Annotated in this window: 48 protein-coding genes (1 of these 48 running past the window's edge); 27 read left to right on the forward strand and 21 right to left on the reverse strand. The window is 71.6% G+C overall.

What is annotated here, in order from left to right; translation table 11 throughout:
• The first annotated feature begins 496 nt into the window (after positions 1-496).
• The 4 genes from AMK19_RS35640 (at position 497) to efeU (ending at position 13794) form a co-directional block, all read left to right on the forward strand.
• Positions 497-10051 carry a DUF7507 domain-containing protein gene (locus tag AMK19_RS35640; RefSeq protein WP_073818600.1) on the forward strand — a complete coding sequence of 3185 codons (9555 nt, stop codon included), beginning with the start codon at positions 497-499 and terminating at the stop codon, positions 10049-10051.
• 324 nt (positions 10052-10375) lie between these two features.
• On the forward strand, positions 10376-11527 hold the full coding sequence (gene efeO / locus AMK19_RS31710; protein ID WP_073818602.1) for an iron uptake system protein EfeO: 1152 nt from the start codon (positions 10376-10378) through the stop codon (positions 11525-11527).
• A gap of 90 nt (positions 11528-11617) precedes the next feature.
• On the forward strand, positions 11618-12901 hold the full coding sequence (gene efeB, locus AMK19_RS31715; protein WP_073818604.1) for an iron uptake transporter deferrochelatase/peroxidase subunit: 1284 nt from the start codon (positions 11618-11620) through the stop codon (positions 12899-12901).
• 44 nt (positions 12902-12945) lie between these two features.
• On the forward strand, positions 12946-13794 hold the full coding sequence (gene efeU / locus AMK19_RS31720) for an iron uptake transporter permease EfeU (RefSeq protein ID WP_073818605.1): 849 nt from the start codon (positions 12946-12948) through the stop codon (positions 13792-13794).
• Positions 13795-14276: 482 nt separating this feature from the next.
• Here the strand turns inward: efeU and AMK19_RS31730 are convergent, their stop codons facing one another.
• The 6 genes from AMK19_RS31730 to AMK19_RS31755 all read right to left on the reverse strand — a co-directional run bounded on the left by AMK19_RS31730 (position 14277) and on the right by AMK19_RS31755 (position 22697).
• Positions 14277-14702 carry a PH domain-containing protein gene (locus tag AMK19_RS31730; protein WP_073818607.1) on the reverse strand — a complete coding sequence of 142 codons (426 nt, stop codon included), beginning with the start codon at positions 14700-14702 and terminating at the stop codon, positions 14277-14279.
• A gap of 306 nt (positions 14703-15008) precedes the next feature.
• Entirely contained in the window at positions 15009-15374 is a 366-nt protein-coding gene (locus tag AMK19_RS31735) for a hypothetical protein (RefSeq protein WP_073818608.1), read from the reverse strand.
• Positions 15375-15467: 93 nt separating this feature from the next.
• The gene (locus tag AMK19_RS31740; protein ID WP_073818612.1) at positions 15468-15704 is read right to left on the reverse strand and encodes a hypothetical protein; all 237 of its coding nucleotides are present in this window, start codon (positions 15702-15704) and stop codon (positions 15468-15470) included.
• Between the two features lie 66 nt (positions 15705-15770).
• Positions 15771-16196 carry a PH domain-containing protein gene (locus AMK19_RS31745; RefSeq protein WP_073818614.1) on the reverse strand — a complete coding sequence of 142 codons (426 nt, stop codon included), beginning with the start codon at positions 16194-16196 and terminating at the stop codon, positions 15771-15773.
• A gap of 70 nt (positions 16197-16266) precedes the next feature.
• Positions 16267-21087, reverse strand: coding sequence for an RHS repeat-associated core domain-containing protein (locus AMK19_RS38345; RefSeq protein ID WP_073818617.1), 4821 nt, complete (start codon positions 21085-21087; stop codon positions 16267-16269).
• A gap of 1025 nt (positions 21088-22112) precedes the next feature.
• A complete protein-coding gene (locus AMK19_RS31755; RefSeq protein ID WP_073818619.1) occupies positions 22113-22697 on the reverse strand; it encodes a TetR/AcrR family transcriptional regulator in 585 nt (194 codons plus the stop codon).
• Positions 22698-22800: 103 nt separating this feature from the next.
• Here AMK19_RS31755 and AMK19_RS31760 point away from each other — a divergent pair, with 103 nt between their 5' ends.
• Complete coding sequence (locus AMK19_RS31760) at positions 22801-23571, forward strand: SDR family oxidoreductase (protein WP_073818620.1); 771 nt, start codon at positions 22801-22803, stop codon at positions 23569-23571.
• Positions 23572-23809: 238 nt separating this feature from the next.
• On the opposite strand, the gene AMK19_RS31765 is transcribed toward AMK19_RS31760, so the two are convergent.
• The gene (locus tag AMK19_RS31765) at positions 23810-24394 is read right to left on the reverse strand and encodes a TetR/AcrR family transcriptional regulator (RefSeq protein WP_073818623.1); all 585 of its coding nucleotides are present in this window, start codon (positions 24392-24394) and stop codon (positions 23810-23812) included.
• A gap of 104 nt (positions 24395-24498) precedes the next feature.
• Here AMK19_RS31765 and AMK19_RS31770 point away from each other — a divergent pair, with 104 nt between their 5' ends.
• A complete protein-coding gene (locus tag AMK19_RS31770; protein WP_158071970.1) occupies positions 24499-26745 on the forward strand; it encodes an MMPL family transporter in 2247 nt (748 codons plus the stop codon).
• A 78-nt stretch (positions 26746-26823) separates the two neighbouring features.
• Here the strand turns inward: AMK19_RS31770 and AMK19_RS31775 are convergent, their stop codons facing one another.
• The gene (locus AMK19_RS31775) at positions 26824-27294 is read right to left on the reverse strand and encodes a hypothetical protein (RefSeq protein WP_073818628.1); all 471 of its coding nucleotides are present in this window, start codon (positions 27292-27294) and stop codon (positions 26824-26826) included.
• A gap of 272 nt (positions 27295-27566) precedes the next feature.
• Positions 27567-28127, reverse strand: a complete 561-nt coding sequence (locus AMK19_RS31780; protein WP_073818630.1) for a dihydrofolate reductase family protein — start codon at positions 28125-28127, stop codon at positions 27567-27569.
• 171 nt (positions 28128-28298) lie between these two features.
• On the opposite strand from AMK19_RS31780, the gene AMK19_RS31785 reads away from it, so the two are divergent.
• Positions 28299-28586: a hypothetical protein gene (locus AMK19_RS31785; protein ID WP_073818632.1), complete on the forward strand. Its 288-nt coding sequence runs from the start codon at positions 28299-28301 to the stop codon at positions 28584-28586.
• Between the two features lie 7 nt (positions 28587-28593).
• Here the strand turns inward: AMK19_RS31785 and AMK19_RS31790 are convergent, their stop codons facing one another.
• Positions 28594-29574 carry a sigma-70 family RNA polymerase sigma factor gene (locus AMK19_RS31790; protein ID WP_073818763.1) on the reverse strand — a complete coding sequence of 327 codons (981 nt, stop codon included), beginning with the start codon at positions 29572-29574 and terminating at the stop codon, positions 28594-28596.
• A gap of 179 nt (positions 29575-29753) precedes the next feature.
• On the opposite strand from AMK19_RS31790, the gene AMK19_RS31795 reads away from it, so the two are divergent.
• The 4 genes from AMK19_RS31795 to AMK19_RS31805 all read left to right on the forward strand — a co-directional run bounded on the left by AMK19_RS31795 (position 29754) and on the right by AMK19_RS31805 (position 33656).
• Complete coding sequence (locus AMK19_RS31795) at positions 29754-30992, forward strand: cytochrome P450 family protein (RefSeq protein ID WP_073818633.1); 1239 nt, start codon at positions 29754-29756, stop codon at positions 30990-30992.
• Positions 30993-31076: 84 nt separating this feature from the next.
• Positions 31077-31241, forward strand: coding sequence for a hypothetical protein (locus tag AMK19_RS36270; protein ID WP_158071971.1), 165 nt, complete (start codon positions 31077-31079; stop codon positions 31239-31241).
• A 280-nt stretch (positions 31242-31521) separates the two neighbouring features.
• The gene (locus AMK19_RS31800) at positions 31522-33174 is read left to right on the forward strand and encodes an MFS transporter (RefSeq protein ID WP_443135060.1); all 1653 of its coding nucleotides are present in this window, start codon (positions 31522-31524) and stop codon (positions 33172-33174) included.
• Positions 33171-33656, forward strand: coding sequence for a MarR family winged helix-turn-helix transcriptional regulator (locus AMK19_RS31805; RefSeq protein ID WP_083647535.1), 486 nt, complete (start codon positions 33171-33173; stop codon positions 33654-33656). The genes AMK19_RS31800 and AMK19_RS31805 overlap by 4 nt, the downstream gene beginning before the upstream one ends.
• A gap of 296 nt (positions 33657-33952) precedes the next feature.
• Here the strand turns inward: AMK19_RS31805 and AMK19_RS31810 are convergent, their stop codons facing one another.
• Positions 33953-34726 (reverse strand): TetR/AcrR family transcriptional regulator, encoded by a 774-nt coding sequence (locus AMK19_RS31810; protein WP_073818637.1) that lies wholly within the window; start codon positions 34724-34726, stop codon positions 33953-33955.
• An 89-nt stretch (positions 34727-34815) separates the two neighbouring features.
• Between AMK19_RS31810 and AMK19_RS31815 the strand changes: the two genes are divergently transcribed.
• The gene (locus AMK19_RS31815) at positions 34816-36033 is read left to right on the forward strand and encodes an FAD-dependent oxidoreductase (protein WP_083647536.1); all 1218 of its coding nucleotides are present in this window, start codon (positions 34816-34818) and stop codon (positions 36031-36033) included.
• 32 nt (positions 36034-36065) lie between these two features.
• Here AMK19_RS31815 and AMK19_RS31820 read toward each other — a convergent pair whose 3' ends face one another.
• Complete coding sequence (locus AMK19_RS31820; protein WP_073818638.1) at positions 36066-36560, reverse strand: ricin-type beta-trefoil lectin domain protein; 495 nt, start codon at positions 36558-36560, stop codon at positions 36066-36068.
• 154 nt (positions 36561-36714) lie between these two features.
• Here AMK19_RS31820 and AMK19_RS31825 point away from each other — a divergent pair, with 154 nt between their 5' ends.
• A complete protein-coding gene (locus AMK19_RS31825; protein WP_073818639.1) occupies positions 36715-36909 on the forward strand; it encodes a DUF1737 domain-containing protein in 195 nt (64 codons plus the stop codon).
• Positions 36910-36963: 54 nt separating this feature from the next.
• Here AMK19_RS31825 and AMK19_RS31830 read toward each other — a convergent pair whose 3' ends face one another.
• The 4 genes from AMK19_RS31830 to AMK19_RS31845 form a co-directional block, all read right to left on the reverse strand.
• A complete protein-coding gene (locus AMK19_RS31830) occupies positions 36964-37659 on the reverse strand; it encodes an HAD family hydrolase (protein WP_073818640.1) in 696 nt (231 codons plus the stop codon).
• Positions 37660-37669: 10 nt separating this feature from the next.
• Entirely contained in the window at positions 37670-38986 is a 1317-nt protein-coding gene (locus tag AMK19_RS31835; protein WP_073818641.1) for a serine hydrolase domain-containing protein, read from the reverse strand.
• A gap of 160 nt (positions 38987-39146) precedes the next feature.
• Entirely contained in the window at positions 39147-40367 is a 1221-nt protein-coding gene (locus AMK19_RS31840; RefSeq protein WP_241844687.1) for a helix-turn-helix domain-containing protein, read from the reverse strand.
• A gap of 338 nt (positions 40368-40705) precedes the next feature.
• Complete coding sequence (locus AMK19_RS31845) at positions 40706-41878, reverse strand: MFS transporter (RefSeq protein WP_073818645.1); 1173 nt, start codon at positions 41876-41878, stop codon at positions 40706-40708.
• A 58-nt stretch (positions 41879-41936) separates the two neighbouring features.
• On the opposite strand from AMK19_RS31845, the gene AMK19_RS31850 reads away from it, so the two are divergent.
• From AMK19_RS31850 to AMK19_RS31890, 8 genes are all read left to right on the forward strand, one after another.
• Positions 41937-42944 carry a winged helix-turn-helix domain-containing protein gene (locus AMK19_RS31850; protein ID WP_073818647.1) on the forward strand — a complete coding sequence of 336 codons (1008 nt, stop codon included), beginning with the start codon at positions 41937-41939 and terminating at the stop codon, positions 42942-42944.
• Positions 42945-43291: 347 nt separating this feature from the next.
• Positions 43292-44698: a family 2B encapsulin nanocompartment shell protein gene (locus AMK19_RS31855; RefSeq protein WP_073818649.1), complete on the forward strand. Its 1407-nt coding sequence runs from the start codon at positions 43292-43294 to the stop codon at positions 44696-44698.
• Between the two features lie 402 nt (positions 44699-45100).
• Positions 45101-45808 (forward strand): hypothetical protein, encoded by a 708-nt coding sequence (locus tag AMK19_RS38350; protein WP_143200511.1) that lies wholly within the window; start codon positions 45101-45103, stop codon positions 45806-45808.
• A 64-nt stretch (positions 45809-45872) separates the two neighbouring features.
• On the forward strand, positions 45873-46637 hold the full coding sequence (locus AMK19_RS31870; protein ID WP_073818653.1) for a bestrophin-like domain: 765 nt from the start codon (positions 45873-45875) through the stop codon (positions 46635-46637).
• 179 nt (positions 46638-46816) lie between these two features.
• A complete protein-coding gene (locus tag AMK19_RS31875) occupies positions 46817-47452 on the forward strand; it encodes a hypothetical protein (RefSeq protein ID WP_241844688.1) in 636 nt (211 codons plus the stop codon).
• Between the two features lie 123 nt (positions 47453-47575).
• Positions 47576-49027, forward strand: coding sequence for an amidase (locus AMK19_RS31880; RefSeq protein WP_073818655.1), 1452 nt, complete (start codon positions 47576-47578; stop codon positions 49025-49027).
• Between the two features lie 105 nt (positions 49028-49132).
• On the forward strand, positions 49133-49585 hold the full coding sequence (locus AMK19_RS31885) for a MarR family transcriptional regulator (protein ID WP_073818657.1): 453 nt from the start codon (positions 49133-49135) through the stop codon (positions 49583-49585).
• 88 nt (positions 49586-49673) lie between these two features.
• Positions 49674-51080 carry an MFS transporter gene (locus AMK19_RS31890; RefSeq protein ID WP_073818659.1) on the forward strand — a complete coding sequence of 469 codons (1407 nt, stop codon included), beginning with the start codon at positions 49674-49676 and terminating at the stop codon, positions 51078-51080.
• Positions 51081-51308: 228 nt separating this feature from the next.
• Here the strand turns inward: AMK19_RS31890 and AMK19_RS31895 are convergent, their stop codons facing one another.
• Positions 51309-51728, reverse strand: coding sequence for a nuclear transport factor 2 family protein (locus AMK19_RS31895; protein WP_073818661.1), 420 nt, complete (start codon positions 51726-51728; stop codon positions 51309-51311).
• A 106-nt stretch (positions 51729-51834) separates the two neighbouring features.
• On the reverse strand, positions 51835-52179 hold the full coding sequence (locus AMK19_RS31900) for a hypothetical protein (protein WP_073818663.1): 345 nt from the start codon (positions 52177-52179) through the stop codon (positions 51835-51837).
• A 215-nt stretch (positions 52180-52394) separates the two neighbouring features.
• Here AMK19_RS31900 and AMK19_RS36275 point away from each other — a divergent pair, with 215 nt between their 5' ends.
• From AMK19_RS36275 to AMK19_RS31915, 4 genes are all read left to right on the forward strand, one after another.
• On the forward strand, positions 52395-52547 hold the full coding sequence (locus tag AMK19_RS36275; RefSeq protein ID WP_158071972.1) for a hypothetical protein: 153 nt from the start codon (positions 52395-52397) through the stop codon (positions 52545-52547).
• A gap of 192 nt (positions 52548-52739) precedes the next feature.
• Positions 52740-52985: a hypothetical protein gene (locus AMK19_RS35660; protein WP_143200512.1), complete on the forward strand. Its 246-nt coding sequence runs from the start codon at positions 52740-52742 to the stop codon at positions 52983-52985.
• Between the two features lie 88 nt (positions 52986-53073).
• Positions 53074-53610, forward strand: a complete 537-nt coding sequence (locus AMK19_RS31910; RefSeq protein WP_241844692.1) for a GNAT family N-acetyltransferase — start codon at positions 53074-53076, stop codon at positions 53608-53610.
• 54 nt (positions 53611-53664) lie between these two features.
• On the forward strand, positions 53665-54213 hold the full coding sequence (locus AMK19_RS31915; protein ID WP_073818667.1) for a GNAT family N-acetyltransferase: 549 nt from the start codon (positions 53665-53667) through the stop codon (positions 54211-54213).
• A gap of 6 nt (positions 54214-54219) precedes the next feature.
• Here the strand turns inward: AMK19_RS31915 and AMK19_RS31920 are convergent, their stop codons facing one another.
• The 3 genes from AMK19_RS31920 to AMK19_RS31930 all read right to left on the reverse strand — a co-directional run bounded on the left by AMK19_RS31920 (position 54220) and on the right by AMK19_RS31930 (position 56325).
• The gene (locus AMK19_RS31920) at positions 54220-55443 is read right to left on the reverse strand and encodes an MFS transporter (protein ID WP_073818669.1); all 1224 of its coding nucleotides are present in this window, start codon (positions 55441-55443) and stop codon (positions 54220-54222) included.
• Between the two features lie 138 nt (positions 55444-55581).
• Positions 55582-55779, reverse strand: coding sequence for a hypothetical protein (locus tag AMK19_RS31925; protein WP_073818671.1), 198 nt, complete (start codon positions 55777-55779; stop codon positions 55582-55584).
• A gap of 30 nt (positions 55780-55809) precedes the next feature.
• Positions 55810-56325: a GNAT family N-acetyltransferase gene (locus tag AMK19_RS31930; protein WP_073818673.1), complete on the reverse strand. Its 516-nt coding sequence runs from the start codon at positions 56323-56325 to the stop codon at positions 55810-55812.
• A 307-nt stretch (positions 56326-56632) separates the two neighbouring features.
• On the opposite strand from AMK19_RS31930, the gene AMK19_RS31935 reads away from it, so the two are divergent.
• A complete protein-coding gene (locus tag AMK19_RS31935; RefSeq protein WP_073818675.1) occupies positions 56633-57121 on the forward strand; it encodes a GNAT family N-acetyltransferase in 489 nt (162 codons plus the stop codon).
• Between the two features lie 248 nt (positions 57122-57369).
• Positions 57370-57671 carry the beginning of a PP2C family protein-serine/threonine phosphatase gene (locus tag AMK19_RS31940; protein ID WP_073818677.1) on the forward strand. It continues 997 nt past the right edge of the window, so 302 of the gene's 1299 nt are visible here — the first part of the coding sequence; the start codon lies at positions 57370-57372; its stop codon lies beyond the right edge, outside the window.

The raw sequence follows: 57671 nt of genomic DNA on the forward strand, positions 1-57671 counted from the left end.
ATGGCCCGCAACCTGCCGTAGCCGGCGGGCGGGCGGACACGCCGTCAGGAAGTCCGTAGCCGGGGAGAGCACCACCAGGGGCGCGGGGAACTGCGCGAGCGAGAAGCGCACGTCCGCAAGGTCGCAATCAAGTGCAGGTCATTGTCCTGCGTAGCGATCTTGCGGTCGGGCGACTTCCGCTTCGCGCAGTTCCCCGCGCCCCTGTTTTCGCGCCCGCCCGCTCGCCGGCCCGGGTGGGCCTTTCGGAGCCGCCGGAGTGAACGCGTCCAGCTTGTGGGTCATTGGGGGTAGTTGACGGATTTTCATATTAGATACTCGATTATATGGTCGCGGTGAGTAGCCACTTGCGTGCGCTACGTGTGCAGACTCGCCGTCAGGCCGATCGAGAGGACCCGCCATGAGACGCCGTCGACCCCCCTGCGAACGCGCACGCCGGCGCCATGGGCCGGCGGCGATCCGCAGCCGTCTCGGCCGGGCGTTAGTGCCGCTGGTTGTCGTGCTCGGCACGGTTTCGGCCTCCTTTGCCGGGCCCGCCACCGCGCACCCGCAGGCGGCCCGTCAGCTGCCGGTGACGCTGGCCAAGACCGGTACCGACCTCGCCACCGGCAGCACCACCCAGACCGCGCACGGGGACACCGTTCGCTGGGTGGTCTCCGCGACCAATCCGGACGGCGCCCCGGTCGATGCCACGATCACCGACGTGATCCAGGGCGGACCCGGCAGCACCCCGCAGAGCCAGACCTACGTGCCCGGCTCGCTCCAGGCACCGCCCGGCTTCACCAAGCAGTGGTCCACCGACGGCGGCGCGAGCTTCACCGGCACCGACCAGGGCGTCGCCACCAACGTCGTCCAGGCCCGCAACCCGGAGCTCGCGTCGCCCTCGACCGGCCTGGTGGTCCAGATCCCGCCGCCGTTCACCCCGGTCAGCACGGCGACCGGCGGCGACGGCTTCACGCCCATCCTGTACACCGCCACGATCAACGGCGTGTCCACTCCCGAGATCTGGAACATCTACCACCACGGCTTCGCCAACGACGCCAGCGTGGTCTGCACCGACCTGCTCACCAACGGGCCCTGTCCCGCCCCGGACGGATCGCCCGCCACCTGGCCCCAGGCACTGAACTCCTCGGTGCCCGGAGCGACCACCGGCGACCTCGGCAGCACCCGCACCCCGACCTACGTGCAGATCGGCTCCAAGCTGTACTACGCCGCGATCAGCCGGGTCGAGCTCGCCGTGATCGGCGTCGGCTGCATCGACCTCCAGGCCCAGGCCGGCTGCGGCTTCACCGAGCTCCAGAACGGCACCGGGCTGGTCGTGGGCGGCGTGGTCCAGGCGCCGAACCAGCACCTCTACGCGGTCTCCGGCACCGGCGAGATCCTCTGCTACGACGCCGCCGCCAACGCCCCCTGCGGCACCTTCGACATCGGCCTGCCGCCCAACGAGGGCCAGGTCGCGTTCAGCGGCGACTACGCCGGCATCATGCGGACCATCGAAGGAAAGATCTACGTCACCGACAACACCCTGGCCCCGGCGCCCACGGTGATGTCCTGCTTCGACCCGTCCACGAACACCGCGTGCACCGGCTGGGCCACGCCCAAGACCGTGGTCACCCCGACCACCGCCGACGAACCCGCCCGGGCCGACAACGTCTTCGAGATGCACGACCCGGCCGGCGCCGTCACCGGAGTCTGCACGATCGTCGGTGGCTTCTACCAGGAGGTCACCCCGCCGGTCGGCACCGTCGTCTGCTTCGACCTGGCCGGCAACCCCATCGCCGCACCCCCCGGCCTCACCACCCTGGTCAGCACCAACGTCGCACCCGGCGAGGCCAACTTCCAGGTGCCGCTGACCATCACCGCCCCCAACGGCCACCTGGAGACCGAGTTCCCGCTCTGGATCTACCGCGGCCTCACACCGACCCTCAACAGCACCTCGTACTGCTACGACTGGACGATCCAGGGCCCCTGCGCCCAGTACGGCACGGGCGGCATCGTCAACGGCCCGCCCAACGTCAACGGCGGCAACACCAGCCCGTACGGCTACGCCTACGACGGCCAGTGCAAGTACAGCCTCGGGGACACCGGGTACCTGTTCTCGCTCGACCCCGTCACCGGCGCCTCGCCCTGTCAGAAGACCAGGGCGCAGGCCTCCCTCAACCCCGCCGCGTTCTACTGCGACGGGGCCACCGGGCATGTCAGGTCCTACGGGGAGGTCAGCCTGCTCGGCGTCGATCCGACCACCGTGGACTTCACCCAGTCCTCGGTGACGGTGCTGGCGGCCGACGGCAGCACCGTCGGCACGTTCCCGTTCGACCCCGCGACCGAGACGGCGGACATCTCCTCCGTCCCGATCGCCGACTCGCCGATCCAGGTCGTCGCCAACATCACCCTGGTCGGGGGCGGCTCGTTCCCGCCCGGCAGCGACCCGCGGATGCAGGTCACCTTCGTCGGTGACGCCCCGCAGATCTGCTTCGAGACGACGGTGGCCGCCGACTGCTCCGTCACCGCCGTCTCCGACCAGGCCACCGCCGTCACCAACGGTCAGGCACCCGTCGCCTCCAACACCGTCACCCTCCAGGTGCTCGCCGGCCCCGAGTGCGCCCCGGCCCTGCACATCGTGAAGGAGGTCTGCGCCTCCGCCAACGCGGCCGACTGCGGATCGGGAGGCCCGGGCCCATGGGTCCCCACCACCACCCTCTCCCCGGGGTCGACCGCCCACTGGCGCATCACCGTCACCAACACCGGCCCGGTCGCCATCAACGGCATCACCCTCAACGACCCCGTCACCCCCATCTGCGCAGCGATCGCAGGCTCGTTCAGCCTGGCTCCCGGTGACGCCCACCAGGTCTTCTGCGACCTTCCCGGTGTCACGCAGACCACCACCAACGTCGTCACGGCCAGCTTCACCGGCCCGGACGGCAGCACGGTCACCACGCCGCCCGCCGAGGCCACCGTTGTCGTGGCCGGTGTCGGGGCGCTGACCATCCAGAAGACGCCGGATTCCCCCGGTCCGTTCCGGCTGGGCGACGCGGTGTCCTACACCTACACCGTCACCAACACCGGCACCGCGACCGTGCACAACGTGACCGTGATCGACGACCACGTGGCGTCGGTGACGTGCGACACCACGACGCTGGACCCGGGGCAGAGCACCCTGTGCCACGGCACCTACGTCGTGACGGCGGACGACGTGACGGCGGGTCAGGTGACCAACACCGCTCACGCGACCGGCCTGGACCCGGACGGCCAGCCGGTGGTGAGCCCGCCGACCAAGGTGATCGTCCCGGTGGTCGGCGAGGCGGTGCTGTCGCTCGAGAAGACGGCGGACAGCCCCGGTCCGTTCCGCCTCGGGGACACCATCAGCTACACGTACACCGTGACGAACTCGGGCACGGCGGCGGTCAGCAACGTCAAGGTGAGCGACGACCATGTCGCCGTGGTGACGTGTGCGGCGACGACGCTCAACCCGGGCGAGAGCACGACCTGCCACGGTTCGTACGTCGTCACGGAGGCCGACGTGACGGCCGGCCATGTGACGAACACCGCTCACGTGGAGGGCACGGATCCGCAGGGTCAGACGGTGACGAGTCCGCCGGTCCAGGTGACCGTTCCGGTGGTGGGCGAGGCGCTGCTGACCATCGAGAAGACGGCGGACAGCGCCGGTCCGTTCCACCTCGGTGAGACGGTCTCGTACACGTACACCGTCACCAACAAGGGCACGGCGACCGTGCACGACCTGGCGGTGGTCGACGACCATGTGGCGCCGGTGACGTGCGACACGACGGTGCTGGACCCGGGCAAGAGCACCCTCTGCCACGGTACCTACGTCATCACGGCGGCCGATGTGACGGCCGGGAAGGTGACCAACACGGCCCACGCGACGGGTACGGATCCGCAGGGCGAAGGCGTCACGAGTCCTCCGGTCGAGGCCACTGTCCCGGTGATCGGCATCGCCGAACTGGCCATTCAGAAGACGCCGGACAACCCCGGCCCGTTCCACGTCGGCGAGACGGTCTCGTACACCTACACGGTGACCAACACCGGTACCGCGGCCGTGCACGACCTGATCGTGAAAGACGACCACGTGGCGTCGGTGACGTGCGACACGACGACGCTGGACCCGGGGCAGACCACCCTGTGCCACGGCGTCTACGTCGTGACGCCGGAAGACGTGACGGTGGGTCATGTGACGAATACCGCCCACGCGACGGGTACGGATCCGGAAGGCCAGACGGTGGTGAGCCCGCCGGTCGAGGCGACCGTCCCGGTGGTCGGCGAGGCCATCCTGTCGCTGGAGAAGACCCCGGACAGCGCGGGTCCGTTCCGCGCGGGGGAGGCCGTGTCCTACACGTACACCGTCACCAACAAGGGCACCGCGGCCGTGCACGACCTGGCCGTGGTCGACGACCACGTGGCGCCGGTGACGTGCGACACGGCGGTGCTGAACCCCGGCGAGAGCACGCTGTGCCACGGCGTGTACGTCGTGACGGCGGCGGATGCGACGGCGGGTCACGTAACCAACATCGCTCACGCGGAGGGCACCGACCCGCAGGGTCAGGGCGTGAAGAGCCCGCCGGCCGAGGCGACCGTCCCGGTCGTCGGCGAGGCGGTGTTGTCGCTGGAGAAGGTGGCGGACAACCCCGGTCCGTTCCATCTTGGCGAGACGGTCTCGTACACGTACACGGTGACCAACACCGGCACGGCGGCGGTGAACAACCTCAAGGTGAGTGACGACCATGTCGCTGTGGTGACGTGTGCGGCGACGACGCTGAATCCGGGTGAGAGCACGATCTGCCACGGTTCGTACGTCGTGACGGAGGCCGACGTGTCGGTGGGCCATGTGACGAACACCGCTCATGTGGAGGGCACGGATCCGCAGGGTCAGACGGTGGTGAGTCCGCCGGCCGAGGTGACCGTTCCGGTGGTGGGTGAGGCGCTGCTGACCATCGAGAAGACGGCGGACGGTGCGGGCCCGTTCCGCCTCGGTGAGACGGTCTCGTACACGTACACCGTCACCAACAAGGGCACGGCGACCGTGCACGACCTGGCGGTGGTCGACGACCACGTGGCACCGGTGACGTGCGACACGACGGTGCTGGACCCGGGCAAGAGCACTCTCTGCCACGGTACCTACGTCATCACGGCGGCCGATGTGTCGGCGGGTCATGTGACGAACACTGCTCACGCGGAGGGTACGGATCCGCAGGGTCAGGGTGTGATGAGTCCGCCGGCCGAAGCCACTGTTCCGGTGGTGGGCGAGGCGCTGCTGACCATTGAGAAGACGGCGGACAGTGCGGGCCCGTTCCACCTCGGTGAGACGGTCTCGTACACCTACACGGTGACCAACACCGGCACCGCTGCGGTGAACAACCTGACTGTTTCGGACAACCACGTTGCCGTGGTGACGTGTGCGGTGACGACGCTGAACCCGGGTGAGAGCACGACCTGCCACGGTTCGTACGTCGTCACGGCGGCAGATGTGACGGCTGGCCACGTGACGAACACCGCTCACGCGGAGGGCACGGACCCGCAGGGTCAGACGGTGACGAGCCCGCCGGCCGAGGCGACCGTCCCGGTCGTCGGCGAGGCGCTGCTCGCGCTGGAGAAGGCGGCCGACAGCGCGGGCCCGTTCCACGTGGGCGACACCGTTCCCTACACCTACACGGTGACGAACACGGGCACGGCCACGGTGAACAACCTGACGGTGACGGACGACCACATCACGTCCGTGACCTGCGACACCACCACGCTGAACCCCGGGCAGAGCACGTTCTGCCACGGCACGTACGTCATCACGGCCGCCGATGTGACAGCCGGGAAGGTGACCAACACGGCCCACGCGAACGGTACGGACCCGCAGGGGCAGTCGGTGGAGAGTCCCCCCGGCCAGGCCACCATCGAGATCGCGGGCGACGCCAAGCTGACCATCGAGAAGGTGCCGGACAGCCCCGGCCCGTTCCGCCTCGGTGAGACGGTCTCGTACACGTACACGGTGACCAACGCCGGCACGGCTGCGGTGACCAACCTGGTGGTGGTCGACGACCACGTTGCCTCGGTGACGTGTGACACGACCACCTTGAACCCCGGCCAGAGCACGCTGTGCCACGGTAGCTACGTCGTGACGGCGGCCGATGTGACGGCCGGTCACGTGACCAACACCGCTCACGCGGAGGGCACCGACCCGCAGGGCCAGCTGATCCAGAGCCCGCCGGCCGAGGCCACCGTCCCGGTGGTCGGGGTCGCGGAGCTGACCATTCAGAAGACGGCGGACAGCGCCGGCCCGTTCCATGTGGGCGACACCGTGAGTTACACGTACACGGTGACGAACACGGGGACGGCGGAGGTCAGCAACCTCACGGTGAGCGACGACCATGTCGCCTCGGTGACGTGTGCTGCGACGACGCTGAACCCGGGTGCGAGCACGACCTGCCATGGTTCGTACGTCGTGACGGCGGCGGATGTGACGGCGGGTCATGTGACGAACACCGCTCACGCGGAGGGTACGGATCCGCAGGGTCAGACGGTGGTGAGCCCGCCGGTCGAGGCGACCGTTCCGGTGGTGGGCGAGGCGCTGCTGTCGCTGGAGAAGACGGCGGACAGCGCGGGTCCGTTCCATGTGGGTGACACCGTGAGTTACACGTACACGGTGACCAACACCGGTACGGCTGTTGTGACCAACCTGGTGGTGGTCGATGACCACGTTGCTTCGGTGACGTGTGCTGCGACGACGTTGAACCCGGGGGCGAGCACGCTGTGCCATGGTTCGTACGTCGTCACGGCGGCCGATGTGACGGCCGGTCATGTCACCAATAGCGCCCATGCGGAGGGCACGGATCCGCAGGGCCAGGGCGTGACGAGTCCTCCCGGCGAGGCCACCGTCCCCGTCGCGGGCATCGCGGAGCTGACCATTCAGAAGACGGCGGACAGCGCCGGTCCGTTCCATGTGGGCGACACCGTGAGTTACACGTACACGGTGACCAACACCGGCACGGCCGTGGTGAACGCCCTTAGTGTTGCGGACGATCACGTTGTCTCGGTGACGTGTGCTGCGACGACGCTGAATCCGGGTGCGAGCACGACCTGCCATGGTTCGTACGTCGTGACGGCGGCGGATGTGACGGCTGGGCACGTGACGAACACCGCTCATGCGGAGGGCACTGACCCGCAGGGCCAGACGGTGACAAGCCCGCCGGCCGAAGCGACCGTTCCGGTGGTGGGCGAGGCGCTGCTGACCATTGAGAAGGTGGCGGACGGCACCGGTCCGTTCCATGTGGGTGACACCGTGAGTTACACGTACACGGTGACCAACACCGGTACGGCTGTTGTATCCAACCTGGTGGTGGCCGACGACCACGTTGCCTCGGTGACGTGCGACTCGACCACGTTGAACCCCGGCGCGAGCACGCTGTGCCACGGCACGTATGTGGTGACGGCTGCCGATGTGACCGCCGGCCATGTGACGAACACCGCTCACGCGGAGGGCACCGACCCGCAGGGTCAGGGTGTGACAAGTCCTCCTGGTGAGGCGACTGTTCCCGTCGCTGGCATTGCGGAGCTGAGTATTCAGAAGACGGCGGACAGCGCCGGCCCGTTCCATGTGGGTGACACCGTGAGCTACACGTACACGGTGACCAACACCGGCACGGCCGTGGTGAACGCCCTCAGTGTCGCGGACGATCACGTTGTCTCGGTGACGTGCGACTCGACCACGTTGAACCCCGGTGCGAGCACGCTGTGCCACGGTTCGTACGTCGTGACGGCTGCGGATGTGACGGCCGGGCACGTGACGAACACCGCTCACGCGGAGGGCACGGACCCGCAGGGTCAGACGGTGGTGAGCCCGCCAGCCGAGGCGACCGTCCCGGTCGTCGGCGAGGCGTTGCTGTCGCTGGAGAAGGCGGCGGACAGTGCCGGTCCGTTCCATGTGGGTGACACCGTGAGTTACACGTACACGGTGACCAACACCGGTACGGCTGTTGTATCCAACCTGGTGGTGGTCGATGACCACGTTGCCTCGGTGACGTGTGCCGCGACTTCGCTGAACCCGGGTGCGAGCACGCTGTGCCACGGCACGTATGTGGTGACGGCTGCCGATGTGACCGCCGGCCATGTGACGAACACCGCTCACGCGGAGGGCACCGACCCGCAGGGTCAGGGTGTGACGAGCCCGCCTGGTGAGGCGACTGTCTCCGTCGCGGGCATCGCGGAGCTGAGCATTCAGAAGACGGCGGACAGCGCCGGCCCGTTCCATGTGGGTGACACCGTGAACTACACGTACACGGTGACCAACACCGGTACGGCAGCGGTGAACGCCCTCAGTGTCGCGGACGACCACGTTGTGTCCGTGACGTGCGCTGCGACTTCGCTGAACCCGGGTGCGAGCACGACCTGTCACGGTTCGTACGTCGTCACGGCCGCCGATGTGACGGCTGGTCACGTGACCAACACCGCTCACGCGGAGGGCACGGACCCGCAGGGTCAGACGGTGACGAGTCCGCCGGCCGAGGCGACCGTTCCGGTGGCCGGTGAGGCTCTGCTGACCATCGAGAAGGTGGCGGACAGCGCTGGTCCGTTCCACGTGGGTGACACCGTCACCTACACCTACACCGTTACGAACACGGGGACGGCGACGGTCAGCAACCTCACGGTGAGCGATGACCATGTCGCCTCGGTGACGTGCGACTCGACGACGTTGAATCCGGGCCGGAGCACGCTGTGCCACGGCAGTTACGTGATCACGGCGGCGGATGTGCAGGCGGGTCAGGTGACCAACACCGCTCACGCGGAGGGCACGGACCCGCAGGGCCAGACGGTGACGAGTCCTCCTGGTGAGGCCACCGTTCCTGTCTCGGGCGTCGCGGCGCTGAGCCTCCAGAAGGCGGCGGACAGCGCTGGTCCGTTCCACGTGGGTGACACCGTCACCTACACCTACACCGTCACGAACACCGGTACCGCCGCGGTTGCCAATGTGGCGGTGACGGACGACCGGGTCGCGTCGGTGACGTGCGACGCGGCGACGTTGAATCCGGGTGCGAGCACGCTGTGCCACGGCAGTTACGTCGTCACGGCGGCGGACGTGCAGGCGGGTCACGTGACCAACACCGCTCACGCGAGCGGCACCGATCCGCAGGGCGGGTCGGTGGTGAGTCCGCCGGTCGAGGCGGACGTTCCGGTGGTGGGCGAGGCCCAGTTGTCGCTGGTGAAGAGGGCGGACAGTGCCGGCCCGTTCCGTGCGGGTGACACCGTCACCTACACCTACACCGTTACGAACACCGGTACCGCCGCGGTCGCCAATGTGGCGGTGACGGACGACCGGGTCGCGTCGGTGACGTGCGACGCGGCGACGTTGAACCCGGGTCGGAGCACGCTCTGCCACGGCAGTTACGTGGTCACCGCAGCCGATGTGGCTGCCGGTCACGTGACCAACACCGCTCAGGCCGGCGGCACCGACCCCGAGGGTCGGCCGGTGGTGAGTCCTTCCGGCGAGGTGACGGTGGAGACGGTGCCGAGTGCGTCGTCGCTGTCGGTCGTGAAGCAGGCCGATGTGCAGGGCTCTGCGCGTGCGGGTGACACGGTGACGTACATCTACACCGTGACGAACACCGGCTCGACGGTGCTGACGGACGTGTCCGTCAGCGACGACCGGGTCGCGCAGGTGTCGTGCGAGGCGACGACGCTGGAGCCGGGTGCGAGCACGACGTGTCGTGGCAGTTACGTGGTGACGGAGGAGGACGCGAGGGCCGGTCACGTGACGAACAGGGCGGTGGCTTCGGCTCGTGACCCGCAGGGGGAGCTGGTGGAGAGCCTGCCGGTCGAGCTGTGCGTCACGGTGTCGCAGTGCCCGGAGAAGGAGGAGTGCGTGAAGGTGCCTCGTCCGGGTGGTCCGTCCGAGCCGCCGCACGGCAAGGGCGGGTCGGGGCATCTGCCGGACACCGGTTCGCCGGCGGTTCTCGCGGTGGCGGGTCTGGCCGGTGGCGGGCTGCTGACACTGGGCGGTGTGCTGCTGTACCGGGCGCGGCGCAGGGGGGAGGCGGACCGGTTCGTGGGGTAGTGCCCGCAGGCTCGCCGTTCGTTCGGTGAGGCGGACCGCCCCCGGGGTCTACGGGCCCCGGGGGCGGTCCTTGTCGTGGTGCGGGCGGAGTTGACCCGGGGTCGGGGCGTGGCGCCGGTCACACCGGGAGTGGTCGGGTGGGGTGAACTGCCGTGGCGGGGAGGGCAGTTGGCCGAAAGTCGCTGGTCGGCGGGGTGTGGGTGTCGAGGCCGGTATCGACCCCGGATGACGGGGGATCTAAGGTATGCCTTAGCTTACTGAGCGGCGCCGGGGATCAGCCCCCGGTGGCCGTGGAGTCCGCCTACCCTCGTCCCTGGAGTGAGCATGCCCGCCCGCCGTACGACTGCCGCGACCTTCCTCGTTCTCGCTGTGGCGGGTGCCGCGTTGGTGGGGTGTTCGAAGAAGGACGACGGGAAGGTGTCGGCGGACGGCAGCGGGCCGGTGCAGGTGACGGCCACCGACAGCAAGTGCGAGCTGTCGAAGACCTCGTTCCCGGCCGGGCACGTCGAGCTGGCGGTGGCGAACAAGGGCAACAAGACGACCGAGGTGTACGTGTACGCCGAGGGCGACAAGATCGTCACCGAGCGGGAGAACATCGGCCCGGGCACCAAGGTGAGCATCAACGCCGAGATCAAGGCCGGCACCTACGAGGTGGCGTGCAAGCCGGGCATGACCGGTGACGGCATCCGGCAGAAGATCACGGTGACGGCGGCCGCGGGTGCGCCGGCGAAGACGGACGACCGGCTGACGCAGGCGGTCACGGACTACCGCAAGTACGCGCAGGAGCAGGCGGACGCGACCATCCCCGTGGTGGAGCAGTTCGCGGCGGCGATCACCGCGGGCGACGTGGAGAAGGCGAAGTCGCTGTTCGCAGCGTCCCGGCTGGGCTGGGAGCGGACCGAGCCGGTGGCGGAGAGCTTCGGTGACATCGACCCGAAGACCGACGCCCGCGAGGACGCGCTGGAGGACGGTCAGAAGTGGACCGGCTGGCACCGCCTGGAGAAGGCGCTGTGGGCGGACGGCAAGATCGGCGACGAGGAGAAGACCCTCGCCGCCCAGCTGGTCACCGACCTGAAGGACTGGCAGAAGCGCGTCCCCGAGGCGGAGATCACCCCGACCGGGATGGCCAACGGCGCCAAGGAGCTGCTGGACGAGGTCTCCAAGAACAAGATCACCGGTGAGGAGGACCGCTACAGCCACACCGACCTGTCGGACTTCGCCGCCAACGTGGAGGGCGCCCGCCAGGCCTACGAGCTGCTGAAGCCGGTCGCCTCCGAGAACGACCCGACCCTGTCGAAGGCCCTGGACGCCGAGTTCGAGAAGATCACCGGCCTGCTGGGCAAGTACCGCCAGGCCGACGGCAGCTACACCTCGTACGACAAGGTGACCGAGGACGAGCGCAAGACCTTCTCCGACGCGGTGAACGCGCTGAGCGAGCCGCTGTCGAAGCTGGCCGCGGCCGTCGTGGTGAAGTAAGGGCAGCGTAAGCTAAGCCACTGTCAGCAGGTCCGGTCCGCGCGGATCCGTGCAGGTCCGCGCAAGGTCACGTCCGAGAGGGAACGCAACATGGACGCCGAGAACGAGCAGCAGACGGCTCCCGCCGAGGCGCAGCAGCGAGTCGGGCTCAGCCGACGGGCCGTCATCGGGTGGGCCGGCGCCGGTGTGGCGATCGGCGCGGCCGGCGTGGGCACGGTGGCCGCGGCGACCATGGACAGCGACAGCCCGGCGGCCGCGCCGCAGAACCAGGACGTGCCGTTCTGGGGCGAGCACCAGTCGGGCATCTCGACGCCCGTTCAGGACCGGCTGCACTTCGCGGCGTTCGACGTGATCACCGACGACCGGGACAAGCTGGTCGCGATGCTCAAGGAGTGGACCAAGGCGGCCGCCTCGATCACCGGCGGCCGCGAGGTCGGCGGCGGGGCGGTCGGCGTGGTCCCGCAGTCGCCGCCGGACGACACCGGCGAGGCGCTCGGCCTGCCGGCGTCGCGGCTGACGCTGACCATCGGGTTCGGTCCGACGCTGTTCGAGAAGGACGGCCAGGACCGGTTCGGCCTGAAGGCGAAGCGGCCCGAGGCGCTGGTGGACCTGCCGAAGTTCAAGGGCGACCGGCTGGAGGCGAACCGCAGCGGCGGCGACATCTGCGTGCAGGCGTGCGCGGACGACCCGCAGGTCGCGGTGCACGCGATCCGCAACCTGGCCCGGATAGGCATGGGCGTGGTGAACGTCCGCTGGTCGCAGCTGGGCTTCGGCAAGACCTCCTCGACCACGCCCGACAGCCAGACCCCGCGCAACCTGATGGGCTTCAAGGACGGCACTCACAACGTCGCCGGGACGGACGCGGACGCGCTCGGCAAGCACGTGTGGGTGGCGCCCGGCGACGGCCAGGACTGGATGACCGGCGGCTCGTACCTGGTGGCCCGGCGGATCCGGATGACCATCGAGACCTGGGACCGCGCCTCGCTGCAGGACCAGGAGGACACCTTCGGTCGCACCAAGATCGAAGGCGCTCCCTACGGCAAGCAGAAGGAACGCGACGCGCCCGACCTGTCCGCGATGCCCGTCACCTCGCACGTGCGCCTCGCCCACCCGGACAGCAACGACGGGCTGATGATCCTGCGTCGCGGCTACTCGTTCACCGACGGCACCGACGGCCTCGGCCGCCTGGACGCCGGCCTGTTCTTCCTGGCGTACCAGCGCGACACCCGCAAGGCGTTCGTGCCGCTGCAGACCAAGCTCGCGGCCAACGACAAGCTGAACGAGTACATCACGCACGTCGGATCCGCCCACTTCGCCTGCCCGCCCGGGGTCCGCAAGTCCGGCGAGTGGTGGGGCCAGACCCTGTTCGGCTGACCCCCGCCCCCATCACCCTCACGCCCCCACCGAGGAGAACCGCCGTGTTCGCCAACTACCTGATCGGCCTTCGAGAAGGCCTCGAAGCCAGCCTGGTGGTCTGCATCCTGATCGCCTACCTGGTCAAGACCGGCCGCAAGGACCGGCTCGGCCCGGTGTGGATCGGCGTCGGCAGTGCCGTCGCGGTGTCCATGGCCTTCGGCGCCGTGCTGCAATTCGGCTCCAACCAGCTGTCCTTCGAGGCGCAGGAGGCACTCGGCGGCAGCCTGTCGATCCTCGCGGTCGGCCTGGTCACCTGGATGGTGTTCTGGATGAAGCGCACCGCCAGGCACCTGAAGAGCGAACTGCACGGCAAGCTGGACGCCGCGCTGGCGATGGGCACCGTCGCGCTGATCGTCACCTCCTTCCTGGCCGTCGGCCGGGAGGGCCTGGAGACCGCGCTGTTCATCTGGACGGCCGTGCAGGCCACCGGCGACGGCTGGAACCCGCTGGTCGGCGCGATCCTCGGCCTGGTCACCTCGGCCGTGCTGGGCTGGCTGTTCTACCGCGGCGCGCTCAAGATCAACCTGGCGAAGTTCTTCACCTGGACCGGCGGCATGCTGGTCATGGTCGCCGCCGGCGTGCTCGCCTACGGTGTGCACGACCTCCAGGAGGCCGGCTGGATCCCCGGCCTGCACGAGCTGGCGTTCGACATCTCGTCCACCATTCCGGTCGACAGCTGGTACGGCACCCTGCTGAAGGGCGTGTTCAACTTCCAGCCGAACCCGACGGTGGTCCAGGTCGTGATCTGGCTGATGTACCTGGCGCCGACGCTGTACTTCTTCTTCCGCAAGCCGAAGGCCACCGGCTCCGCGCCGAAGCCCGCCGCCTCGGTGGAGGCGAAGACCGCCTGACGGTCCGCGTCACGAACGAACCGCCCGGGAGCCGCAGTTGCTGCGGCCCCGGGCGGTTCGGCATTTCGGGGGCCCCTATGGGTTTGCCATCATCCCGAAGAGGGCGTACATGACGGCAGCGAATACCGCGCCCGTGACGTATTGCCACCTTGCCGACATGAGACTGTCGGCGTCCTTGCATATTTTCGTGAATACGTTCGACACTTTTACCACCAGGTTTTCGCGCCTTGGAAGAATCCGTAGATCCCTCCGATTGCCACACCGGTCACACTCCCTCCGACCGCCGCCTGCGACGGCTCCGGCAGGGCAGCCAACTGGCCGCCGTCAGTACCGGATTGCGGTACTTCGCGGCTACTCCATGGGGCGGAGGGGGCCGGGAGGACCGGCCACCGCAACCCGCCTCCAGTCGGGGAAGGCCGCACCGTCCGACGCGGACATCAGGGCCTGGTGCCGGGCCTGCGGGGCCGGAGAGCGGGCCAGGGTCAGCCCTCGTGGCGTCCCCGGCGGGCGGCGAGCTCCGCGGTCAGGTCGGTGGCGACCCGCTGGGCGTAGCCACGGCCCTTGACGCGGGAGACGTTGGTGGGCTGGACAGCAGTGCAGTGGACGGTGCTGCCGTCGGTCAGTTCGATGACCAGGCTGATTCTGTTGTCGAAGCCTTGGATCCTGTCCCAGGAGATCACCTTGGTGGAGGCGAGGTTGCGTACCGTGATCTCGATGGCGGTCACGTTCACGGCGGTGCGGGCCATCAGGATGCCGAAGACGAGGACGGCCAGGCCTATGCCGATCCGCCATGCGACCTGTCCGCCGTCGGGGGCGTCGCCCGCAGACAGGAGCGTGATGACGGCCAGGAGGATGAGCCCCGGTCCGATGAAGTGGTGCGAAGGGTTCTTGTACTTCTTGGTGGCCATTGGTGAGTGTTCCTTGAGGTGGTGCCGACCTGCCACGTCAGTCCCGCCCGAGTCACCTGCCACCTGGCCACCGGGGTGAATACCCCGACGAAGAGCTCAATGACGAGCAGTGCGGGGGAAAGCCCTGCGGCCCAGAAGAGGAAAGCCGAGAGGATCGGAGTGATGACGGCTGCCATGTTCGCGTCCCGGTACGAGGGTGCCAGCGCTCGGCGCACTTCCCGGTGGTTCGGGTGGGCACCGTCCTGCATGCCAATTCACCGATCGCTGTTGATTTTCACGTGCGGGGCCGGCTCGCCTTCCCGGTGTTCACGACTGGTCGAGGACGCCGAGGACGGTCAGGAGCGCGATCTCCACCACGGCGGCGGAGACGAACGCGATCTGGTAGACCCGCGGGCGGAACCTCGTGGTGATGCCCGGCTTGATCCAGCTCGCGTGCTCGCTGTCGAAGATGCGGGCGGGATGGCCGCCGGTCACGGCGGCCCAGGTGGCGAGCGCCAGGGAGAAGATCAGGAGGGTTTCCTCGGTGCTCTTCCCGATGATCTCGGAGCGGAAGAATCCGGCCGCCCAGAATGCGGCCAGCGCCACGGCGACGACGGCCCACTGCTTGACTTTGATGTCGCGGAACAGCAGTACGCAGAATGCCGCCGCTATCGCGCCAGAGACAATTTCCATGGTCAATCCGGTTCCTCTACGGCCTTCCTGATCGATGGTTGTTCACTCTACGACGGCCGGGAGGCCCGACTGCTGCCGGGCCTCCCGGAACGGTCAGAAGGGTGAGAGTTGGCTGTAGGCGAAGTTGGTGCCCCAGGAGGCCGCCATGCCGAAGCGGCCCCAGCGCCGCATGGAATGGTTGATGTGCTGTCCGGCCCGGGGGCCGAACTTGGCCACCACGGGGCTCCGGCCCGCCTCCGCCAGGTTCTGGGAGTGGCCGAAGAGGCCCGCGCCGAGCTTGCTGCTCCGGCCGAATCCGCCGGTGGCGACGCCGACCGCGGTGGAGACCACGGCACTGCGGGCCTTGGATTCCTGGAGTCGGCAGGGCAGTTGGGGGTGGCCGGAGAGCGCCCCGGGTCAGCTCTCGTGGTGGGCCTTGCGGTTGGCGAGTCCGGCGTTCAGTTCGGCGGTGACGCGATACGCGTAGCCCCGCCCGGTCATGTGGGAGGCGTTGGCAGGCTGGACTGCGCTGCAGCGGACAGCTTTTCCGTTCGTCAATCTGATGACCAGGAAAATATCGAGGTCGAAACTGTCGATCTGCTCCCAGGGGATCACCTTGGTGGAGAACGCGTTGCGGACGGTCAGTCCGGTGCGGGTGGAGGTGAGTCCGGTCCGGATCATCAGGACGCTGAAGATGACGAGGATCAGCCCGCCCGTGGCCAGCGCGATTGCCTGGCCGGTGTCGTCGGAGCCGGTGGCGGACAGGGCCATGACGATGCCGAATAGGGCGAACACCGGAAAGGCGTAGGGGTAGGTGGGGTTCTTGTATTTCTTGGCGTCCATGGTGCGGATCCTTTGGGTGATGCTGGCAGAAGGAGGCTGCCGGCCCGGGCCGGCAGACCGTATCACTTTGTTACGGGCATCGTGGCCATCGGATCGTGCAGGCGATACCCGGTATCGCGTACAGGGTGTTGAGGCCGCGCTCGCTCCACTTGCTGAGATTCATGACGCGCCCGGCGAATCCGATTTTCGCGCCCCAGCCGATGGTGAGGGCGTTGACGACCAATCCTCGTTTGGTAAAGCCGTTTTGATGGACACCGACGAGGTATGCGCCGACGGAGGCGGCTGCGCACCAGCCCATCGAAAGGACGATGCAGGCACCGATACCGACGCCCGAGGCGATCTGGGCGCGGTTGTTGTAGGTCCAGCTCATGACCGAGCGGACGGTGTTGTGGCCGCGGCACGTGCCGTTCTTGTTCTTGCCGGCCAGGCACCAGCGGCCGTCGAGGTCGTACTTGTTGAGCGGGTCGCCGTGGACGTAGTCGTAGGCGTTGGCGTTGCCGCCGTAGAGGGGGTCGAGGGACAGGAAGCGTCCGGTGGTCGGGTTGTAGAGGCGCACGCCCATGAGGGTGAGGCCGGAGGGGGTGTCGGAGGCGCGTTGCTTTGTGCCGAGCCAGCCGTAGCGGGTGGTGGGCTGGCCGGTGCGGGGGTTGCCGTATTCGTCGTGGTCGAGGACGGTGGGGGTGCCTCCGGCGAGGGGGAGTTGGAGCGACACATCACCGTGCAGGTTGGCGAACTGCAGGGCGACCAGGTTGCCGTTGACGGTCGTCGCGCTGAGGTCGCCGTTCGGGCCGGGGACGTTGCGGGTGAAGTTGCCGAGGTTGTCGCCGGTCCAGCGGGGGTTGTCGGTGTCGGAGCCGTAGTGGTTGGTGGAGGTCCGGTTGGTGGTCCAGGTGCCGGCGTTGTTGGTCTCGGTGGTCCAGCTGCGGAAGCGCTGGGCGGAGTCGAGGGTCCAGGTGGTGCGGTTGGTGCCGGTGGTCTGCTGCTGGACCAGGTCGCTGGTGTAGTAGGCGACGGTGGATCCGGGCAGTGCGGTGGTGCGGCCGAACGCGTCGTAGGTGTGACCGGGGTTCACCAGGCGGTCGGCGGTGTCGTAGGTGCTGGTCTGGGTGGTGGCTCCGTTGGTGGTGCAGTCGGTGCCGCGGGCGGCGACGGCAGTGGCGAGCGAGGTGCGGTTGGTGTTGTTGTCGAAGCCGTAGCTGCGGGTGGTGCAGACGGCGTCGGGGGAGGTGTCCTGGACGGTCGTCAGGCGGCCGGCCTTGTCGTACGTGTAGGTCTGGGCCGCGGTGACGCCGGGGGTTCCGGTGTGGGTGGCCCACTGGCCCTGGACGGTCTCGGTGATGGCGTCGGAGACCAGTACGGCGCCGTCGCTGTTCCGGGTGTGGACGCGGGAGACCGCGGTGCCGGTCGGGTCGTAGGTGTCGGTGGTGGTGTAGCCGCCGGGCAGGCCCTGGGTGACGGCGGTGCCGTCGGCGTTGTAGCGGGCGGTGAAGGTGCCGGCGATCGAGTCGGTGACCGAGGTGGCCAGGCCGCGCGGGTCGACGGCGGTGTCGTAGGTGTAGGTGGTGGTGGACGGGAAGCTGTCGGTGACCTTGGTGGGCCGGTTCAGGGTGTCGTACTCGGTGGTGGTGGCCGCGCCGTCGGCGTCGGTGTAGGAGGTCGGGCGGCCGAGCACGTCGTACGCCTTGGTGATCGTCCCGCCGCCGGTGGAGGTCTGCTTGGTGACCTTGCCGGTGACGCTGTCGTAGGTGGTGGTGGTCGCCGGGACGGCGGTGCCGAGGCCACCGCCGACGGTGGTGGTCACGGGGCGGCCGGCCGCGTCGGGGGTGATGGTGGTGGTGCGGGTGACGCCGTTCGCGGTCTCGTCGGTCTGGGCGGTCTGGCCGAACAGGCCGTACTGGACGGTCTTGACCGGGAGTTGGGCCGGGTTGGCGCCGCCGCCGGTGATGTCGCCCGCGGGGCCGGTCTGGCAGAGCAGGTCGGCCCACTCGGGGCGGCCGGCGCAGGTGCCGGTGCCGGTGGCGGACCAGTAGGTGGTGCGGGTGGTGCCCGCGTCCGAACCGTTCGACCTGGGCAGGGACTGGGAAGTGACCCGGCCCTGGTTGTCGTAGCCGGTCCTGGTGGTGAGGCCCAGCCCGCCGGCGTCCTGGATCTGCTGGGTGGCGACGCCGAGTGCCCAGTCGAAGACGCTCTTGTCGGTGCGGGTCTCGGCGAACACCTCGGGCCAGGCGCGCAGGGCGCCGCCGGTGACGGTGGTGGTGACCTGGTCCTTGACCTTGGCGGTGCCGTCGGTCGGGCGGCCCTCGTCATAGGTCTTCACGGTGCGGGTGCGGGCGACGGCCTGGGTGCCGGCCTTGGCGACCGTCGCGCCGCCGGACGCCACGTCTGCGGAGAGGGTGACGCGGTGCAGGGGTCCGGAGTTCTCCGTCTCGCGCTGCCCGTCGGCGCTGAACACGCTGGTGCTGGAAAGCAGTTGGGCACGCTCGCCGCTGGGGAGGGTGTTGATGCCGAGGTCGGCCAGCTGGGCCTTGGCGGCATTGGTGGCACCGAGGGCGAGTTCGCGGTTGGCGGCGGTCAGCGTGCGGACGCTGTTGCCCCACTTGTCGTACTCGGTGGTGGTGATCCGGTGCCCGGGCACGGCGGTGTTGACCTGGCGGCCGGAGGCGTTCAGGTAGTTGACGGTGGCGCGGGTGTAGTCGCCCGCCTTCAGGTCGGCGCCGCTGTTGGACGCGGGGACCTGGTCGGCGGGGAACACGGCGGTGGCGTCGGCGGGCAGGTCGGTCTGTCCCCAGGTCGCGCCGGCGGTCACCGACAGGTCCTCGGGGGCCTTGCTGCCGCTGGTCGGAACGCCGTACACGATAGTGGTGTTGGCGGTGCCGTTGACCGTGTTGGTGCCCGGGGCGAGGGTGTTGGTCCACACCTTGGTGAGCATGCCGTCACCGGCGGCCGGGTTGGCCGCGATGTTGCCGTAGGCCATGTGGTAGCCGCCGTTCATGCCGGGCGGCAGGATGGCGTACAGCGCGCCGTCGGAGACCGTGCCCTCGATGTACGAGTACTGGGTCTTGGTGTTCGTGCCCAGGCGCGGGTCCCAGGTCTGGCGCAGTCGGCCGAGCAGGTCGTAGCGGTAGGTGGCGACGTCGGTGGCGGTGGCGTTCGCCGCGCCGGGGGCGGTGGCCCACAGCTTGATGGCGCTGACCTGGCCGGTGAAGTCGCCGAAGTCGGTGCTGTTGGTGCTGCCGGTCGCGGTGGTGGTGGTGGCGTAGACGAACTGCAGGACGCGGCAGCCCTTGGTGGCCGGGTCGGCCGCGCAGGCGGCGGCGGTGGCGGCGGAGGTCGGTGCGATCAGGTACTTCGGTCGGGCCAGGGTCTTGCCGCCCATCACGGTCTTCTCGGAGATGACGGTGGTGGTGGAGTTGGCGAGGCCGTCGAGCAGACTGGACGTCACGGTCCAGGTGGCGGCGGCCGGGTCGACCTTGGCGAAGGTGGTGACGGTGCCGTCGGTGTCGGACAGGGTGAAGTCGCCGTTGGCGAAGGAGCCGCGCAGGGTCAGCGCCTCGCTGCCGGGCTCCGGGACCCAGCCGTTGCCGGCCGTGTTGGCGGTGAAGCCGATGGTGTCGCCCTCGGCGAGGACGACGTCCAGCGAGGTGTTCGACGTCTTGCGGATCTCGGTGTAGCCGGACCGGGAGACCTCGGAGGCCACGCCGGAGGTCCAGTTCGGGCCGAAGATCGGGGCCTGGCCGTCCTTGCTCGCCGCGGCCTTCGGGTCGCGCGAGGTGGTGGTGCGGCCGACCGTCAGCCCGAAGAACGAGGCGTCGGTGGCGGAGACCGTGAAGTCGCCGGTCAGCAGGTTGAGCGTGCCCGGGCCGACCTGCTGGGTCGCGGCGCCGGTCGCCCTGCGGTCGATGACGGCCTTGACGCCTTCGGAGGAGACGGCGGCGTTGTTCGGGCCGGTGAAGTCGGCGCGGATCTGCACGGTGCCGTCGGGGTTGACGGTGGAGGCGGCGTTCCAGGTCAGCGACGGGCTCTTGCCGCTGTTCAGGGCGACGGGCCAGCTCACGGCGTTGCCGGCGTTGGTGACGTCGGCGGCCGGGACGGTGGTCCACGGGTCGGCGTCGGAGCGGCGCCAGGAGAAGCTGACGGCGTTGTACTTGGCGGCGTCGGCCTCGGCGATCAGCGGGAGGCGGGCGGCGGTGCGGGTGCCGTCGTTGGGCGAGATCACGCCGCCGGCGCCGACCTGGAAGGTGTACGACACCGCCTCGGACTTGTTCTCGGCCTTGTCCACGGCGCGGACCTGGAGGGTCTGGGTGCCGGCCTTGTCCGGGGTGACCGTCAGGTTGACGGGGGCCGTGGAGCCGCCGGTGGGCGCCTTCGTCCAGTTGGTGCCGTCGAGCGTCCACTCCAGGGCGCTCTGGTCACCGGACGGCGGGGTCACCGTGAACACGCCGGACTGGCCCGCGCCCTTGACCCACTGCCCCGACGGGTAGTCGGTGGAGGAGACGGCGCCGGGCGCGGACGGCGCGGAGGTGTCGACGGTGAAGTACGCCCAGGGTGACCAGGAGACGTTGTAGTGCGTGCCGTCGAACGGCGAGGTGCGGAACTTGTAGGTCTTGCCGTTGGTCAGCAGACCGGCCGGGACGGTCACCGAGGCGGGCTGGCCCGAGGCGACGAACGGTGAGACCAGCGGGTTGCCGACCTGCGCGTTGGTGTCGTTGTCGAAGATCTGGAACGTGCCGTCGACCTTGTCGTTGTTCGGGTCGACGAAGGTGTCGCGCAGCGTAGGCGTGGTCGAGTTGACCCACCAGATGCCGCCCGCGTCCTTGTAGAACGGTGAGCCGGCCTGCTGGTCGGTGCCGGTGCGCGGACGGTAGTTGTAGGTGACCGTCAGCTTCGGCACGTTGGAGCCGGCCTCGGAGGAGTTGACCTCCTTCCAGTACGGCGAGGCTCACCCCCCGGACGCCCGGCGGCTGCGGCCGTCTGCGGCGTTCCGACCTGCTCCTGTGCACATTCACTCCTTGTTACCGCCCAGTCAAATTGGCGGGGCGTGTGCGAATCGTAAGGAGAGGGCAAACCGGTCGATGTGGTGATTAGTCGCCAAAAGCCGAGGCCTACTTCTGTTCAGCGAAATATAAAAGTGATGGAGGCGTTATCCATCAGGACACGGCCATTCCACTTGTGTGTGAGGTGTAAAGGCGTGCAAATCCGACACCGGCTGAGGCCTCAGCCCGCGGCGGCGTCGAGTTCAGCCTTCACCTGGTCGATCGGCGATGGCAGTGCAAATCCTGACCTAGCGTCAGGGTGGGCGCGATCCAGCGGTCAGCCCCCATATATGCCCCCCCTTTTGATTAAATGTCAGTTTCCCCGACCGGTAACGGGATTCACCCACATCATCGCGCGGCACCTGAGCGGCCGGACGACGTCATAAGGCCGCGCGTCGCCGCGTCGCCCTGCATGAGTGGCGGAAGCCCGCGGCTCGCCCGCAGACTGGCGTCCGCGATGGCATCGCTGCGCCAGAAGGACGTGGCCAGCCCCTGCGGTGAGCAGGAACGCGAAGGCGACAGGTCCGGCCCCGGCGGGGCGGAGGAGCAGCCCCGTGGTGACCGGCAGGGCGCAGGCGGTGAGGAGTGCGGGCCGAACGCAGCGGGGCCGGGCACCGGCGAAGCCGACCAGGGGCAGGCGGGCGGCGCCGACGACTGCCGCGACGGTGGCCGGGGTCACCGCAAACCTCTCAGTGTTCGCTCCGGCGGGAGCCGCTGATGCAACAAGTGTGCCGACGGCCCGTCCGGTTGGCCGGGGACCGGGATGCCGGACGGGCTGCGGGGCCACGAAGAAGGTAGCGGGTGTGGAAGGACGCCCGGTTCTGGCTCTGCGAGCTGCTGTGGGCGGCGGGCCGACGCCGGGCGGGGCCGGGTTGGCGTCGGGTCAGGCGTCGGGCCAGGTCAGGAGGGCGAAGTCGACCGTGCGGTGCAGTTCTTCGGCCGGGGTGCCGTCGGTGGCGCGGACGGCCAGGCCGTGGGTGAGGGTGGTCAGGTAGTCGGCGAGTACGGCCGGGTCGGTGCCGGGCGTGAACTCGCCTGCCTCGGCGGCGAGTCGGAGGCGGGCTCGGAGGGCGGCGCGGGCCTCGGCGCGGCGGGCGGCGGCGTCGGCGCGGACTGCGGCGGAGCCCTCTCCGGTGGCCAGCGCGCCGTTCACCAGCAGGCAGCCCGGGCCCTCCTCGCGGGTCACCACCGCGACGGTGCCGCGCAGCAGGTGCTCGGCGACGGCCCGGCCGGTGGGCTCGTCCAGCGCCTCCCGGACGTGTCGGGCCGGCCCGCGGTGGTAGTGGTCCAGGCACTGGCGGAACAGTGCCTCCTTGTTGCCGTACGCGGCGTACAGGCTGGGCCGGTTGATGCCCATGGCAGCCGTCAGGTCGGACAGTGCGGTGCCCTCGTAGCCGTGCCGCCAGAACACCCGCATGGCGAGTTCGAGACGGTCCTCGATGTCGAACGTGCGCGGACGGCCGGTCATGTCGCCTCGCCTTCGGTGGATTCGGTCCGGGTTCTGTACCGATCGATATGGTAGCGTCCCCGACGTGTGTACCGAGCGGTACAGATATCGGAGGGGAACCATCATGACGCTCACCACTGCCACCTTCGCGCCCGACGTGCTGGCCGGCCGCACCGCGCTGGTCACCGGCGGCTCGCGCGGCATCGGCGCGGCCACCGCGCTGGCCCTGGCCGGGGCCGGCGCGGACGTGGCGATCAGCTTCAGCGGCTCGGCGCCGCGCGCGGAGGCTGTGGTCCGGGAGATCGAGGCGCTCGGGCGGCGGGCCGTCGCGTACAAGGCCGACCAGGCCGACCCGGCGCAGGTCGCCGAGCTGGTCGCCGCCGTCGCGGCGGACTTCGGGCGGCTGGACATCCTGGTCAACAACGCGGGCGTGATCGCCACCGGGCCGATCGGCGAACCGGCCGACACGGAGGCGCTGGCCCGGCAGTACGCCGTCAATGTGGGCGGGGTGACGGCGGGCATCCGGGCCGCAGCGACGCTGCTGGCCGACGGCGGACGGATCGTCACCATCGGTTCCAACCTGGCCGTCCGCCCGACCCGGCCCGGCACCGCCGACTACGCGGCCGGCAAGGCGGCCGTCGCCGCGTTCAGCCGGGCCGCCGCGCTGGAGCTCGCGCCGCGCGCGATCACCGTCAACGTGGTGCAGTCCGGGTCGGTGAACACCGAGATGAACCCGGAGGACGGGCCGAACGCCGACGCCCAGCGCGCGCTGAACGCGCTCGGCCGCTACGGCCGTCCCGAGGAACTCGCCGCCACCGTGGTGTTCCTGGCGACGCCTGCCGCGGCGTTCATCACGGGCAGCGTGCTGGCCGTGGACGGCGGCTTCTTCGCCTGAGCGGGGAGCCGGCGGTCGCGGTCGGCGGTCGGCGGTGCGAGAGTGTGTCGCCGACCCGTCCGGCTGACCACCGGACCTGGTGCGGGCACGGCGATCGGTCGGGAGCGCCGACCTGGCAGGGGGCGATGGCGGCGACCTGCTTGCCCGGACACGAGTCAGGACGGCCGGGCCGATCTCACCGGGCGTGCTCCGGGCCGCGGGCCGGGGAGTGGGTCAGGGACGCCGGCCGGGGAGTGGGTCAGGGGCGTTGGCCGGGGGGCAGGGTGGTGATGCCGGCGGCCAGGAAGGCCATGGCGGCTTCCAGGTGGGTCTCGGTGGGGCGCAGGTAGAGCTCGCTGACCACGGCGGCGGCCGCGGCGGCGACCATCCGGGGCGCGAAGTCGTCCGGGGCGTCGCCGCGTTCGGCCGCGAAGATCCGGGCGCCCTCCTGGATTGCTTCCGCCAGGCGGCTGTTGGCGACGGCGCGCAGCTGCGGGTTGCGGTCGAGCATCGCCTCCCAGAGCGTGTCGAGCTCGCCGGGGCAGGCGTTCTCCGCCAGGTCGGCGCGGAGCCAGCGCTCCAGCGCCTCCAGCGTGCTGGTGCCCGGCGCCCGGTCGTTCAGGGCCTGGGAGAGGCGGTCGGTGAACTCGGCGAGGTGGGAGGTCGCCAGGTCGAGCTTGGTCGGGAAGTAGAGGGTGACGGTCCGGGCGGACACCTCGGCCCGGTCGGCGATGTCGGCGATGGTGGTCGCCTCGAAGCCGCGCTCCGCGAACAGCTGGTACGCCGCTCGCAGGATCGCTTCCCGGCGGCGGGCCTTGCCGCGTTCCCTCGCACCCTCGGTCATGCGGCGCATCCTAGCAGTTCTTACCAGTGACAGTAATTTTGCAGTCGACTGCAAAGTTGCCTTAGAGTGCAAAAATCTACTGGTTTCGAGCACGAGGGGGCGCGATGGCGTCGGTCCTGTACGGATGGGGACGATGGGCGGTGCGCCGCCGGGGCCGGGTGATCGGGCTGTGGCTGCTGCTGCTGGCGACGATCGGCGCGCTCGGCATCACCCTGGCCGGGCCCACCAGCAACGAGTTCACCGTCCCCGGCATCGAGTCCCAGCAGGCCCAGGACCTGCTGGAGCGTCAACTGCCGGAGTCCGCCGCCGGCACCGCGCGCCTGGTGGTCGCGGCGCCCGCCGGGCAGAGCCTGGACACTGCGGAAGCCCGGGCGGCCGTGCAGGAGAGCCTGCACCGGGCCGCCGCGATACCCGGCGTGGCGCACGTCGCCGACCCGTTCGAGAACCGGACCGTCTCGCCGGACCTGCGGATCGCCTTCACCGACGTGCAGTTCGACCGGCCCGCGCAGGACGTCCCGCAGAGTGCCAAGGACGCGCTGGACGGCGTGGCCGCGCCGCTGCGCGAGGCGGGCCTGCAGGCCGAGTTCGGCGGCACCGTGATGGCGCCGGACATCGAGGTCGGCGGCCCCGCCGAGGCGATCGGCGTGGTCGTCGCGTTCGTCGTGCTGGCCGTCGCGCTGGGCTCGCTGGTCGCCGCCGGACTACCGCTGCTGACCGCGCTGGTCGGCGTCGGCATCGGCGTGCTGGGCGCCCAACTGCTCGCCAACGTCGTCGAGATGACCGGCACCGCGACCGTGCTGGCGCTGATGATCGGGCTCGCCGTCGGCATCGACTACGCGCTGTTCATCATCGCGCGGCACCGCGAGCAACTCGCCGAACCCGGCAGCGAGGTCGAGGAGTCGGCGGCCCGCGCCACCGCCACCGCGGGCAGCGCCGTGGTGTTCGCCGGTGCCACCGTGATCATCGCGCTGGCCGCGCTCGCCGTCACCGGCATCCCCTTCCTGACCGTGATGGGCCTGGCCGCCGCCGCCACGGTGCTGCTCGCCGTCCTGGTCGCCGTCACCCTGGTGCCCGCGCTGCTCGGGGTGCTCGGCGAACGCCTGCGGCCCCGGCCGAGGGTCGCGAAGGTCGCGAAGGTCGCGAAGGCAGGGAAGGCCGGGAAGGCCGGGAGGGCTGCGACCGGCGGGAAGCCGTCGTGGTCGGCGGCCTGGGCGCGGGTCGTCACGCGCAAGCCGCTGCTGGTGCTGCTGGCCGGAGTGGTCGGGCTGCTCGCGCTCGCGATGCCCGCCCGCGACCTGCGGCTCGGCCTGCCCGGCAACGCCTCGCAGCCCGCCGCCAGCACCCTGCACAAGAGCTACGACCTGCTCAGCGAGGGCTTCGGCCCCGGCTTCAACGCCACCCTGGTCGCGGTGGTCGACGCCACCGGCATCCCGGCCGAGCGCCGCGAGCCCGCGCTCGCCGAGCTGCACGCCACGCTCTCCGCCGACCCGGGCGTCGCCGCCGTCGGCCGCCCGGTGGCGAACGCGGACGGCAGCACCGTCGCCGTGCCCGTCGTCCCCCGTACCGGGCCGGACGACAAGGCCACCAGCGACCTGGTCGACCGGCTGCGCACCCACAAGGGGGACGTCACTGCCGAGGGCGGCACGCTGTACATCGCCGGGGCGACCGCCGCCGCGATCGACGTGTCCGGCAAACTCGCCGACGCGCTGCCGGTGTTCGTGGCCCTGATCGTGGTGCTGGCGCTCGCTCTGCTGACCGTCGCGTTCCGCTCGGTGCTGGTGCCGCTCAAGGCGGTGCTCGGGTTCCTGCTGTCGGTGGCCGCCGCGCTCGGCATCACCGTGTGGGTGTTCCAGGACGGCCACCTGAACGGCCTGCTCGACATCCCGTCCGCCGGGCCGGTCACCAGCTTCCTGCCGGTGCTGCTGATCGGCGTGCTGTTCGGCCTCGCGATGGACTACGAGGTGTTCCTGGTCAGCCGGATGCGCGAGCACCACCAGCACACCGGCGACGCCGCCGGGGCCGTCACGCACGGCGTCGCGCGCAGCGGACGGGTCGTCACCGCCGCCGCGCTGATCATGGTCGCGGTGTTCGGCGGCTTCGTGTTCAACCACGACCCGATCATCAAGTCGATCGGATTCGCGCTCGCCGTCGGCGTGTTCATCGACGCCTTCGTGGTGCGGATGACCCTGGTGCCCGCCGCGATGGCGCTGCTCGGCCGGCGCGCCTGGTGGCTGCCGCGCCGGCTCGACCGGATCGTCCCGGACGTCGACCTGGAGGGCGCGAGCCTGCCCGCGGCCGGGACCCGGCCGACGGTCGAGGCCGGCCCGGTCGAACGGGTCGAACGGGTCTGACGGAGCGCCGGATCTCCGGAGCAGAACGCGGGCCGGGCCCGGGAGTGGCGACTCCCGGGCCCGGTTCACGCGTTCGGTTCAGCAGGGGACCGTGGCGTTGACGGTGACCGGGGTCGGGCCCCAGCCGAACTTGGTGACGGCGAAGGTGCCGCTGACGGTCGAACCGCACGCGACGGTGGCGGTCGGGCCGTTGACGGTGACGGTGCTCGCGAGGAAGTTCACGTACTGCGAGGACGAGCCGAGCGAGGGGCCGCCGACGACCTGGCCGGACAGCGTGGTGACGAGCGTCTGGGGCTGCGGCGGGAAGTCCGGGGAGGGCGGGCCGGCCAGGCCGACACGGCCGAGGAACTGGACGCTGTCACCGGTGATCGAGGCGCAGACCTGGGTCGACAGCCCGGACTGCAGCGACCACGGGCTGCAGGTCTCCGTGGTCGAGGAGGTGGTGGTGGCAGTGGCAGTGGCGGCCTGGGCGGGAGCGACTGTCAGGGCGCCGACGGTGGCCATGCCCGCGGCGAGCAGGGTCAGGCTCTTCACCGAACGGTGGTTCATCGGGTGTTCTCCTCCATGTGGTGGTGCCCAGCTGAGGCACGTGATAGCGAGGTGCGACATGTGATATTGCACATGCGCCATGGCTTAACCTGCCACATGTTCGAAGGGCTGCGGCGTGATTCGAGGAGGAAATGATGCGCTCGGCCGGAATTTGACCATGGATGGCGAAATTGCATGGCAATTGCCGACAGTTGACGAAGTATTGACCGGGATCGCGAGGCCGGCCAGTCCGGCCTCGCGAGCCCGGGGGAGCGGGAGCCGCCCGCGCTCCGCTACACCGCGGCCGGGCCGTACACCAGGTGGACGGTGCCGCCGACGAAGGGCTTGCAGGAGAGCAGCGCGAGCTCGATCGGGTCGGCGTTCTCGTCGAACAGGCGCATGCCGCGGCCGCGGGCCACCGGGTGGACGAACAGGTTGAGCTCGTCCAGCAGGCCCGCCGCCAGCAGCTGACGCACCACCGAGACCGAGCCGGACATCCCGATCGGGCCGCCCTCCTCCTCCTTCAGCGCCTTGACGCCCTCGACCAGGTCGCCCTTCAGCTGCTCGGAGTTGCGCCAGGTGAAGGAGAGGTCCTGGTGCGAGACCACGATCTTGCGGGTGTCGCCGATCGCCTTCGCCATCCCGGCCTCCTCGCCGCCCGCCAGTTCGACCGCCGGCCAGGAGCCCGCGAACACGTCGTAGGTGGTGCGGCCCATCAGCACCGTGTCCGACGCGCCCAGCAGCGTGCCGACCGCCTCGCCCAACTCCTGGTCGAAGTACGGGAAATGCCACTGCTCCGGGGACTCGACGACGCCGTCGGCGGAGATGAACAGACCGGCGGTGATCTTCCTCATGGGTGGTGCTCCTAGCTCGGTTCTCCAGTGAGCGTCGCTCGCTCACAACCGGTCAGACGGAGCCCCCGCGCCGAACTCATCGGTCCCGGCGAAGAAATCTGAAAAACTTTTTTTCGGGACCGATCGGGCTCCGGCCGATGAGTCCGCAGCTGCCGGACGGTCATCACCGGCATGCACACCGATGACACCGTCGAGTTCGACGTCCCGCCGCAGCACGCCGCCCGCCCGTCCCTGGAGGCGCACTTCACCGCACTGCTGGCCGCCCACCACCCGCCCGCCACGATCGTCCTGCTGGTCGGAAACGTGCTGCGGCCCGCCCCCGGCGACCTCCACCGCCTCGGCAGGATGGCGGTGCTCGCGCGGCGGACGGGCCACCGGGTGGTACTGCGCGGGGCCGGCCCCCGGCTGAGACTGCTGCTCGACCTCACCGGGCTGACCGACGCCCTCCCCGAGGGCTGACGCAATGTCAGAGCCGGGGATCCTCCGTCAGTCGGGCCGGCAGACCCCACAGCGGGAACAGCCGCTCCACGTCCATGTGGTTGGTCATCGTGGCGATCCGGCCGTCCACCACCTCCAGCACCGTGATGCCCCACGGCGTCCAGCCGTTGCCGTCCTCCGCCGCGCGGTACTGCGCGAAGGCCGGCGAACCGCTCGCCTCCACCGGCAGCAGCCGCGAGTTGACGCACCCCCGGCCCGGGCCCAGCCACCACGTCTCCAGCTCCGCGAGGCCCCGCAGCCACATCCGGAACGGCGGCATGTTCAGCACCGCGTCCTCGTGCAGCAGCCGCTTCAGGCCCTCGATGTCGAACGCCTCGAAGGCCTGCACGTAGCGTGCCAGCAGCGTGCGCTGCGCCTCGTCCAGCGGCCTGAAGGCGTCACCCGAGGGCACGGCGCCGTCCGCCAGCGTCGCCCGGGCCCGCTGCAGCGCGCTGTTCACCGACGCCACCGACGTCTCCAGCAACTCCGCCGTCTCCGCCGCCGACCAGGCCAGCACCTCGCGCAGGATCAGCACCGCCCGCTGCCGGGCCGGCAGCTTCTGCAACGCGGAGACGAACGCCAGCCGGATCGACTCCCGCCCCACCGCCACCTCCGCCGGATCGCCCGACAGCACCCGCTCGTCCGGCACCGGCCCGACCCAGATGTTCTCCTCCAGCTGCGTCAGATCCGGCGACCCCGCCGAACACGGGGACGTCAGATCCATCGGCCGGGCCCGCCGCTGCGCCGCCGGGCCCATGTCCAGGCACACATTGGTGGCGATCCGGTACAGCCACGTCCGCAGCGCCGCGCGCCCCTCGAAGCCGTCGAACTTCGACCAGGCGCGGACCATCGTCTCCTGCACCGCGTCCTCCGCCTCGAAGGCCGAGCCCAGCATGCGGTAGCAGTACGCCGTCAACTCCCGCCGGAACGGCTCCAGCTGCTCCGCGACCCCATCACGATCCATGATCATCGACACGTCGGACACCCTAGCGGGACGGACTGACAACTCCGTGCGTGCCCAAGCGAACTGACGAGCAGTCGTACGAATGACCCGAAACCGGGCGGGGACAGAAAGATGGCAGGTACAGTCCGAGCAGATCGCGCGACCGATCCAGGACACCGCAACCGACCCTCCGGAGACATCTTCTGATGGACACTCAGCGCTGCCCGTTCCGTCTCGACACCGCCGGAAGCGACCTGCCCGGCGAAGCCGCCGCGCTGCGCGCCCTCGGGCCCGCAACCCCCGTCGAACTGCCCGGCGGCGTCCCCGCCTGGTCCGTCACCGACCCCGCCCTGATCAAGCGCCTGCTCACCGACCCCCGCGTCTCCAAGGACGCCCACCAGCACTGGACCGCCTACCTCGCGGGCGAGATAGCCGAGGACTGGCCGCTGCGGATGTGGGTCGACCCCCGCAACGCCTTCACCGCCTACGGGTCCGAACACGGCCGGCTGCGCCGCCTGATCAGCCCCGCCTTCACCGCGCGCCGGATCCGGGCGCTGGCCCCCGAGATCGAGCGGATCACCGGCGAACTGCTCGACCGGCTCGCCGCCCACCCGCAGGACGAAGTCGTCGACCTGCGCAACGAGTTCACCTGGGTGCTGCCGCTGATGGTGGTCAACACCCTGCTCGGCGTGCCCGAGGACCTGCACGACGCGTTCCGCGCCACCATCGGCCACCTCTTCGAGACCGGCGTCAGCCCCGAGCAGTCCGTCCGCAACGCCGAGGCCGTCTACGCCCACCTCGCCCGCCTGGTCGAGACCAAGCGGCAGGCCCCCGGCGAGGACGTCACCACCGCACTCATCCAGGCCCACGACGAGGAGACCGGCACCGGCCTCACCGAACGCGAACTCCTCGACAGCCTCCTGCTGTTGATCGGCGCAGGCCACGAGACCACGGTCAACCTGCTGGGCAGTGCGATCATCGCGCTGACCACCCACCCCGAACAGCTCGAAGCCCTCCGCAAGGACCCCGCGCGCTGGGCGGACGCCGTCGAGGAGACGCTGCGCCTGCGGCCGCCGGTCGCCAACATCCTGCCGCGCTTCGCCGTCGAGGACCTGCACGACGAGGCCAGCGGCATCACCTTCGCGCGCGGCGACCTGCTGGTCGTCAACTTCACCGCCACCGGCCGCGAGGAGGCCCTGCACGGCGCCGACGCCGACCGCTGGGACCACACCCGGGACAGCCGCCGCGAACACCTCTCCTTCGGGTACGGCACGCACTTCTGCCTCGGTGCCGAACTCGCCCGCCTGGAAGCCCGGATCGCGCTGGCCGCGCTCTTCGACCGCTTCCCGCGGCTCGCCCTCGCGGCGCCCGCCGACGAACTGCCCCGGGTGGAGTCGTTCATCTCCGACGGCCCGGGCGCACTGCCCGTCCGACTGCACGGCTGAGCCCGCCCGTCGCCGACCTGCGGGGGAGGGGAGTCCGTGACAGGCTGGCACCAACCCGAAGCCACCCGAACACAGGGAGTAGTCATGGGTATGGGCGACAAGTTCCGGGACAAGGTGCAGCAGGCCGAGGAGCAGGCCAAGCAGCGCCTGGGCCAGAAGCCCCAGCAGGGCGACGACCAGCAGAAGGCCGGCGACCAGCAGCAGGGCGAGCAGAACGCGGACGACCAGCAGGACGACGAGCGGCAGTAGCGGCCCTCGGTCGGCTGTGCTCCGACTCCCGGCACGGGCCCGTGCCGGGAGTTCGTCTGTCGGGGCCGCTTGTCCGGCTGTCGGGGCCGGTTGTCGGGAAACGGTGGCCGGTGGCGTTCGTTCGGAGTAATTTAGTTCACATCAGCTAACTATCATCACGGCTTCCTACGGGGCGGGGCGGGAGATGGCCGACGTGAGCAAGGGAACGGGCGGGCTGGGGCGGATCGGGGTGGAGCATCCGCGCTACAAGTGGGTCGCACTGTCGAACACCACGCTCGGCATGCTGATCGCCACCATCAACTCCTCGATCGTGCTGATCTCACTGCCCGCGATCTTCAACGGCATCCACCTGAACCCGCTGCAACCCGGAAACGTCAGCTACCTGCTGTGGATGCTGATGGGCTACATGCTGGTCACCGCCGTCCTGGTGGTGACGCTCGGGCGGCTCGGCGACATCTGGGGCCGGGTACGGATCTACAACGCGGGCTTCCTGATCTTCACCGTCACCTCGGTGATCCTCTCGCTCGACCCGATGGCCGGCGGCGGCGGAGCGCTCTGGCTGATCGGCTGGCGGGTGGTCCAGGCCGTCGGCGGCGCGATGCTGATGGCCATCTCGGCGGCGATCATCACCGACGCGTTCCCCGCCCGGCAGCGCGGCATGGCACTCGGCGTCAACATGGTGGCGGCAATCGCCGGTTCGTTCGTCGGACTGGTGCTCGGCGGCCTGCTCGCCGAGTGGAACTGGCGCTCGATCTTCTGGGTCAACGTCCCGATCGGCATCATCGGCACCGTCTGGGCCTACCGCTCGCTGCACGAGACCGGCGTCCGCCGGCCCGGCCGGATCGACTGGTGGGGCAACATCACCTTCGCCGTCGGCCTCACCGCGCTGCTCGCCGCCATCACCTACGGCATCCAGCCCTACGGCGGCCACACCATGGGCTGGACCAACCCCTGGGTGCTGAGCGGGCTGATCGGCGGCTCCGCCGTGCTGATCCTGTTCTGCGTGATCGAGACCAGGGTCGCCGAACCGATGTTCCCGCTGCGGCTGTTCCGCGACCCGGTGTTCGCCGGCGGCAACCTGGCCACCCTGCTCGGCTCGATCGCCCGGGGCGGCCTGCAGTTCATGCTGATCGTCTGGCTGCAGGGCATCTGGCTGCCGCTGCACGGCTACGACTACGCCGACACCCCGCTGTGGGCCGGCATCTACCTCGTCCCGCTGACCGTCGGCTTCCTCGCCGCCGGACCGATCGCCGGGTACCTCTCCGACCGGTTCGGGGCCCGGCTGTTCGCGGCCGGCGGGCTGGTGGTGATGGCCGCCTCGTTCGCCGGACTGCTGCTCCTGCCCACCGACTTCGGGTACCTCTGGTTCGCGCTGCTGGTGTTCCTGAACGGCCTCGGCGGCGGCCTGTTCGCCGCACCCAACACCGCGCTGGTGATGTCCAGCGTCCCCGCCGCCGACCGGGGCGCCGCCTCCGGCATGCGGGCCACCTTCCAGAACGCCGGCATGGTGCTGTCCATCGGCGTGTTCTTCTCGCTGATGGTGGCCGGGCTGGCCGGCTCCCTGCCCGGCACGCTCAGCAGTGGACTCACCGCGCAGGGCGTCTCCCCGGCGGACGCCAACGCGGTCGCCGGACTTCCGCCCGTCGGCACGCTGTTCGCGGCGTTCCTCGGCTACAACCCGATCCACGAACTGCTCGGCCCGCACGTGCTGTCCACGCTGCCCGCGTCCAACGCGCAGACCCTGACCGGACGCGAGTTCTTCCCGCACCTGATCTCCGGACCCTTCCACGACGGCCTGATGGTGGTGTTCGCGCTGGCCATCGCGATGTCGCTGGTCGCCGCCGTCGCCTCGCTGCTGCGCGGCCGGGGCGGGCGGCCCGAGGAGGACGGTACGGTCGCCGAGGACACGACGGCGGCGCGGGAGGCGGCATGAACAGTTCGGCGGAGTACGGTGCTTCGGGGGAGCACGGCGCTTCGGCGGTGGGGGGTGGGCTCGAACCGGCCGAGGTGGTGCGACTACGACTCGTCGTCGCCCGGCTGCACCGGCAGCTCGCCCAGGCGTCCGGCCGACAGGACTTCACCTTCGCGCAGCTCTCCGCGCTGGCCCGGATCGAGGCGCACGGTCCGATCCGGCTCGGCGAACTCGCCGCCCGCGAACGGGTCGCCGCCCCGTCGATGACCCGCACCGTCGCCCCGCTGGTCGCCTCCGGACTCCTCACCCGCCTCCCCGACCCGGACGACCGCCGCTCCGCGCTGGTCGAACTCTCGTCCGAGGGCATCGAGTTGCTCGCCGAGATCCGCCAACGCCGCTCCGAGGTGCTGGCCCGCCGCACCGCCGAACTCGACGCACACGAGCGCGCCGTGCTGCTGGAGGCGCTGCCGGTGCTGGAGCGGCTGGTGGCCTTCGAGGACTGAGACGACCGAGGACTGATGCGGCCGAGGGCTGAGACGGCTGCGGACTGATGCGGCGGGGCGGCGAGCGGCGGGAGGTCGGTCGCGCCGGGCCCTGTCGGCGTGGTGCGTTCGCAGGGACGCCGTGCCCGCCCCGGCCGGCGAGGGTCGGCGAGGGCGGGACGGCGGGGCAGCAGTCATCAGCGTCGCGGTGACGGCGGTGGCCCGGCAAGCCGGTTCGGGGGAACGGCTCCGGAATGGCCGGGGGACCGTCGGCCTGGCCGGAGATGTTCGGCCGGGTGCGCGACGCGGGCGGCCGATCAGGACACCTGTGCGGCGATGCCGTTCAGCACGATTTCGAGGCCGGCCTCGAACTCCTCGCCGGGCGTGGGGTGTTCGGCCTTTCCGATCACCTCCGCCAGCAGCGGGTGGCGGCCCGCCTCCAGGACCTGGCGCAGGTACGGGGAGACGGCGTCGCGCCACTGCTCCTCCGAGCGGCCCTCCGTCCGGTCGGCCTGGCGCTGCGCCAGCTCCGTGCGCAGCGCCCCCACCAGGTAGGCGTGGAAGGCGGCGGCGGCCCGGCGCAGTGCGGCGGGGCGCCCGGCGAGGCCCGGGGCGGAGTTCAGCACCGACAGCCTGGCCTCCAGCGCGGCCAGTGCGTGCGGCCCCAAGTGCGGTCGGCCGCCCAGGAGTTCGGGGAACCACTCGTGGCGGAGCGCGGCCCGCCTGGTCAGCCCGGCGATCAGGCGCAGGCCCGCCTGCCAGTCCTGCGTCGGGTGGTCGGCGGTCGGGGCGGGCGGGGTGATCTCGGCGTAGACCGCGTCCGCCATCAGGTCGAGCAGCTCGTCCTTGGTGTCCACGTACCCGTACAGCCGCATCGGGCCGACCTCCAGCACCGCCGCCACCCGGCGGATCGAGACGCCCTCCAGGCCGTCCGCATCCGCGAGTTCGAGGGCCGCGCCGACGATCAGCGCGCGGCTCAGCGGCTGCGGCTGCGGCTGCGGTGCCCGCCGGGCCGGGGGTTCCGGGCGGGCCCAGATCAGGGTGGCGGCGGGCTCGGCTTCGGCCTCGGCCTTGGACTGACGGGTCGTCATGGTGCGTTCTCCTGCCGGGTGGTGGGCGTGCGTGGCGGTCGATACAGTGTATCGAGCGATACGGTGTATCAACCGGACGGGGGACACGCATGTCCACAACGAGCGGCAGCGACAGCAACATCGGCATCGGCATCGGCATCGTCGGAGGCGGCCCGGGCGGCCTGACCCTGGCCAGGCTGCTCACCCTGCGGGGCATCCCCGCCACGGTCTACGAGCGCGACAACGGGCCGGACGCCAGGACCCAGGGCGGCACCCTCGACCTGCACCTCGACACCGGCCAACGCGCCCTGCGCGCCGCCCGGTTGGACGAAGCCTTCGACCGGCACGCCCGCCCCGAGGGCCAGGACATGATCCTGCTCGACGCGACCGGCACCGTTCACCACCGCGAATACACCCCCGACCCGGCGCCCGGCGATGCCCCGCCGCCCCGGCCCGAGATCGACCGCGCCCACCTGCGCGACCTGCTGCTCGGCTCCCTGCCGCCCGGCACCGTCCGCTGGGCGCACACCCTGCGCACCGCCGCCCCCGCCTCCGCCCCCGACGGCGGCTGGCAACTGCACTTCACCGACGGCAGCACCGCCCACCACCGCATCCTGATCGGCGCCGACGGCGCCCGCTCCCGGCTGCGCTCGCTGCTCACCCCCGCCGAACCGCGCCACCTCGGCGTCAACACCGTCCAGGGCGACATCCCCGCCATCGACCGCACCCACCCCGACCTGGCCGCCGCCGTCGGCCGGGGCAGCTACTGGGCGATCGGCGACGACCGCTCGGTCGCCGCACAGCGCTGCTCCGACGGCCGGGTCCTGGTCGGCCTGTCCTTCCACGGCCCCGCCGACTGGCCGACCACCTGCGGCATCCCGTTCGACCGCCCCGCCGAGGCCCGCGCCGCGCTGCTGGAACTCTTCGCCGACTGGACGCCCACCTGCCGCGCGCTGATCGCCGCCTGCGAAGGCGAGTTGACGCCCCGCGCGCTCACCGCCCTGCCCGTCGGCCTGCGCTGGCCGCACCGCCCCGGCCTCACCCTGCTCGGCGACGCCGCCCATCTGATGCCGCCCGTCGGCAGCGGCGCCAACGCGGCGATGCGGGACGCCCTCGAACTCGCCGACGCGCTGGCCGCCGAACCCGCCGACCACGAGCGGGCGTTGCGCGCCTACGAGACCGAGATGTTCGCCCGCACCGCCGAGGTCGCCGCCGAGTCCGATCGGGTGATGACGCTGATGCACTCGCCCGCCGGAGCGCGAGGCGTGGCCGCCTTCTTCAACGGCGAGGACACGGTCGTCCACGGCGAGGACGCGGCGGCCGGATAGGCCGCTTCTTGCAGGGCCGCGCCGCGCGGGCGCTACCGGACGAGGAACCAGCTCTGATACGGGTTGGTCCGATTGCAGCCCTCCTCGTGGAACAGGTACGGGCTGTTGTTGCCGTCGTCCAGGCAGGAGCGGACGGCGAAGTTGAAGAACTGGGTGCCGATCGCGCCCTGCGTCATCGCCCAGATCTGGTACGGGTCCTGGCTGTTGCAGGACTTCATCTGCACGGTGGAGGAGCTCATCGCGCGGACGCAGCGCCCGCTGTTGGCATTGCGGATCTGGACGTTCGGGTAGCCGGTGTCGGGGGCGCCGGAGGCGATCCGCCAGCGGGTGTTGGACGTATTGGCGCCGAGCGTGGTCGAACTCAGCTCGTAACTGCCGTAGATGCTGGTGAGACGGTGGTCGATGAACCTGCTGCTGCCGATGACGATGTCGTCCATGGTCACCGAGGCGCCGGCCGTGCCGGACCCGGCGACCAGCGAGAGGAGTGCCGCTGCCGTACCGAGCGCGGCCGCAAGACGGAGCTTCATGCGCGGACCCTCCGTGGGGGATGGGGCCTTGGACCTGCCTCCACGCTAGCGGCGGGCCCCCGGCCCGCGGCAGCGGCGGACGGTGCACGGGCGGAGTGCACGGACGCGGCGGAGCGCCCCTCGGCTTCGTCCACCTGCCTGAGATGCTGAGGGGATGAGCACACTTTCGAATACGCCGCCGGACGGACTGCCTCGCTACCGCGTCCTGACCGGGCCCGACGACGCGAGCTTCTGCCACCGGGTCAGCGAGGCGCTCGCGCTGGGATACGAGCTGCACGAGGGGCCCGCCGTGACGTTCAACGGCGAGCGGGTCATCGTGGCGCAGGCGGTGGTGTGGCCGTCGCGGTGATCAGGGGAGCCGTCGCGTTCAGGGGAGCCGTCGCGTTCAGGGGAGTCGTCGCGTTCAGGGGAGTCGGGGGAGCAGGGACAGCACGTCGGACAGCGAGGGGAGGGACGGGCCGGACCAGTCGTCCTCGCGGGAGTGGGCCTCGTTGTCGGCCCAGTCGGCGGCCCTGAGCATGAAGGCCCGCATGCCGCAGGCGGTTGCGCCGGTGAGTTCGTGGCCGCCGCCGTCGCCGACGTAGACGCAGTCCTGCGGGGCGACGCCGAGGCGACGGGCGATCAGGTGGAAGAGCTCCGGATCGGGCTTGCGCCGGCCCTCCTCGCAGGAGAGCACCCGGGCGTCGACCAGCTCGGCGAGCGGAAGCTGCGACCAGCTCTCGGCGAGCTCGGCGGTGCAGTCGCTGAGCACCCCCAGGCGCAGCCCGCGGGCGCGCAGCTCGGAGAGGGTCGGGACGGCGTCGGCGCGCAGCGCGAACAGTTCTCGCTGCGCCGCCAGCCGTGCGGCGCAGGCCGCGGCGAGGGCCTCGTCACCGGGGTCGAGGCCGTTGCGGCGGGCGAGCGTGCGGAAGGCGGCCGCCAGGTCGCCCAGCCTGCCGGTCGCCCGCTCCGGGAACGAGGAGTCCAGGGCCGCGCGCCAGACGCCGGCCGGCAGGCCGAGCGGGGCGGCGCTCCGCGCGGCGTGGTCGTCCCAGACGCCGGCGGGTGTACTCGGGGTGAGAGTTCCGAAGAAGTCGAAGACGACAGCGGTGACGGCCATGATCGAGACCTTAGCCGCGCAGCAGCCGGCAGGGGTGGAGGAGGTACGGGCCGAGCAGGCCCTCGCGGTCGCCGTCCTTGAAGGCGCCGGCCCGGCCGGTCAGCGCGTCCCCGTCGGCGTGGAGCTCCAGGCCGAACGAGGGGCTGTTCAACCGGGCGTCGGCGGTCGGGAGTTGGAGGTCGGCGACGAGGCGGACGTCCCAGCGGCGGGAGGCGGTCGCCGGGACGGTGGCCAGCGGGAGATCGGCGAGGTGGACGACGACCCGACGGTCGGCCAGGACGTCCAGGCGCAGCGGGATCCCGCCGTCCGGGGACTCGATCAGGCCCGCCCAGCTGCCGGGGGCGAGGGCGAACGCGCGGGTCGGGTCGCTGTCCGGCGCGAGGTGGCCGGGGTCGAACTCGGGGGCCAGGGTGTCCATCAGGTGGAGGACCACGGCGTTGCGGGCCGACTTGTCGGTGCAGTTGGCGAGGACGGCGAGCGAGAGTTCGCGCTCGGGCAGGTCGATCATCATGGTGCCGACGCCGCCCATGCCGCCGCCGTGGCTGACGATCGACGAGCCGTCGCCGCGCTGGACGACCCGGCCGAAGCCGTACCCGAGACGGTCGTTGATGGCCGGGCCGTCGAGGACGGCCGCCGCCGTGGCCGGGTGGAGCAGGCCCGCCGAGCGGCGCGCGAACAGCGCGATGTCCGTTGCGCTGGCCCAACCCGCCCCGGCGGACGGGTGGCTGTCGTAGCAGGTCGGGTAGACGCGGCCGTCCGGGGTGTAGCGGCTCGCGGCGGGCGCGGGGCCGGCGTAGGTCGGGCCGAGGTCGAAGGAGGTCAGGCCGAGCGGCCGGGCGACCTGCTCGTGCAGGAAGGTGCGCAGCGGCTGCCCGGTGGCCTGTTCGAGGAGCCGGCCGAGTTCCCGGTAGCCGTGGTTCGAGTACTCGAACTCGCCGCCCGGAGCCTGGAGTTGGCGGCGGTAGGCGGAGAAGTCGATCGGGGAATCGGCGTCGTAGTGGAAGTCGTAGTACGACGGGAACCCGCCCCGGTGCTGCATCAGCTGACGCGGCGTGGGCGGCCACGGGTCGCCGCCGGGTACGGGCGCGTCCAGGTCGAGCAGCTTGCGGTCGGCCGCGAGGCAGACGGCCGTCGCGGTGAACGCCTTGGTGATCGAGGCGAGACCGTAGACGGTCTCCGGGGTCGCGGCGCGGTTCGCCGCGACGTCCGCCAGCCCGTAGGCCCGCGCGAACACCACCTCGTCGCCCTGCACCACGGCCACGCTCACCGACGGGCACGCGTGCTCCGTCAGCGCCCGCTCGCAGAACTCGTCCAGTCCGTCCAGCATGCTCGTGCCCTCCCCGTGCAGCAAGATCCGTTCCGGGACGGATGGTATCCGCCCGCGAACGGCCTTGCCAGGTCGGGGTGTTCGGAGTGATCCAGGGAACTGCGGTGGCGGGCATGAAAGCGGCCGGCCGGCCGACAGGCACCCGGAGAGCGGCCGGCCGTCAGGGCGGGGTGGTGGCGCGGAGGGCCACTTCCAGTTCCAGGCGGGTGTTGGGGGAGGCCAGTGACGGGCCGAAGAGGCGGTGGACGCGGTGCAGGCGCTGGCGGGCGGTCTGGGGGTGGATGCCCAGGCGGGCGGCGACCTGGGGCGCGGTGCCGCGGCCGGTCTGGAGCCAGGCGAGGAGGGTGGCGGCCAGGCGGTCGCGCTGTTTGGGGGTGAGCGGCGCGAGCGGGGCGAGGCGGCGTTCGGCGATCAGCCGGACCAGGGACGGATCGGTGAGCAGCAGCAGATCGGTGAGGTGGTCGCGGCAGTCGACCGGCTGGTCCGGGGCCTTCGGGAGCGAGGCGCGGAGCAGACGTGCCCAGCGCAGCGACTGCGCGGCGAGCGCCGGCGGGACGGCCGGGCCGATCACCGCGCCGCGCCCCTGGAGGGCGCCGGCGACCCGCGGGTCGGCGAGCGTGGTCGCCGGATCGGGCAGCAGGAGGTGGGGCTGTGGGCTCTCCAGGTCGGCCAGGACGTGGTCGGGAAGTCGACCGTCGCCCGGTGGGCGGGAACCGAACGAGGCGATGCGGGCCAGTGGTTGACGGGCCGTCGGCAGGGGTGCGGGCGTGCGCGGGTCGAGCGAGACGGCGGCGAGCAGGGCGGGCAGTGGCCAGTCCGCGGACTGCGCGGCGTCGGCGAGGTCGGCGGCGTCCGGTCCGGTGGCAGTCGATCCGGTGCCGGCCGGTCCGGTGCGGGTCGGCCCAGTGCCGTCCGGTCCGGTGTGCGGTGCGTCCGACAGCAGGAGGGCGAGCAGCCGGTGCCGGGCCCGGGCGAGAGTGCCCGCCCGGTCGGTGCGGGCGTCGAGGTAGCCCCGGACGGCGGCGGCCGTGACCTCGTCGATGTGCGTGAACACCGCCTCGGCGAGCGTGACCAGCCGTTCGGGCCCGAGGCCGAGACGGCGGGCCACCCGGGAGTAGCGGCGCCAGATGATCCGGGCGCCGAGTCGGAACGCCGCCTGCAGGGCGTCCAGGCTGCGGCCCTCGGCGAACTCGGCGCGGCCGAGCGCCCGGTAGATCCGCAGCTGTCGCGGGGTGGGCGCGGGCAGGCCGGCGAGCCGGTCGACGAACTCGGCGAGCGCGGTCTCCAGACCCTGCTGGATTCCGGTGCCGAATTGGCCGGAGATGGGGCGGGCGAATTCCGGGAGGGAGCATCTGATCTCGCGGATGATCTCGGCGGCCAAGGATTGCTGCTCCGCCCCGAGTTCGGCCGACAATTCGCGCGGAAGTCCATCCCACGGCCCAGCCAATTCCGATCCTCCAGGTAGCGATAATCCGTTCCACCGGCCTCCGGCGACAGGGGGAGTATGCGGCGGACCATCCGGCCGGTCAATAGGGCCGACGCAGGCAGGCGGACCCCGGAGGGGAGTTCGGGTGGGAAGGGCGGGGATTTCCCGGCACTCGCCGAAGGGTTTTCCATCGGCCCGGGTCGGAGCAATTGACGGCCCGTCAGCTCGGGCGGGACGGAAGAGCGAGGAATTCGGGGCCGGAAGGCACATGAATTGCAGGGAGAGCAGAGGTTTCAGGCCGGTGCTTCGCTTCGGGCGCGCAGCCCGGGGGCGAGGAGCAGCGTGACGGCGAGGGAGGCGGCGGCCAGTGCGGCGATCGCGGTCGCGGGGGAGGTCCGTTCGGCCAGGGCGCCGGCGAGGGCGGCGCCGACGCCCTGCATGGCGAGCATGCCGGAGCCGTGCAACCCGAAGGCGTGGCCGCCGAGTTCGGCCGGGGTCAGCTCCAGCAGGCGGTCCTGGAAGATCAGCCCGGTCGAGTAGCCGAGGGTGGCGACGGCGACGGCCGCGAGCAGCACCGGCAGCGCGGGGTGCAGGGCGAACAGCAGGAAGGGCGCGGCGAGCAGCAGGCACAGCGGGACACCGAGGCGGGCCCGCCACGTCCGGGGGAGGAGACGGCCGACGGCGACGTCCCCGGCCAGCATGCCGACCACGCCCGCGGCGAACAGCAGTCCGGCGTCCTTCGGCGCGTAGGGGACGTAGAGCGACTCGCAGCCGACGACCAGGCCGTTGGGCACCCAGAGCGCCAGGTAGACGGACCGCCGGGGGCGCGAGGACCACAGCCGCGCGTTGGTCTGCCAGGTCTCCGCGACCGAGGCGCGACCCGTCAGCCTCGGCGGCCGGGCGGTGAGGCCGAAGCGGGCGACGGCCGCGGCGAGCAGGTACAGGCCGGCGCCGACCACCAGGACGCCGCGCGGCGACAGCGCCGTCAGCAGTGCGCCGCCGAGCGCGAAGCCGCCGATCTGGACGGCGCCCGAGGAGACGTTCAGCAGCGAGCGGCCCAGCAGGTAACCCTCGCGCGCCAGCACCTCGTTGAGCAGCCCCGCACGGACCCCGCCGCCCAGCGAGGCCACCACGCCGAGACCCAGCACCACCGCGAAGGCCGACCACACCGGCAGCCCGGGCACCGCCTGGACGGCCGTGCCGAGCCCGAAGAGCAGCGCGATCCCGCTCAACACGGCCCGCGGCGGGACCCGGTCCGCGGCCGCGAGCAGCGTGGCGGCGCCGACCAGCTGGGCGAGCGCCGGGCCGAACATGGCGAGCGCGGCCAGCAGCGGGGAGCCGGTCGCCGTGAACACCAGCGTGCCCAGCGCCAGGCCGCTCACCGTCTGGGCCGCCACCTGGGCGGCCGAGGTCAGGAAGAGGGGCGTGAACTCCGGTGTCCGGAACAGGTCTTGATACGTCCGCATGGCCGGAGTCTCGGCCGCCCCCGCGACGCGCTGTTAATGTTTCGCGGGGAGGCGAAACATGGGCTGGTGGCAGGTCGGCGCCGACACGCTCGCCGGCAGCCGGTTCGTCGTCTCCCCGCTGGCGGAGACCCTCGCCGCACTGAAACTGCTGCACCGGGCCGTCGGCGGAAACCCGGCCGAACGCCGCTGGCTCGACGTCCATCTGCCCGCGTACCGGTGGCAGTTGGCGGCGGACCCGGTGACCGCCCCACTGGTGCGCACCGCGATCGGCGGGTCGTGGAACGCCACCTTCGTCACGCCCACGCCCACGCCCAGGTCCGCGCCGGCCGCACCGGTCGCGGAGGCCGAGTTCGCCGAGGAGCTGGCGCACATCCGCAGCACGTCGGCCCGGACGGCGCGGGAGGACCTGGCGGAGGCCTGCGGCGGGCCGCTGCCGGACGTGCTGCGCCGCGACGACCTGCCCGCCCGGACGGCCGACCTGCTGGAGTGGACCTGGACGACGGCGGTGCTCCCGTCCTGGCCGCAGCGCCGGCGTACCGTCGAGGCCGACATCGTCGCCCGCACGGCGCAGCTGGGCCGGGGCGGGTGGGCCGCGGCGCTGGCCGACCTGCGGCCCGGGATGCGCTGGCTCGGCGGGAGCCGCCTGCAGATCAGCGCGCACGACCACCCGCCGAGGGAACTCGCCGGTGCGCAGCTGATGTTCGTCCCCGTGACGCCCCGGCAGAGCTGGGTCTGCTGGGACACCTCGGCCGTCCGGGCCGGCCGGTACGCGGTGGTGTACCCGTGCTCGGGCGTGCTGGCCGAGGCCGGCCGGGCGCGCGCCCCCGAGGCGCTGGGCCGGCTGCTCGGCCCGGCCCGGGCGGACGTGCTGGCGCTGCTCGGCGCCCCGAAGACCACCACCCAGCTGGTGGCGCTGACCGGGCAGGGCCTGGGCTCGGTGGGCCGGCACCTGAAGGTGCTGTTCGACGCCCGGCTGGTGCAGCGCCGCCGCACCGGACGGTCGGTGCTGTACTTCCGTACCGAGGCGGGCGAGGTCCTGCTGCGGGCGCAGTCCGAGAAGGATTGACGGGGCGTCAATCCGGCCGTCGGGTGGCGGATGTGACGCGCGGGGCGGGTGGTTCGCGGTCAACCTGAGTTGCCGCGAGGTCATCCGGATGGCAAACAGCGCGGAGTCGATCCCAATCCTTCCGGGGGCAATGTTCACCTGATCGGGTGCACCGTGCGCCGTGGGGGCGGTGCGGGGAGTGGCGAAGATCTACTGTTCGGGAGGCGGTGGGCGGCACGGTGACGCCGGTGACCCGAAGTCCCTCCGATCCCCTCGGCCATCCCCCTTGACTCTTTTCCAAGACCCCAACACACCCACGGATCTGACGAGTCGTCATGTCCGTGCGAGACGAAGGAGAGCCCGGCCCAATGTCCGTGGACAGCAGCCCGGAGACTCAGCAGGCGCAGCGCCAGCAGACCAGCCTCACCACCGCCGCCGCGCGCAACCTGGCGACCACCACCAAGTCCGCGCCGCAGATGCAGGAGATCACCTCCCGCTGGCTGCTGCGGATGCTGCCCTGGGTGCAGACCTCCGGCGGTACCTACCGGGTCAACCGGCGCCTGACCTACACGGTCGGCGACGGCCGGATCGAGTTCATCCAGACCGGCGGCGACGTCCGCGTCATCCCCCGGGAGCTCGGTGAACTCGCCCTGCTGCGCGGCTTCGAGGACGACGACGTGCTGTCCGCGATCGCCGACCGGTGCGTGCAGCGCGAGTTCCGGGCCGGGGAGACCCTGGCCGAGCGCGGCACCCCGTCCGACAAGATCCACCTGATCGCGCACGGCAAGATCAACCAGATCTCCAGCGGCAAGTACGGCGACGACGCGGTGATCGGCGTCCTCGGCGACGGCGACCGCTTCGGCGAGAACGCCCTGCTGGACGCCGACGCCAGCTGGGACTACACCGCCACCGCCAAGACCGCCGGCACCCTGCTCACCCTCAGCCGGGCCGACTTCCAGGCGGTGCTCGCCCAGTCCGAGAGCCTCCAGGCCCACATCCGGGATTTCGCCAGCCTGCCGCTGCAGCGTCAGAACGAGCTCGGCGAGGCCGAGATCGCGATGTCCGCGGGCCACGAGGGCGAGTTCCAGCTGCCCACCGCGTTCGTCGACTACGAGCTCAAGCCGCGCGAGTACGAGCTGTCCATCGCGCAGACCGTGCTGCGCGTCCACTCCCGGGTGGCGGACCTGTACAACCACCCGATGAACCAGATCGAGCAGCAGCTCAAGCTCACCGTCGAGGCGCTCCGCGAGCGCCAGGAGCACGAGCTGATCAACAACCGCGAGTTCGGTCTGCTCTCCAACTGCGCCTTCGACCAGCGGATCCAGACCCACTCCGGCCCCGCCACCCCCGACGACCTGGACGAGCTGCTCAGCCGCCGCCGCGACTCCGAGTTCTTCCTCGCGCACCCCAAGACCATCGCCGCGCTCGGCCGTGAGTTCAACTCGCGCGGCCTGTACCCCGACACGGTCGACATTCAGGGTCACAAGGTGCCGGCCTGGCGCGGCGTCCCGATCCTGCCCTGCAACAAGATCCCGATCACCCCGGAGAACACCAGTTCCATCCTGGTCCTGCGCACCGGCGAGGACAACCAGGGTGTCGTCGGCCTCCACCAGACCGGCATCCCCGACGAGTTCCAGCCCAGCCTGTCGGTGCGCTTCATGGGCATCGACGAGAAGGCCGTCATCAACTACCTGGTCACCGCGTACTACTCCGCGGCCATCATGGTGCCGGACGCGCTCGGCGTGCTCGAGAACGTGGAGATCGCCGTCCGCTGAGGCCAGGGGCCGGGAGCTGTTACGAAGAAGACCACGGTGGACCGCCGGAGGCCGTAACCAAACGGCGGTCCACCCAGTTGAGGGTGCGTCGGATTGATCATGCTGTTCCGTTTCTGCGGCGGAACGGCACCGGTCCTCCGGTGCACCCTCGACTGCGCTCCGGCACGACGCGGAGCCAGTTCGCTCGTCCACAGCCACAGTCCACAGCCACAGGAAGGTTGGACCACGCCCATGCAGCGGAACGACCGGCCGCCCGCGAGCAGCGGGAATGCGGCGGAGACCTTACCCACCCGCAGCCCTGCCCGCAGCCCAGCCTGCAGCCCAGCCCGCAGCCCCACCCGCGGCCGAGGCCGCGCCGTCCGGGCGGCCGGGGCGCTCGCCGGGGTCGTCGTGGTGTGCGCGGTGCTCACCGGGGCCGCCCAGACCACCGCCCGGACGGACACCACGGCGGGGGAGGGGGAGGACGGGCGGTGGCTGGAGATCTGCGTCCACGTGCACACCTCCGTCGACGCCGCCGGGGCCCACGTGGAGGTGGACGCCGAGGCCGGGGCGGACGTCCAACTCCCGCTGCGCCCGCAGTCGATCGGGCCGGGGGCGCTCGCACCGCAGGGGGACAAGGGGGGCCACGGGGGCGGCCACGGCGGGGGAGACGACCACGGCGATCACGGCGACCATGACGGGCACGGCGGCGGGCACCACTGCCACCCGCGGCCGACGCCGACTCCGACGCCCACCCCCAAGCCCTCGCCAACTCCCAAGCCGAGCCCGACAGTCGAGCCGACTCCGACCCCGAGTCCGACGCCGACCCCCGCTCCGGCACCCACGCCGAAGCCGCAGCCCGCGCCCACCCGCAGCGTCGCGCCGATCGCGCCCGCGCCGCCCACCCCGGCACCGTCGACGCCCGCCCCGAGCCCCGCACCGAGTCGGCCCGCGCCGCAGGCGTCCGTCCACCTGCCGCCCCCGCTGCTGCACGCCACGGCGCCCAAGCGCCAAGGCAGTTCGACCACCACCCGGATGCTGGTGGTCACCGTCCCCGCCGTCATCGCCGCGGCCGCGCTGCGTCCGAGCGGGAAGTCCAGGGCCGCCGCCGGTCGGCGCGGCCGTTCCTGACGCATCGTCAAGTCACGTTTCATTCAGCCGAGTTGTTGATCCGAACAGCAGGAGAGGACCTGTCATGTCCGAATGGGTGGCGCTCGCCATCGTGATGGCCGGGGCGTGCCTGGTCGTCGTCGCGGTCGTGCTGCTGAGGCACCGCAAGGCCGATTTCCACGAGGACACCTCGGAGACGCCCGACGTCATCGAGTACATCACCATGATGATCGGCGTCGTGTACGCGATCGTGCTGGGCCTGGCGATCGCCGGCGTCTGGGAGTCCCGGTCGTCCGCGCAGGACGACGTGCAGCGCGAGGCGCAGGCCCTGCACGAGGTCAGTGCCCGCGCCGAGGTGTTCCCCGCCGACTACCGGGCGACGGTGGCCAAGGACGTAGACACCTACGTCTCGTTCGTGGTGGACACCGAATGGCACCACATGCGCACCCACGGGGAACTCTCCCCCGAGGGCACCGACCTGCTCGCCAAGCTGCGCACCGACGTCGCGTCCCGCACGCCGCAGAACGACATCGAGGCGCAGGCGTACCAGGCGATGATGGACCGGATCGCCACCGCCGACGAGGCCCGCAACTCCCGTGGCGGCAACACCGGTCCGACCATGCCCGGGGTGGTGTGGTTCGGGCTGATCATCGGCGCGGTGGTCACCATCGGGATGCTGTTCGCGCTCCAGATCCGGCGCTCCGGGCGGGAGTTGGTGCTGGCCGGCACGTTCAGCGCGCTGATCGGCTTCCTGCTGTTCCTGATCTGGGACTTCGACGACCCGTTCGGGCGCGGCATGTCGGTCACCACGCAGCCGTTCCTGGACCTGTTCCCGATCCTCAACCAGTAGTCCGAGCGGCGTAGATGGGGAACATCTGCCCGCCCCGGGACGGTTCGCGCATTACGCTGGGCCCGGCCGCCCCCGACGGGACGGGGGCCCGGGACCGGGCGGCCGACGGGGAGACCGCGCATCGTGCCGCCACCGGCGACGCGGGCGCGGCGGCACGACGCGCAACGGGGAGACACGGCATGGGGGCGCAGGACATCGAGGGGCGGCACGGCGGCGCATCGCACGCCGCGGCGCCCGGTACGGGGACCGGTTCGGGGGCGGGTCCGGGGGCGGGCTCGGTAGGCGGGAGCAGGTACGCGCGGGTCGAGCGGGAGCGGCGCTTCCTGCTCGCCCGGGTCCCCGCGCCCGGTGCGGTCACCTGCGCCCGGCTGATCACCGACCGGTACGTGGACGGCACCCGGCTGCGGCTGCGCCACGTCGAACGGATCGACACCGGGGAGTGCGCCCACAAACTGACCCAGAAGACCCCGGCGCCACCCGGCACCACCGGCGCCGTGCAGGGCCTGATCACCAACATGTACCTGTCCGGCGAGGAGTACTCGCTGCTGCTGGACGCGTTGCCGGGGCGGGAGTTGACCAAGACCCGGCTGAGCGTCCCGCCGCTGGGCATCGACGTCTTCGACGGCCGGCTGCTCGGACTGGTGCTGGCGGAGGCCGAGTTCGAGACCACGGAGGACGCAGAGACGTTCGTGCCTCCGGCGGGCTGCCTGGCCGAGGTCACCGACGACCCGCGCTTCACGGGCGGTTCGCTGGCCCATGCCGAACGCTCCCAGGTGCGCGGCTGGCTGGCGGACTACGGACTGGAACTCGCCTGAAGGCACCCCGGGGCGGAGTGAACTTCCGTCTCCGGGTGCCGAATTGGCGGATACTCGGGCTCTTTCCTCGTTGTGCGAATCAGTTTTTCGTGCCCTCGTCGAGGGGTCAGTACGGTCGGATTCATGGAGTGGAACTTTCAATCGGCCGAACAGCTCCTCGCCGCTCTGCGCGCGGGTGAGGTGACGTCGGCGGAACTGACCGACGCGGCGATCGCCGCCATCGAGCGGGACGACAAGCCGATCAACGCGATCTGCCTGCCGGACTTCGACCGGGCGCGGGCCGCCGCACGCAGCGCCGACGAGGCCCGCGCCCGTCGTGAGGACAGGCCGCTGCTCGGCGTCCCGGTGACGGTCAAGGAGTGCTTCGACGTCGCCGGGCTGCCCACGAGCTGGGGCATGCCCCCGTACCGGGACTTCCGGCCGGCCGAGGACGCGCTCCAAGTGGCGCGGCTCAAGGGCGCGGGCGCGGTGGTGCTCGGCAAGACCAACGTGCCCCTGGGGCTGCAGGACATCCAGACCTTCAACGAGATCCACGGCACCACCAACAACCCGTGGGACCGCGGCCGCACCTCCGGCGGGTCCTCCGGCGGCTCGGCGGCGGCGCTGGCGTCCGGCTTCGGCGCACTGTCCATCGGCTCCGACCTCGCCGGTTCGCTGCGCACCCCCGCGCACTTCTGCGGGATCTACGCGCACAAGCCGAGCCTCGGACTGGCGCCGAGCCGCGGCATGGTCCCGCCGCCCGGGCCGGCCCTGCCGACCGAGCACGACCTCGCCGTCGTCGGCCCGATGGCGCGCACCGCCCGCGACCTGTCGCTGCTGCTCGACGTGATGGCCGAACCGGACCCGCTGACCCGCGGCGTGGCGTACCGGGTGACGCTGCCGCCCGCCCGCCACGAGCGAACGGCCGACTTCCGGGTCCTGGTCGTCGAGGACCACCCGTTCATCCCGACCGGCGCCGCCGTCCGGGCGGGCCTGAACCGGGTGGCCGACACCCTCGACCGCGCCGGCGCCCGGGTCGACCGGCACAGCCCGCTGCTGCCCGACCTCGCCGACGCCGCGGGGATCTACCTGCAACTGCTGTTCTCCGGCTCCACCGCGCACTTCCCGATCGAGACGCTCGAACAGCTGCGGGCCCGCGCCGCCCGGCTGAGCCCGGACGACCGGAGCCTGGACGCGGCGCGGCTGCGCGGCATGGTGATGGGCCACGGCGACTGGATGGCGGTGAACGCCCGTCGCGAACTCCACCGGCAGGGCTGGCGGCAGCTGTTCGCCGAGTACGACGTCGTGGTGTGCCCGATCACGCCGACGCCCGCGTTCCCGCACGACCACCACCCCGACCCGCTGCGGCGGGTGCTCGACATCGACGGCACCGGGTACCCGTACTTCGACCAGCTGGTCTGGGCAGGCCTGGCGACCATGCCCGGCCTGCCCGCCACCGCCGTGCCGACCGGGCCGTCGCCCGAGGGCCTGCCGGTGGGCGTGCAGCTGATCGGCCCGATGCTCGAGGACCGCACCCCGCTGCGGCTGGCCGAGCTGCTCGAAGCGGAGATGGGCGGCTTCCGGGCGCCGAAGTGAGCCCCGTGAGCCCCCGGCGGGCGTGAAGCGGAATCCGGTGTTCCCGGCGGCCGGGAATGTACAGGAAAACTGTACATTCGGTCGCCGGGAACCTAGGCTGACCCCATGAGTGAAGACCGGGAGGCCACGCCGTCCGCCGTGCAGGCCTCGCAGCAGGTGCGATCGGTGATCGGCCGACTGCGCCGTCGCATCCGGGCCGCCGCCGGAACGGGCGACCTGACGCTCACCCAGGCGTCCGCGATGGGACGGCTGCTGGACAGCGACGGCCAGGGCCTGACCACCAGCGACCTCGCCGTCGCCGAAGGCATGCGCCACCAGTCGATGGCCACCACCATCGCCGCCCTCACCGCGCAGGGCCTGGTCGAACGCCGCCGCGACCCCGACGACGGCCGCCGGATGCTGATCGTCCTCACCGACGAGGGCCGCCGCCGCGCCGAGGACGGGCGGCGGGCGCGCGGCGAATGGCTGGCCGCCGAACTCCAGGCCAAGTGCACCGAGGCGGAACGGCAGACCGTGATCGCGGCGATGGCCGTCCTGGAGCGGCTCGGGCACGACTGACGGCGCCGACTCCTCCGGGTCCGAGGGGGCCGATTCCGGCGGATCCCGCCGCACGCGCACGCCCGAACCGACCCCCGGGGGACCGCCCATGACCAGCCGCAGCACCGCCGAGCGGGGCGAGGCCGCCGCACAGGCGCCGGCCCTCGACCGGCGACTCGTCCCGCCGATGGTGCTGGGATCCGTCCTCAACCCGATCAACTCCACGATCATCGCCGTCGCGCTCGTCCCGATCGGCGCCGCGCTCGGGGCCTCGCCCGCGCAGACCGCCTGGCTGGTGTCCGCGCTGTACCTGGCCACCGCGCTCGGACAGCCCGTGGTCGGCCGACTGATCGACCTGTTCGGGCCGCGCCGGCTGTTCCTGTCCGCGACCACCCTGGTCGGCGTGGCCGGCGTCGTCGGCGCCCTCGCCCCCAACCTCGGGGTGCTGATCGCCTCCCGGGTCGTCCTCGGCTTCGGCACCTGCGCCGGCTACCCCGCCGCGATGGCCCTGCTGCGCGCCGAGTCCCGCCGCACCGGACAGGACAGCCCCGCCGGCATCCTCACCCTGCTCGCCGTCGCCAACCAGACCGTCGCCGTGATCGGCCCGCTGCTCGGCGGCCTGCTCACCAGCCTCGGCGGCTGGCGCGCCACCTTCGCCCTGAACGTCCCGCTGTCCGTCCTCGCCGTCGTCCTCGGCGCGCTCCGCCTGCCCCGCACGGAACCCGCCGACCCCGCGCGACGCCGCGGCGCACTGGTGCAGCGCATCGACCTGCCCGGCATGGCGCTGTTCGCCGTCCTGCTGCTGACACTGCTGCTGTTCCTGATGAACCCGCACCCCGACCGCTGGTACCTGCCGGTGACCGCCGTCGCCGCCGCGGCCGCCTTCACCGTCCGGGAACGCCGCGCCGCCGAACCGTTCATCGACCTCAAGGTGCTCGGCGGCAACGCCCCGCTGCTGCTCACCTACGCCCGCGCGCTCGCCGCGTACATCGGCGCGTACGCCTTCCTGTACGGCTTCGCCCAGTGGACCGAGGAAGGCTTCGGCCTGACACCCCTGCAGGCCGGACTCGTCCAGGCCCCCACCTTCCTGGTCGGCATCGGCGTCTCCGTCCTCGCCGGCCGCCGCGGCGGCATCCGCGCCACCCTGCTGATCGGCGGCATCGGCCAGGTCGCCGCCTGCGCGCTGATGCTCCTCCTCGGCGTGCACAGCCCGCTGTGGGCGCTGCTGCTGCTCGCCGTCGTCTTCGGCATCCCACAGGGCGCCAACGGACTCGCCCTGCAGAACGCCGTCTTCCGGCAGACCGACCCCGCCCGCACCGGCTCCTCCGCCGGCCTACTGCGCACCTTCGCCTACCTCGGCTCGATGGTCGCCGCCGCCGCGACCGCCGCCGCGTACGGCACGCACGCCGGCACGGCCGGGATGCACCGGCTGGCGCTGGTGATGCTGGCCGCCGCCGCGGTGTTCCTGCTGCTCACCGTCTTCGATCGCAACCTGCGCAAGCTGTCGGTCGGTTGACGCTCCTCCCGGGGCGGCGGCCCGCAGCGGGGTGCGGAGGCGGGCGCTGGGCGAGGACGCCGGGCGGGGCGTCGTCGGGTACGTGGCCCCCGTCGGGGAGCAGGAGGAGAGGGTCGAACGGGTTCGGGGTCCGCCGCGCTGCGACGACCGCTGCGCGGAGATCCGGGCCGGTGACGTTGCTGCGCCGCGGGCCCGGGCGTGCTCATGCGCCGCGGCGGCCCGCAGGGCTCACTCGGTGCGGTCGCGGAGCCCGCCGGACATGGCGAGGCCGTCCATGTAGTCGCGGGCGTGGACGATCAGGCCGTCGCGGACCCGGATCACCAGCAGCCCCGCGACGGCGAACTCGCCGTCCACACCCTCGATTTCGCCGCGCACGGTCTGCTCGACGACGAGCACCTCCGGGTCGGTGGAGTGGTGCAGGCCGGTCGCCTCGATCTCCGTCGGCCGGGCGGGAGTCGCCGACCACGCGGCCCCGTAGCCCGCTCGGATCGCGTCCTGCCCCTCGTAGCGTGCCGGAAAGCCCGGGGAACGGAACGGGAACTCGTGGACGGCGTCCGGCGCGTAGAGATCGGCGAGCGCATCGGCGTCCATGGCGAGCATGGCCCGGCGGAAGCGGGCCAGGACGTCGAGCAGCGGCGAATCGGTCATGGTGGTGCCCCCCTGAGGCGTGGTGCGTGGTGGATTCTTCGCACCCTACGCCGATCTGACGATCTGTCATGCGAAAAGCTGACAGGTCCTGTTCGGCGGGTGTGGGTCAGCGACCCCAGCGGCGCCGGTACTCCGCCCGCTGGGTCGGCACGTCCGGGACGAGGGCGAGCGCCTCGGCGGCGCGACCCGCCCGCGCCGGCGCAACCACCGCGCCGGACACCGCCGGCAGCCACCCGGTGCGGGCGAACGGCTCCAGCACCGCCCACGCCCGCCCCGGTTCGCCCGCCGCACACAGCTGCTGCGCCGCGGCCCGTGCACAGAACCAGTCCGGGCGCTCGTGGGCAGCCTGTACGACCAACTCCAGCTCACCGCGCTGCAACAGCGCATCCACCAGGCGCGGCAGGACGCCGCCCAGGTGCCGTTCCTGCCAGTCGAGATCGCCGATGTTCACCCGGGGCAGTGTAGGGAGCGGGGCCATCGGGGCCCTGCCAGCCTCGGTGTCATGGTGGCGCGCGCGCCTCCTGCGACGGATACACGCACCTGTGGTCGGCGACGCTCCGCCGGGAAGGCAAGGCGTGGCCCGCGACGGCCCCCACCGCTTCGGTCGTCGCCCAGCTGCTGGACGACCCGCGGCCGGGGCCGGACGATCCCACGCCGGGGGACGGGATGCTCGCCCACCTGTACGCGGTCGCCGCCGTCGGCGACCTCGGCGGACGGGAGGAGGAGGTCCGCGCCTGCGTCGAGCACCGTGCAGCCGAGCTGCGGGCCCGGACCGCCAGCTACCTGGCAGCCGACGCCGACGGCCGGGCCCGGCGGTGAAGCGACGGCACCGGGCTGGGCGAACTCGTCCTCGACCGGGCGGCGTTGGCGTGCCACGACCTACAGCCTGCCCTCCTGCGGCGCGCACTGCCGCACCTCGCGTCGGACCGGGCCCGCCGGCGGAGCTGCGCCGCCGCAGCGGTCGGGGCGCTGGGCCGCCGCCCCTCGGCGTCGGGCCGACGCGCGGTGCTGGTGGAGAAGTTGACGGCACTGGCCCGGGCCGCCGAATCGCGGTACGACCTGGCGACGGTCGTCCTCGCCGGCGGCGACCTCGGCGGGGACACGCGCCCCTGGCTCACCGCGTCGCACTCGGGCGTTCGGGCCTGCGCGACGGGAGAGGTGCGACGGTCGAGCGCGTTCTTCGAGCCGTTCGGCGACATGGCTCCGCCGCTCCAGCTCCAGTTCCGGCCGTACCCGGACCGGTCCGCCCGACCGTAGCGACACGCCCGGAGCCGCCGAGCCGTCGGGCGGTCGCGAAACCGATTGGCTGCCGGTGCGGCGGGTGGGACAGGATGGGCCGGTGGAGATGCTGCCCAGGGTGATGCCGGAGATCGCGGCGGAGAATGGATTCCGGCTGCGCCGCTGGGAGTTGACGGACCGGGAGCTGCTGCGGGAGGTCTCCGTCGACCCGTACATTCCGCTGATCACCACCGTGCCCGCGCCCTACTCGGACGCGGAGGCGGACGCGTTCGTGCGGCGGCAGTGGATGCGCACCGAGATCGGGACGGGCTACCCGTTCGTCATCGAGGCGCCCGACGGGCGGGCCGTCGGCAACGTCGGGCTGTGGGTCGGCGAACTGCCGCTGCGCGGCTTCGCCACCGCCGGCTACTGGGTGGCGGCCGGCGCGCGGGGCCGGGGCGTCGCGCTCGCCGGGCTGAACGCCGTCACGGCGTGGGCGCTCGGCGAACTGGCGCTTCCACGCGTCGAGTTGTTCGTGGAGCCGTGGAACGCCGGCTCGCTGCGCACCGCCGAGAAGGCCGGCTACCGTCGCGAGACGCTGGTGCCCGCATACCAGGAGGTCGCCGGCGAACCGCGCGACATGTGGCGCTTCGCGCTGCCGTGACGGCGGGCGGAAAACCGGGTGATCAACGGGAGGGGGGTGTCCTACCATCCGCGCATGACCAGTAATGCCCTGCCCGCCATCACCCTCGCGCCGATCGACGTGGACGACGCCGAGTTGCTGCACGCCTGGTGGAACGAGCCGTCGGTGGCCTACGAGTGGGGGAACTGGCCGACGCCGCTGTCGGCGATGCGCGAGCGGATCGAGCGCGACATCGAGGACACCAACCAGGACAACTTCCTCGTCCTGCGGGAGGACGGCACCCCGGTGGGCGCGGTGTTCCTGGGCGATCAGAGCATGGCCGACGGCACCGCCCGCATCCGGTTCCTCGTCGACCCGGAGCACCGCGGCCGCGGCTACGCGCGGGCCGCCGTCGATGCCGCGGTCGACTTCGCGTTCGGCGAACTCCCGCTGTACCGCCTGGATGCGGACCCGCACACCACCAACGCCCCGGCGCTCGCCGCGCTCGCCGGGGCCGGCTTCACGCACGAGGGCGTCAAGCGCTCCGCGTGCATCCACCGGGGGCGGCGGCTCGATCTCGCGGTGCTCTCCCTGCTCCGCCCGGAGTGGGAGGCCATGGAACGGCCGCGCTCCTGGGACCGCTGACCCGCCTCAGGGCGCGGGCGGCCAGCTGAGGCCGCGGACGAAGTGGGCGCACACGGCCAGCACGGCGAGTCCGGCCGTGATGCCGCCGAAGGTCATGACCGCGGCGGGCGAGGTGAGGTCCACGACGCCTCCGCCGACCAGCGCGCCGAGCGAGATCGTCGCCTGGAACGAGGCCGTGAACAGCACCGAAGCCGCCTCGGGCGCGTCCGGCGCCGCCTTGGCGAACCAGGTCTGCGAGGAGACGGGGACGGCGCCGTAGGCGACACCCCAGACGAACAGCAGCGCCAGCGCGCCGGCCGGCGAGTGGCCCAGGACCGGCAGGAGGAGCGCGGCAGCGCCGAGCAGGGCGGCCGCCGCACCGAAGCCGGCCCGCGGGCGGCGGGCGATCAGCGCGCTGCCGAGGAAGTTGCCGAGGACGCCCGCCACTCCGTAGAGCAGCAGGAATGCGGTGATCGCCCTCGGACCCACCCGCGTCACCTGTTCGAGGAACGGGGTCACGTAGGTGTAGGCCCCGAAGTGGGCCAGTACGACGAGGAAGGTCAGCAGCAGGGCGAAGCGGACGTTCAGCCGGCTGCACAGTCCGCCCAGCACGCTCAGACGGGTGACCTCGGTCGGCGGCAGCGGCGGCACGGCCAGCAGGAGGAGGACGAACACGCCGAGCGCCAGCGCGCCCATGACGGCGAACGCCGTCCGCCAGCCCGCCGCACTGCCGATGAACGTTCCGACGGGAACCCCGAGCACGGACCCCAGCGGGACGGCGCAGAAGATCACCGAGACGGCCCGTCCGACCGCGTGCACAGGCACCAGCCGCCCGGCGAGACCGGCCCCGATCGACCAGAAGCCGCCGATCGTCACGCCCACCATCGCGCGCGACACCAGCACCAGCCAGAAGACCGGCGCCACCGCAGCCAGGCCGTTCGCCAGCGCCAGCAGCGCCATGAACGCGCACAGCATCGCCCGGCGGTCGAAGCGCGCGGTGGCCGCGGTGACCAGCGGCGCCGAGACCGCCGCGAGGACCCCGGGCATCGTCATCATCAGCCCCGCCATCCCGTCGGAGACGGCGAAGTCGGCGCCGACCGTGGTGAGCAGGCCGATCGGCAGGATCTCGGTCGTGACGATCGAGAAGATCCCCAGCATGACCGCCCACACCGGCAGCCACTGCCGCGCGGGAGATCGGGCCGGGCGGCGGTCGGCCGCGCCGGGGTGCGAGGCAGTGGTGGTCGAGGTCATGAAGTCCGTCCTGTGCCGGGCCTGGTGAGGTCCGGCCAGTTCAGCAGGACCGGTGGACGGGGGCTGGCAGCTTTCCGACATCACCGTCACGAGGGGTATGCCGCAACTGCGTTCGATCGGGGCGGAGTTGACGGGCCTTCAGCGTGCGCCGTCGTACCCGAGGAGCTCCCGCTCGGGTGCCAGCAGCCATTCCCAGACACGGATCTCGACGGCCTGCCGTACCTCGCTGCGCCGACTCACGGTGAGCGCGTGGAGGAAGTCGCGGCAGTGGAGGAGGACATCGGGGTCGGCCTCGGGCGAGTCGAGGGCCGGGCGGAGGACGTCCCAGTAGGGCACGGACGAAACGGTCGTCGTCGAGAGGCAGGGTCAGCCGGTGGTCAGGTGCCACCGGATCTCCCCGTCGTGCCACTGGTCGGTGGCGGTGAGGCCGGCGGCGGTGGCGACGGCTGCGGACGCCCGGTGGTCGGGGTCGATGTGGGCGACGACCGTGTGCACCGGGAGCTGCCGAAGCCAGTCGACGAGGCCGCGGGCCGCCTCGGTGGCGATGCCGCGGCCCTGCCAGGGGGTGCCCACCACCCAGGAGATCTCGGCGGTGGCCCCGCGGTCGTCGGCGGTGACCGTCGCCTGCACGGTGCCCACCAGGCAGGCGTCGTCGCGGAGCCGGATCACCCAGTTGCACCAGGACTCGGCGGGGTCGGGGGAGCCGGCCGACCAGCGTTCGTAGCGGGCGCGGAGGGCGTCGGCGGTGTCGGGGGCGCCGCCGATGAAGGCGTGCAGCGCGGGATCGGACAGCACGGCGGCCATCTCGTCGGCGTGCGAGACCTGCAGGGGCAGCAGGATCAGCCGCTCGGTGGGGATGGGCTCGGGTCGGACCGCGGTCATGCTGTCTCCTGGGTCGAGAGGGCGCTGCGCACTCCGCGACCAGCTCGGTTCGGGTGCACGCCACTGTCTCGGACAGTGCGTCGGCCGTTCAACCGAATTGATCGGGTGCGACGTTCACGACGGCGGACGTGCTCGACCTGGCCGTGCTGCCCCGGACGCCCGACCCGAGGCCGACGCCCGGCCCAGTCGCGAGCGCAAACCCTTCCGGCGAACGTCACGGCCGGTCCGAAACCCCTTGGACGGCACGGGGACCGGCTTGCTGCAATGGGAGCCGGTCGGTCGCTGTCGGAGTCGAAGGGATGCGCCGATGACCGAGATCAGCCTGCACCTGTCGGTGCGCGGCCTCACCGAGGCGGACCTGCCGTCCTGCGGCTGGGCGGGCTCCCCCAAGCACGTGCGCGAGCTCCTCCACCAGATCCGCCGCGCCGAGGCGGGCGAGATCGACTACCTGGCGGTGTGCACGCCGGTCGGGCACCCGGTGGCGGTCGGCGGCATCGACTACACCGTCAAGCCCGGCGCCGGCACGCTCTGGCAGCTCGGCGTCCATCCGGCCCTGCAGTCCTGCGGGATCGGCACCCTGCTGATCCGCTCCGCCGAGCAGCGGATCCGCGTCCGCGGCCTGACCCGCGCCGAACTCGGCGTCGAGGAGAACAACCCGCGCGCCCGCGCCCTCTACGAACGCCTGGGCTACCGCGCCTTCGGCTGCGAACTCGACTCCTGGGACGTGGAGGCCGAGGACGGCTCCCTCCAACGGTACGAGACGATGTGCACGCTGATGCACAAGGAGCTGACGTGACACCGGACTTCGCGGCATTCGTCGCCGAGGCGACGGCCGACCCGGTGCCGCCCTGCTGGACGTCTACGCCAACTCGCGCCACCGCTCGGTCGAGAACCACCGTGACGGCAACCCGCTCGCCGGCCACCTCGACCTGATGAGCGCGTGGGCGGCGTCGACGGCGGCGCGGTGCGGGGGCGCAGCGCGTGTTGGCCGGGGTGGAGGGTGGCGGGGTGCGTACCGTGGGGGCGGTGAGCGAGGTGACGCCGATGTCGGAGCAGGTGCCGGTGGCGGGGGAGCGGGTGGACGACATCGCGGCGCAGCTGCATGCGCTGGCGGCCGCGCGGGACAGGCTGCAGGGGTTGCTGTCGGCGGTGCTGGCGATCGGCGGCGACCTGGACCTGCCGGTGGTGCTGCACCGGATCGTGACGACGGCGATGGAACTGGCCGGGGCGCGGTACGGCGCGCTCGGGATCCTGGCGCCGTCGGGGGACCGGCTGCAGGAGTTCGTCACGGCGGGGCTGTCGCAGGAGGAACGGGCGGCGCTGGCGGGGATCGACTTTCCGAGCGG

It is taken from the genome of Kitasatospora sp. CB01950, assembly GCF_001905465.1.
Taxonomy (GTDB): Bacteria; Actinomycetota; Actinomycetes; order Streptomycetales; family Streptomycetaceae; genus Kitasatospora.

Bases quoted from the DNA above. Each gene is read 5' to 3' on its own strand.
- AMK19_RS31885 (WP_073818657.1), top strand. From the start codon at position 49,133: ATGAGTGAAGACCGGGAGGCCACGCCGTCCGCCGTGCAGGCCTCGCAG.
- AMK19_RS31910 (WP_241844692.1), top strand. From the start codon at position 53,074: ATGCTGCCCAGGGTGATGCCGGAGATCGCGGCGGAGAATGGATTCCGG.
- AMK19_RS31835 (WP_073818641.1), bottom strand. From the start codon at position 38,986: ATGCTGGACGGACTGGACGAGTTCTGCGAGCGGGCGCTGACGGAGCAC.
- AMK19_RS31735 (WP_073818608.1), bottom strand. From the start codon at position 15,374: ATGGAAATTGTCTCTGGCGCGATAGCGGCGGCATTCTGCGTACTGCTG.
- AMK19_RS36270 (WP_158071971.1), top strand. From the start codon at position 31,077: ATGGGTATGGGCGACAAGTTCCGGGACAAGGTGCAGCAGGCCGAGGAG.
- AMK19_RS31915 (WP_073818667.1), top strand. From the start codon at position 53,665: ATGACCAGTAATGCCCTGCCCGCCATCACCCTCGCGCCGATCGACGTG.
- AMK19_RS31790 (WP_073818763.1), bottom strand. From the start codon at position 29,574: ATGATCATGGATCGTGATGGGGTCGCGGAGCAGCTGGAGCCGTTCCGG.
- AMK19_RS31765 (WP_073818623.1), bottom strand. From the start codon at position 24,394: ATGACCGAGGGTGCGAGGGAACGCGGCAAGGCCCGCCGCCGGGAAGCG.
- AMK19_RS31895 (WP_073818661.1), bottom strand. From the start codon at position 51,728: ATGACCGATTCGCCGCTGCTCGACGTCCTGGCCCGCTTCCGCCGGGCC.
- AMK19_RS31785 (WP_073818632.1), top strand. From the start codon at position 28,299: ATGCACACCGATGACACCGTCGAGTTCGACGTCCCGCCGCAGCACGCC.
- AMK19_RS36275 (WP_158071972.1), top strand. From the start codon at position 52,395: ATGCTCGCCCACCTGTACGCGGTCGCCGCCGTCGGCGACCTCGGCGGA.
- AMK19_RS31890 (WP_073818659.1), top strand. From the start codon at position 49,674: ATGACCAGCCGCAGCACCGCCGAGCGGGGCGAGGCCGCCGCACAGGCG.
- AMK19_RS31875 (WP_241844688.1), top strand. From the start codon at position 46,817: ATGGGGGCGCAGGACATCGAGGGGCGGCACGGCGGCGCATCGCACGCC.
- AMK19_RS31730 (WP_073818607.1), bottom strand. From the start codon at position 14,702: ATGGCCACCAAGAAGTACAAGAACCCTTCGCACCACTTCATCGGACCG.
- AMK19_RS31795 (WP_073818633.1), top strand. From the start codon at position 29,754: ATGGACACTCAGCGCTGCCCGTTCCGTCTCGACACCGCCGGAAGCGAC.
- AMK19_RS31745 (WP_073818614.1), bottom strand. From the start codon at position 16,196: ATGGACGCCAAGAAATACAAGAACCCCACCTACCCCTACGCCTTTCCG.
- AMK19_RS31755 (WP_073818619.1), bottom strand. From the start codon at position 22,697: ATGACCGGCCGTCCGCGCACGTTCGACATCGAGGACCGTCTCGAACTC.
- AMK19_RS31820 (WP_073818638.1), bottom strand. From the start codon at position 36,560: ATGAAGCTCCGTCTTGCGGCCGCGCTCGGTACGGCAGCGGCACTCCTC.
- AMK19_RS31830 (WP_073818640.1), bottom strand. From the start codon at position 37,659: ATGGCCGTCACCGCTGTCGTCTTCGACTTCTTCGGAACTCTCACCCCG.
- AMK19_RS31855 (WP_073818649.1), top strand. From the start codon at position 43,292: ATGTCCGTGGACAGCAGCCCGGAGACTCAGCAGGCGCAGCGCCAGCAG.
- AMK19_RS31775 (WP_073818628.1), bottom strand. From the start codon at position 27,294: ATGAACCACCGTTCGGTGAAGAGCCTGACCCTGCTCGCCGCGGGCATG.
- AMK19_RS31815 (WP_083647536.1), top strand. From the start codon at position 34,816: ATGTCCACAACGAGCGGCAGCGACAGCAACATCGGCATCGGCATCGGC.
- AMK19_RS31920 (WP_073818669.1), bottom strand. From the start codon at position 55,443: ATGACCTCGACCACCACTGCCTCGCACCCCGGCGCGGCCGACCGCCGC.
- AMK19_RS31880 (WP_073818655.1), top strand. From the start codon at position 47,576: ATGGAGTGGAACTTTCAATCGGCCGAACAGCTCCTCGCCGCTCTGCGC.
- AMK19_RS31930 (WP_073818673.1), bottom strand. From the start codon at position 56,325: ATGACCGCGGTCCGACCCGAGCCCATCCCCACCGAGCGGCTGATCCTG.
- efeO (WP_073818602.1), top strand. From the start codon at position 10,376: ATGCCCGCCCGCCGTACGACTGCCGCGACCTTCCTCGTTCTCGCTGTG.
- efeB (WP_073818604.1), top strand. From the start codon at position 11,618: ATGGACGCCGAGAACGAGCAGCAGACGGCTCCCGCCGAGGCGCAGCAG.
- AMK19_RS31845 (WP_073818645.1), bottom strand. From the start codon at position 41,878: ATGCGGACGTATCAAGACCTGTTCCGGACACCGGAGTTCACGCCCCTC.
- AMK19_RS31810 (WP_073818637.1), bottom strand. From the start codon at position 34,726: ATGACGACCCGTCAGTCCAAGGCCGAGGCCGAAGCCGAGCCCGCCGCC.
- AMK19_RS31800 (WP_443135060.1), top strand. From the start codon at position 31,522: ATGCTGATCGCCACCATCAACTCCTCGATCGTGCTGATCTCACTGCCC.
- AMK19_RS31850 (WP_073818647.1), top strand. From the start codon at position 41,937: ATGGGCTGGTGGCAGGTCGGCGCCGACACGCTCGCCGGCAGCCGGTTC.
- AMK19_RS31770 (WP_158071970.1), top strand. From the start codon at position 24,499: ATGGCGTCGGTCCTGTACGGATGGGGACGATGGGCGGTGCGCCGCCGG.
- AMK19_RS31805 (WP_083647535.1), top strand. From the start codon at position 33,171: ATGAACAGTTCGGCGGAGTACGGTGCTTCGGGGGAGCACGGCGCTTCG.
- AMK19_RS31870 (WP_073818653.1), top strand. From the start codon at position 45,873: ATGTCCGAATGGGTGGCGCTCGCCATCGTGATGGCCGGGGCGTGCCTG.
- AMK19_RS31780 (WP_073818630.1), bottom strand. From the start codon at position 28,127: ATGAGGAAGATCACCGCCGGTCTGTTCATCTCCGCCGACGGCGTCGTC.
- AMK19_RS31935 (WP_073818675.1), top strand. From the start codon at position 56,633: ATGACCGAGATCAGCCTGCACCTGTCGGTGCGCGGCCTCACCGAGGCG.
- AMK19_RS31760 (WP_073818620.1), top strand. From the start codon at position 22,801: ATGACGCTCACCACTGCCACCTTCGCGCCCGACGTGCTGGCCGGCCGC.
- AMK19_RS31825 (WP_073818639.1), top strand. From the start codon at position 36,715: ATGAGCACACTTTCGAATACGCCGCCGGACGGACTGCCTCGCTACCGC.